54 protein-coding genes (2 of these 54 cut by a window edge) are annotated in these 56,223 nt (G+C 71.1%); 33 read left to right on the top strand and 21 right to left on the bottom strand.

Features of this window, described 5'->3' with window-relative positions; all coding sequences use genetic code 11:
- Positions 1-1,005, top strand: the 3' portion of a protein-coding gene (locus Vlu01_RS16115; protein ID WP_203999878.1) for an aldehyde dehydrogenase family protein. Its footprint begins 429 nt before the window's first position; 1,005 of the gene's 1,434 nt are visible here — the last part of the coding sequence; its start codon lies beyond the left edge, outside the window; the stop codon is at positions 1,003-1,005.
- An 84-nt stretch (positions 1,006-1,089) separates the two neighbouring features.
- Here the strand turns inward: Vlu01_RS16115 and Vlu01_RS16110 are convergent, their stop codons facing one another.
- Entirely contained in the window at positions 1,090-1,491 is a 402-nt protein-coding gene (locus Vlu01_RS16110; RefSeq protein ID WP_203999876.1) for a ChaB family protein, read from the bottom strand.
- Between the two features lie 148 nt (positions 1,492-1,639).
- On the opposite strand from Vlu01_RS16110, the gene Vlu01_RS16105 reads away from it, so the two are divergent.
- From Vlu01_RS16105 to Vlu01_RS27595, 5 genes are all read left to right on the top strand, one after another.
- Positions 1,640-2,617 carry a YihY/virulence factor BrkB family protein gene (locus Vlu01_RS16105; RefSeq protein ID WP_203999874.1) on the top strand — a complete coding sequence of 326 codons (978 nt, stop codon included), beginning with the start codon at positions 1,640-1,642 and terminating at the stop codon, positions 2,615-2,617.
- Positions 2,618-2,663: 46 nt separating this feature from the next.
- Entirely contained in the window at positions 2,664-3,080 is a 417-nt protein-coding gene (locus Vlu01_RS16100; RefSeq protein WP_203999872.1) for a DUF2795 domain-containing protein, read from the top strand.
- A gap of 45 nt (positions 3,081-3,125) precedes the next feature.
- Complete coding sequence (locus Vlu01_RS16095) at positions 3,126-3,587, top strand: SRPBCC family protein (RefSeq protein WP_203999870.1); 462 nt, start codon at positions 3,126-3,128, stop codon at positions 3,585-3,587.
- Between the two features lie 159 nt (positions 3,588-3,746).
- A complete protein-coding gene (locus Vlu01_RS16090; protein ID WP_203999868.1) occupies positions 3,747-4,004 on the top strand; it encodes a hypothetical protein in 258 nt (85 codons plus the stop codon).
- A 27-nt stretch (positions 4,005-4,031) separates the two neighbouring features.
- On the top strand, positions 4,032-4,421 hold the full coding sequence (locus tag Vlu01_RS27595; protein ID WP_239095927.1) for a hypothetical protein: 390 nt from the start codon (positions 4,032-4,034) through the stop codon (positions 4,419-4,421).
- A 32-nt stretch (positions 4,422-4,453) separates the two neighbouring features.
- On the opposite strand, the gene Vlu01_RS16080 is transcribed toward Vlu01_RS27595, so the two are convergent.
- Complete coding sequence (locus tag Vlu01_RS16080; protein ID WP_203999866.1) at positions 4,454-4,900, bottom strand: hypothetical protein; 447 nt, start codon at positions 4,898-4,900, stop codon at positions 4,454-4,456.
- Between the two features lie 159 nt (positions 4,901-5,059).
- Here Vlu01_RS16080 and Vlu01_RS16075 point away from each other — a divergent pair, with 159 nt between their 5' ends.
- On the top strand, positions 5,060-5,434 hold the full coding sequence (locus tag Vlu01_RS16075; protein WP_203999863.1) for a DUF6401 family natural product biosynthesis protein: 375 nt from the start codon (positions 5,060-5,062) through the stop codon (positions 5,432-5,434).
- Between the two features lie 64 nt (positions 5,435-5,498).
- Here Vlu01_RS16075 and Vlu01_RS16070 read toward each other — a convergent pair whose 3' ends face one another.
- Positions 5,499-6,359, bottom strand: a complete 861-nt coding sequence (locus tag Vlu01_RS16070) for a mechanosensitive ion channel family protein (protein ID WP_203999861.1) — start codon at positions 6,357-6,359, stop codon at positions 5,499-5,501.
- A gap of 189 nt (positions 6,360-6,548) precedes the next feature.
- On the opposite strand from Vlu01_RS16070, the gene Vlu01_RS16065 reads away from it, so the two are divergent.
- Entirely contained in the window at positions 6,549-8,678 is a 2,130-nt protein-coding gene (locus tag Vlu01_RS16065; RefSeq protein WP_203999858.1) for an ATP-binding SpoIIE family protein phosphatase, read from the top strand.
- A gap of 73 nt (positions 8,679-8,751) precedes the next feature.
- Here the strand turns inward: Vlu01_RS16065 and Vlu01_RS16060 are convergent, their stop codons facing one another.
- Positions 8,752-9,693: an NAD(P)/FAD-dependent oxidoreductase gene (locus Vlu01_RS16060; RefSeq protein WP_204000086.1), complete on the bottom strand. Its 942-nt coding sequence runs from the start codon at positions 9,691-9,693 to the stop codon at positions 8,752-8,754.
- A gap of 180 nt (positions 9,694-9,873) precedes the next feature.
- Here Vlu01_RS16060 and Vlu01_RS16055 point away from each other — a divergent pair, with 180 nt between their 5' ends.
- Complete coding sequence (locus Vlu01_RS16055) at positions 9,874-11,271, top strand: glycoside hydrolase family 6 protein (protein ID WP_203999855.1); 1,398 nt, start codon at positions 9,874-9,876, stop codon at positions 11,269-11,271.
- A 304-nt stretch (positions 11,272-11,575) separates the two neighbouring features.
- On the top strand, positions 11,576-12,046 hold the full coding sequence (locus Vlu01_RS16050; RefSeq protein WP_373307408.1) for a general stress protein: 471 nt from the start codon (positions 11,576-11,578) through the stop codon (positions 12,044-12,046).
- A 94-nt stretch (positions 12,047-12,140) separates the two neighbouring features.
- On the opposite strand, the gene Vlu01_RS16045 is transcribed toward Vlu01_RS16050, so the two are convergent.
- On the bottom strand, positions 12,141-12,662 hold the full coding sequence (locus Vlu01_RS16045) for a GNAT family N-acetyltransferase (protein ID WP_203999849.1): 522 nt from the start codon (positions 12,660-12,662) through the stop codon (positions 12,141-12,143).
- 184 nt (positions 12,663-12,846) lie between these two features.
- Here Vlu01_RS16045 and Vlu01_RS16040 point away from each other — a divergent pair, with 184 nt between their 5' ends.
- Positions 12,847-13,329, top strand: coding sequence for a MarR family winged helix-turn-helix transcriptional regulator (locus Vlu01_RS16040; RefSeq protein WP_373307407.1), 483 nt, complete (start codon positions 12,847-12,849; stop codon positions 13,327-13,329).
- A 10-nt stretch (positions 13,330-13,339) separates the two neighbouring features.
- Positions 13,340-14,326: a pirin family protein gene (locus Vlu01_RS16035; protein WP_203999843.1), complete on the top strand. Its 987-nt coding sequence runs from the start codon at positions 13,340-13,342 to the stop codon at positions 14,324-14,326.
- Positions 14,327-14,375: 49 nt separating this feature from the next.
- Here the strand turns inward: Vlu01_RS16035 and Vlu01_RS27795 are convergent, their stop codons facing one another.
- A complete protein-coding gene (locus Vlu01_RS27795; protein WP_275409349.1) occupies positions 14,376-14,504 on the bottom strand; it encodes a hypothetical protein in 129 nt (42 codons plus the stop codon).
- A 112-nt stretch (positions 14,505-14,616) separates the two neighbouring features.
- Positions 14,617-15,351 carry an acetoacetate decarboxylase family protein gene (locus tag Vlu01_RS16030; protein ID WP_203999840.1) on the bottom strand — a complete coding sequence of 245 codons (735 nt, stop codon included), beginning with the start codon at positions 15,349-15,351 and terminating at the stop codon, positions 14,617-14,619.
- Positions 15,352-15,742: 391 nt separating this feature from the next.
- Between Vlu01_RS16030 and Vlu01_RS16025 the strand changes: the two genes are divergently transcribed.
- Positions 15,743-16,567, top strand: coding sequence for a SigB/SigF/SigG family RNA polymerase sigma factor (locus tag Vlu01_RS16025; protein WP_203999838.1), 825 nt, complete (start codon positions 15,743-15,745; stop codon positions 16,565-16,567).
- A 60-nt stretch (positions 16,568-16,627) separates the two neighbouring features.
- Here the strand turns inward: Vlu01_RS16025 and Vlu01_RS16020 are convergent, their stop codons facing one another.
- From Vlu01_RS16020 to Vlu01_RS16010, 3 genes are read right to left on the bottom strand one after another with little or no spacing between them, the layout of a single operon-like run.
- Positions 16,628-17,221, bottom strand: coding sequence for a GNAT family N-acetyltransferase (locus Vlu01_RS16020; RefSeq protein WP_203999836.1), 594 nt, complete (start codon positions 17,219-17,221; stop codon positions 16,628-16,630).
- Positions 17,218-18,741 (bottom strand): APC family permease, encoded by a 1,524-nt coding sequence (locus Vlu01_RS16015; protein WP_203999834.1) that lies wholly within the window; start codon positions 18,739-18,741, stop codon positions 17,218-17,220. Before Vlu01_RS16015 ends, Vlu01_RS16020 begins: the two co-directional genes overlap by 4 nt.
- Before the next feature lie 36 nt (positions 18,742-18,777).
- The gene (locus tag Vlu01_RS16010) at positions 18,778-19,404 is read right to left on the bottom strand and encodes a GOLPH3/VPS74 family protein (RefSeq protein WP_203999832.1); all 627 of its coding nucleotides are present in this window, start codon (positions 19,402-19,404) and stop codon (positions 18,778-18,780) included.
- 141 nt (positions 19,405-19,545) lie between these two features.
- Between Vlu01_RS16010 and Vlu01_RS16005 the strand changes: the two genes are divergently transcribed.
- From Vlu01_RS16005 to hrpB, 3 genes are all read left to right on the top strand, one after another.
- Positions 19,546-20,388, top strand: a complete 843-nt coding sequence (locus Vlu01_RS16005; protein WP_203999830.1) for a helix-turn-helix domain-containing protein — start codon at positions 19,546-19,548, stop codon at positions 20,386-20,388.
- A gap of 44 nt (positions 20,389-20,432) precedes the next feature.
- Positions 20,433-20,624 carry a DUF397 domain-containing protein gene (locus Vlu01_RS16000; protein ID WP_203999828.1) on the top strand — a complete coding sequence of 64 codons (192 nt, stop codon included), beginning with the start codon at positions 20,433-20,435 and terminating at the stop codon, positions 20,622-20,624.
- Positions 20,625-21,011: 387 nt separating this feature from the next.
- Positions 21,012-23,594, top strand: coding sequence for an ATP-dependent helicase HrpB (gene hrpB / locus Vlu01_RS15995; RefSeq protein ID WP_204000080.1), 2,583 nt, complete (start codon positions 21,012-21,014; stop codon positions 23,592-23,594).
- Positions 23,595-23,613: 19 nt separating this feature from the next.
- On the opposite strand, the gene Vlu01_RS15990 is transcribed toward hrpB, so the two are convergent.
- Positions 23,614-24,342: a PP2C family protein-serine/threonine phosphatase gene (locus Vlu01_RS15990; RefSeq protein ID WP_203999825.1), complete on the bottom strand. Its 729-nt coding sequence runs from the start codon at positions 24,340-24,342 to the stop codon at positions 23,614-23,616.
- Positions 24,343-24,560: 218 nt separating this feature from the next.
- On the opposite strand from Vlu01_RS15990, the gene Vlu01_RS15985 reads away from it, so the two are divergent.
- On the top strand, positions 24,561-27,170 hold the full coding sequence (locus Vlu01_RS15985; protein WP_203999822.1) for a glycoside hydrolase family 9 protein: 2,610 nt from the start codon (positions 24,561-24,563) through the stop codon (positions 27,168-27,170).
- Positions 27,171-27,280: 110 nt separating this feature from the next.
- On the opposite strand, the gene Vlu01_RS15980 is transcribed toward Vlu01_RS15985, so the two are convergent.
- From Vlu01_RS15980 to Vlu01_RS15970, 3 genes are read right to left on the bottom strand one after another with little or no spacing between them, the layout of a single operon-like run.
- Entirely contained in the window at positions 27,281-28,240 is a 960-nt protein-coding gene (locus Vlu01_RS15980) for a TIGR03885 family FMN-dependent LLM class oxidoreductase (RefSeq protein ID WP_203999819.1), read from the bottom strand.
- A gap of 42 nt (positions 28,241-28,282) precedes the next feature.
- Positions 28,283-29,695 carry an NADP-dependent succinic semialdehyde dehydrogenase gene (locus Vlu01_RS15975; RefSeq protein WP_203999816.1) on the bottom strand — a complete coding sequence of 471 codons (1,413 nt, stop codon included), beginning with the start codon at positions 29,693-29,695 and terminating at the stop codon, positions 28,283-28,285.
- A 14-nt stretch (positions 29,696-29,709) separates the two neighbouring features.
- The gene (locus Vlu01_RS15970; RefSeq protein WP_203999812.1) at positions 29,710-29,973 is read right to left on the bottom strand and encodes a DUF6343 family protein; all 264 of its coding nucleotides are present in this window, start codon (positions 29,971-29,973) and stop codon (positions 29,710-29,712) included.
- Positions 29,974-30,162: 189 nt separating this feature from the next.
- Between Vlu01_RS15970 and Vlu01_RS15965 the strand changes: the two genes are divergently transcribed.
- Complete coding sequence (locus Vlu01_RS15965; protein ID WP_203999809.1) at positions 30,163-31,014, top strand: GDSL-type esterase/lipase family protein; 852 nt, start codon at positions 30,163-30,165, stop codon at positions 31,012-31,014.
- Here the strand turns inward: Vlu01_RS15965 and Vlu01_RS15960 are convergent.
- Positions 31,002-31,766, bottom strand: coding sequence for an EcsC family protein (locus Vlu01_RS15960; protein WP_203999806.1), 765 nt, complete (start codon positions 31,764-31,766; stop codon positions 31,002-31,004). The genes Vlu01_RS15965 and Vlu01_RS15960 overlap by 13 nt on opposite strands.
- A gap of 192 nt (positions 31,767-31,958) precedes the next feature.
- On the opposite strand from Vlu01_RS15960, the gene Vlu01_RS15955 reads away from it, so the two are divergent.
- The 3 genes from Vlu01_RS15955 (at position 31,959) to Vlu01_RS15945 (ending at position 34,238) form a co-directional block, all read left to right on the top strand.
- On the top strand, positions 31,959-32,882 hold the full coding sequence (locus tag Vlu01_RS15955) for a proteasome assembly chaperone family protein (RefSeq protein WP_203999803.1): 924 nt from the start codon (positions 31,959-31,961) through the stop codon (positions 32,880-32,882).
- Positions 32,883-32,928: 46 nt separating this feature from the next.
- A complete protein-coding gene (locus Vlu01_RS15950; RefSeq protein WP_203999801.1) occupies positions 32,929-33,726 on the top strand; it encodes an exodeoxyribonuclease III in 798 nt (265 codons plus the stop codon).
- 200 nt (positions 33,727-33,926) lie between these two features.
- Complete coding sequence (locus tag Vlu01_RS15945) at positions 33,927-34,238, top strand: antibiotic biosynthesis monooxygenase family protein (RefSeq protein ID WP_203999800.1); 312 nt, start codon at positions 33,927-33,929, stop codon at positions 34,236-34,238.
- Between the two features lie 10 nt (positions 34,239-34,248).
- Here Vlu01_RS15945 and Vlu01_RS15940 read toward each other — a convergent pair whose 3' ends face one another.
- Positions 34,249-34,482: a hypothetical protein gene (locus tag Vlu01_RS15940; RefSeq protein WP_203999799.1), complete on the bottom strand. Its 234-nt coding sequence runs from the start codon at positions 34,480-34,482 to the stop codon at positions 34,249-34,251.
- A 200-nt stretch (positions 34,483-34,682) separates the two neighbouring features.
- On the opposite strand from Vlu01_RS15940, the gene Vlu01_RS15935 reads away from it, so the two are divergent.
- On the top strand, positions 34,683-34,925 hold the full coding sequence (locus tag Vlu01_RS15935; RefSeq protein WP_203999798.1) for a GntR family transcriptional regulator: 243 nt from the start codon (positions 34,683-34,685) through the stop codon (positions 34,923-34,925).
- 19 nt (positions 34,926-34,944) lie between these two features.
- Here Vlu01_RS15935 and Vlu01_RS15930 read toward each other — a convergent pair whose 3' ends face one another.
- Positions 34,945-35,631 carry a class F sortase gene (locus Vlu01_RS15930; protein WP_204000077.1) on the bottom strand — a complete coding sequence of 229 codons (687 nt, stop codon included), beginning with the start codon at positions 35,629-35,631 and terminating at the stop codon, positions 34,945-34,947.
- A gap of 426 nt (positions 35,632-36,057) precedes the next feature.
- Positions 36,058-36,714, bottom strand: a complete 657-nt coding sequence (locus Vlu01_RS15925) for a hypothetical protein (RefSeq protein WP_239095938.1) — start codon at positions 36,712-36,714, stop codon at positions 36,058-36,060.
- Positions 36,715-36,861: 147 nt separating this feature from the next.
- Between Vlu01_RS15925 and trmB the strand changes: the two genes are divergently transcribed.
- The 4 genes from trmB to Vlu01_RS15905 all read left to right on the top strand — a co-directional run bounded on the left by trmB (position 36,862) and on the right by Vlu01_RS15905 (position 42,062).
- Positions 36,862-37,569: a tRNA (guanosine(46)-N7)-methyltransferase TrmB gene (trmB, locus tag Vlu01_RS15920; RefSeq protein WP_204000066.1), complete on the top strand. Its 708-nt coding sequence runs from the start codon at positions 36,862-36,864 to the stop codon at positions 37,567-37,569.
- Between the two features lie 118 nt (positions 37,570-37,687).
- On the top strand, positions 37,688-40,192 hold the full coding sequence (locus Vlu01_RS15915; protein WP_203999797.1) for a DEAD/DEAH box helicase: 2,505 nt from the start codon (positions 37,688-37,690) through the stop codon (positions 40,190-40,192).
- 120 nt (positions 40,193-40,312) lie between these two features.
- Entirely contained in the window at positions 40,313-40,957 is a 645-nt protein-coding gene (locus Vlu01_RS15910) for a hypothetical protein (RefSeq protein WP_203999796.1), read from the top strand.
- Between the two features lie 205 nt (positions 40,958-41,162).
- Positions 41,163-42,062, top strand: a complete 900-nt coding sequence (locus Vlu01_RS15905; RefSeq protein ID WP_203999795.1) for a hypothetical protein — start codon at positions 41,163-41,165, stop codon at positions 42,060-42,062.
- A gap of 365 nt (positions 42,063-42,427) precedes the next feature.
- Here Vlu01_RS15905 and Vlu01_RS15900 read toward each other — a convergent pair whose 3' ends face one another.
- A complete protein-coding gene (locus Vlu01_RS15900) occupies positions 42,428-42,784 on the bottom strand; it encodes a cytidine/deoxycytidylate deaminase family protein (protein ID WP_203999794.1) in 357 nt (118 codons plus the stop codon).
- Positions 42,785-43,165: 381 nt separating this feature from the next.
- Here Vlu01_RS15900 and hrpA point away from each other — a divergent pair, with 381 nt between their 5' ends.
- The gene (gene hrpA, locus Vlu01_RS15895) at positions 43,166-47,227 is read left to right on the top strand and encodes an ATP-dependent RNA helicase HrpA (protein WP_203999791.1); all 4,062 of its coding nucleotides are present in this window, start codon (positions 43,166-43,168) and stop codon (positions 47,225-47,227) included.
- Here the strand turns inward: hrpA and Vlu01_RS15890 are convergent.
- Positions 47,224-48,156 carry a LysR family transcriptional regulator gene (locus Vlu01_RS15890; protein WP_203999788.1) on the bottom strand — a complete coding sequence of 311 codons (933 nt, stop codon included), beginning with the start codon at positions 48,154-48,156 and terminating at the stop codon, positions 47,224-47,226. The genes hrpA and Vlu01_RS15890 overlap by 4 nt on opposite strands.
- Before the next feature lie 77 nt (positions 48,157-48,233).
- Here Vlu01_RS15890 and Vlu01_RS15885 point away from each other — a divergent pair, with 77 nt between their 5' ends.
- The 6 genes from Vlu01_RS15885 to Vlu01_RS15860 all read left to right on the top strand — a co-directional run bounded on the left by Vlu01_RS15885 (position 48,234) and on the right by Vlu01_RS15860 (position 55,278).
- Positions 48,234-48,926, top strand: coding sequence for a succinate dehydrogenase cytochrome b subunit (locus Vlu01_RS15885; RefSeq protein ID WP_275409347.1), 693 nt, complete (start codon positions 48,234-48,236; stop codon positions 48,924-48,926).
- 2 nt (positions 48,927-48,928) lie between these two features.
- Entirely contained in the window at positions 48,929-50,866 is a 1,938-nt protein-coding gene (locus tag Vlu01_RS15880; RefSeq protein ID WP_203999782.1) for a fumarate reductase/succinate dehydrogenase flavoprotein subunit, read from the top strand.
- A complete protein-coding gene (locus Vlu01_RS15875) occupies positions 50,863-51,624 on the top strand; it encodes a succinate dehydrogenase/fumarate reductase iron-sulfur subunit (protein WP_203999779.1) in 762 nt (253 codons plus the stop codon). Before Vlu01_RS15880 ends, Vlu01_RS15875 begins: the two co-directional genes overlap by 4 nt.
- A gap of 177 nt (positions 51,625-51,801) precedes the next feature.
- Positions 51,802-52,983: a zinc-dependent alcohol dehydrogenase gene (locus Vlu01_RS15870; RefSeq protein ID WP_203999776.1), complete on the top strand. Its 1,182-nt coding sequence runs from the start codon at positions 51,802-51,804 to the stop codon at positions 52,981-52,983.
- An 81-nt stretch (positions 52,984-53,064) separates the two neighbouring features.
- Entirely contained in the window at positions 53,065-54,075 is a 1,011-nt protein-coding gene (locus tag Vlu01_RS15865; protein WP_239095925.1) for a serine hydrolase, read from the top strand.
- 51 nt (positions 54,076-54,126) lie between these two features.
- Positions 54,127-55,278, top strand: coding sequence for an MBL fold metallo-hydrolase (locus Vlu01_RS15860; protein WP_203999773.1), 1,152 nt, complete (start codon positions 54,127-54,129; stop codon positions 55,276-55,278).
- 70 nt (positions 55,279-55,348) lie between these two features.
- On the opposite strand, the gene Vlu01_RS15855 is transcribed toward Vlu01_RS15860, so the two are convergent.
- On the bottom strand, positions 55,349-56,223 hold the 3' portion of the coding sequence (locus Vlu01_RS15855) for a deoxyguanosinetriphosphate triphosphohydrolase family protein (RefSeq protein WP_203999770.1). It continues 637 nt past the right edge of the window; the window shows 875 of its 1,512 coding nt (coding positions 638-1,512); its start codon lies beyond the right edge, outside the window; it ends in the stop codon at positions 55,349-55,351.

The raw sequence follows: 56,223 nt of genomic DNA, 5'->3' as shown, positions 1-56,223 counted from the left end.
GCCATCACGCCGTGGAACGACCCGGTCGCCGTCGCCTGCGGGCTGCTCGGCGCCGCCCTGGTCACCGGGAACGTGGTGCTGCACAAACCCAGCGAGCGCACCCCGGCGACCGGATGGCTGCTGGCTCGCGCATTCGACAGCGCCCTGCCGGCGGGGGTGCTGTCGCTGCTCAGCGGCGACTCGACGACCGGTGCGGCGCTCGCCGCCGCCGAGGTGGACATGGTGGCGCACGTCGGTTCCAGCGCCACCGGGCGGGCGATCGCCACGGCCGCGGCCGGTAGCGGCGCCAAGGTGCTGCTGGAGAACGGTGGCAGCGACCCGTTGATCGTCGACGCCGACGTCGACCCGGTCTGGGCCGCCGGCCAGGCCGCACTGGGTGCCTTCGCCAACGCGGGTCAGATCTGCGTCGCGGTGGAGCGGATCTACGCCCACCGCGACGTCGCCGAGGACTTCGTGGACGCGCTGGTCGAACACGCCGCCGCGCTGCGCGTCGGCCCGGGGCGGGATCCGGACACCCAGCTCGGCCCGCTGGTCGACCGGCGTCATCGCGATCAGGTCCACGGGCAGGTGGTCGCGGCGGTGGCCGACGGTGCCCGGCTGCGCATCGGCGGGACCGTGCCGGAGGGGCCGGGCGCCTTCTATCCGGCGACGGTGGTCGACGGTTGCCGGCACGACCTGGTGTTGATCCGGGAGGAGACGTTCGGCCCGGTCGCCGCCGTGGTGGTGGTCGACTCGTTCTCCGAGGCGCTGCGGTGTGCGGCCGACTCACCGTACGGCTTGGCGGCGACGGTGCTGACCGGGTCGATGAGTCACGCCCAGCGGGCCTGGCGGGAACTGCCGGTGGGTACCGTCAAGGTGAACGCGGTCTTCGGTGGCGCGCCGGCCGGTGCCGCGCACCCGCGTCGGAGCAGTGGCCAGGGTTTCGGCTACGGGCCGGAACTGCTCGACGAGTTCACCGCCACCAAGGCGGTGCACATCCAGGCACCCGGCGGCGGCCACTGGTGAACCCGGAGCCGACAGGGGCCGGGCGAGCCGCCGGGCAGGGGCCCGGACCGATGGCGTCGGGCCCCTGCCGCAGGGCGGCCGTGCTCAGCGAGAGCGGGCCTTGCGGGTTGCCCGGTCATTGGCCTTCTGGATGGCGTTGACCAGTTCCGACTTGGTCATGGTCGACCGTCCTGGCACGTCCAGCTCGCGGGCCACCCGGATGAGGTGCTCCTTGGGTGCGTTCGCGTCCACCCCACCGGCGGTGGGTGCCCGCCGGGCCGGGCCGCCTCCGGCGGCCTGCCGGTCGCTGGGCCCTTTGCGGCCCTTCGGCTCCCAGTGGTCACCGACCTTCTCGAATTGATGTTTGACAGCGGCGAACGCGGCACGGTGCGCCCGTTCGCCCTCGCCGTAGGTCTCGACCGCGGAATCGTGTGTCTTCTCCCAGGTGCGCTGGGCCTTCTCCGGAGAGCGCCGCAGCGTGCTGGGCAGTACCTCGCGCCCGGGCATCTCGAACCTCCTCCGTGTGCGAGCGATTCGAATTCGCGTACCCCCGCCAGGCGGCGGCAAACACGGTCCGCGTTTGCCGCCGGACGGGGCCGGGTACCGGCCGGGCCATCGACGGGCCGTACGCGCCCGCCGTGCCCTGGGAGCGGTGATGACGACCACGAACCCCGACGCCCCGTCGGCCGACCTGCCGGTGCCCCGGCTACCGGGGATCCGCCAGTTGCACTGGCGGACCTGGCGCGGCGTGCTGGTCCGGGCCGGGCGCAACTACCTGCGGGACAACTGCACGGACTGGGCCGCCGCCCTCACCTACTACGGGGTGCTGGCGCTGTTCCCCTCCACCGTCGTGGTGGTGGCCCTGGTGGGTCTGGTCTCCGACGGGGAGCGCACCGTCGACACGGTGCTCGATCTGGCCCGCGACGTGGGTGCCGGCTCGGTGGTGGCGAACGAGAGCTTCGTCGGTGTGGTCCGCGAGGTGGTGAGCCAGAACAGCTCCGCCGGGGTGCTGCTCAGCTTCGGTCTGCTCGGCGCGCTCTGGTCGGCGTCGAACTTCATCGCCTCGTTCACCCGGGCCTCGAACGCGATCTACGGGGTGGTCGAGGGGCGGCCGGTGTGGCAGCTGCGGCCGACGCAGATCGGGCTGGCCGCCCTGTCGCTGGTGCTGCTCGCCACCGTGGCCGCCGGTCTGATCGTCAGCGGCCCGGTCGCCGACGCGGTCGGTGACCTGGTGGGGGCCGGTGGCGCCGCCCGCACCGCGTGGGCCGTGGCCAAGTGGCCGGCACTGGCGTTGATCGCGATGTTGCTGTTGTCCCTGCTGTTCTGGGCCGCGCCGAACGTGCGCCAGCCACGGTTCCGTTGGCTCACCCCCGGCGGGATGGTGGCCCTGGTCGCCTGGGCGCTCGGCTCCTTCGGCTTCGGGCTGTACGTGGCGAACTTCGGCTCGTACAACACGACGTACGGCAGCCTGGGCGCGGTGATCGCGTTCCTGGTCTGGCTCTACCTGTCCAATTCCGCGCTGATGCTCGGTGTCCAGATCAACGCCGAACTGCAGCGGGGACGGGTGCTCCAGTCCGGCCGGGAAGACGCCGAGGAACCGGTCCTGCCGCCCCGGTCACCGGCCGGTTCGTGACCGCTTGCCGGGTTTACCGGCTGTCCCGTCGGGTAGCGCAGAAGGCATGGATCGCGGCAGCAGCAAGCACTCACCGAGGGTCGACGAGCAGATGAGCCAGGAGGTCAGCGGCCTGGTGCAGGGGCCGGGGACGGGCGGCTCGCGGGTCGACGAGTTCCGCGTCCCGGAGCCTGCGGGAGAGGACCAGCCGGAGCCCACCACGGCGCCGGCCGGCGACCTGCGCAGCGGCTCGCCCCAGGGCATGACCTCCGAGGACGTCGAGGCGCGTAGCCGGCTGGGGCGGTTCATCACGATGAGCGCCCTGCCCGGCGACCGGGCGGCACTGCTCGCCAACGCGCGGGAGAACGAAGCCCCCGACGACATTGTGGCCGCCTTGCAGCGCCTACCCGAGGACACCCGGTACCAGACGGTGTCCGAGGTGTGGGCGGCGCTTGGCCACACCAACGAGACGACGCGCTGGTAGGTGGACCGGACCGGTCCGCAGACCGGGTGCAGGAAAGGATCGCTGATGAGTGGCGTAACGGAGCATGTCGACGTGGCCGTCCCGGTGCGGACGGCGTACGACCAGTGGACGCAGTTCGAGGAGTTTCCGCATTTCATGGAGGGTGTGGAGGAGGTTCGCCAGCTCTCCGACACGATGACCCACTGGACCGTGGAGATCGCCGGGGTCAAGCGGGAGTTCGACGCCGAGATCACCGAGCAGCTGCCCGACGAGCGGGTGGCGTGGCAGTCGACCGACGGCACCCGACACGCCGGGGTGGTCACCTTCCACCGGTTGGACGAGCACAACAGCCGGGTCACCCTGCAGCTGGAGTTCGAGCCGCAGGGGGTCGTGGAGAAGGCCGGTGACAAGCTCGGTGTGGTCGACCGCCGGGCAAAGGGCGACCTGGAACGCTTCAAGACGTTCATCGAGCGGCGCGGTCAGGAGACCGGCGCCTGGCGCGGGCAGGTCGACCGCCCGCAGCCCTGATCCGCGACAAGCTCCTCGACGGCCGCCGGGCTCGCCCGGCGGCCGTCGCCGCGCAACACGGAAATCGGGAAGGTGGGCCGACGAAAGGACCGGCCGCCCGGATCTCCGTCGGGTCGGGACGCATCGTTTGCGACGACCGGGCCGGGGTACCGCGAAGGCATGACCGAGGACAGCGCGTGGCGCAACGAGGAACGGCTCCCGCTGGAGGAACTGGACCGGGCCATCGCCCGGTCCACGCTCGACGGGCAGGCGGACGACGTGACCGGTAACGACGCCGGGGAGGAAGCCGCCTTCGGGCACGGCCCCGCGGCGGCCGATCGGGGCGGCGAGGTGCCCGGCACGGGCCGCGAGCCCACCGACCCCGACCGCGCCTACCGCCCCTCCACCACCGGACGCACCGGGCCCGACACGCTCTGACATCATCACCGATCACCCTCCGGGTTCGTGGTGGCGCTCCGCCACCGACCCGGAGCACCGTCAGAGCAGCTCAGCGACGGTTCGGGAAAACCTTGCGCCGAGGCCACCGACAGGCTCAGCCGAACGGCGATAAATTCGGACAGCTCCGGCAGAATCGGCCGTTCGGCTGACGGCAATGGCCGCGTCGCGCGTAAGACTTTCGGAATGCATCAGGGCTCCGGCTTCCTCTCCACGCGTCAGCGCCGCCTGGCATGGCTCGGCTTCCTTCTCGCCGCTGTGCAGGCACCCGTTTCCGCCAGGCTGGTCGATGACAGCTCATGGCTGTTCAGCCTCTGCGTCGCGCTGATGGTGGCGACCGTGATCATCGCCGACGACGCCGCACGTCGTCGCCCGGCGAACGCGCGTTCCTCCGAGTAGGGCCGCTCGACCTCCTCGGCCGAGCCGAGGCGTCACGCTTCGCCAGCAGGGCGCGCCTCGTGGCCTGGACGCCCGGGCGTCCGGCGGCGCTCCTTCATCTCCGCCTCGTAGAGGTGCCGCCGGCCACCGACCAACTGCTCGCGCGCCGACCGGTCCACGTCACGGAACAACGCGTGGTAGCCATCGTCGAAATCCTCGACGATCTGGAACGTCCACCGGCCGGCGATGACGTTGCGGCCGATCAGCTCGTCGGCGACGCGGTCGGCGATCTCGGAGTGTCCGGCGTCGCGGAACATCCGGACCGCGTCGTCGAGCATCAGGTCCGCGTGTCCGATGAGCTGGTGCAGCGAGTAGAGGTGCCCACGCGCGCGTTCCACGCACTCCAGGGCCTCGCTGAGCTTGCCGAGGGCGGCCACCGTGTCGTCGCTCACACCGGCGGGGCGCCGGTGCCGCTCGTCGGGTCCGTCGACGGTGTCCATCCGTACCTCCTGGTGCTGGCCGTGTCGCGGCGTCGGGTTTCCGCGGTCCGCCGCGCCCGACTCGGTCCCCTCGGCCACCGGGCGGGCACCGCCGGGGGAGGCCGTGACCGTCCGAGCGGCCGAGGTCACGGCGCTGCGGGTTGGCTAGATTTCTTCCCCATGCGCGTGTCGTCGAACCAGGGCACCTCCCCCACGGCTGTCGACTGGGCCCGGTCCAGTCTGGTCACCCTCGCCAACGCCGTGGGCCTCGACGGACTCGCCGCCGCCACCGTCCGGCCGGGGTTGCTCGCCGCCGTGGACCAGCACGCCGCCGCGGTGCGCGACAGCCTGCACGGCGACCGGCGGCCGTTGACCGCCGCGGCCCTCGCCGGCTACGCCGACGGAATGTGCGCTGCTGCCGAGGAGTACGGCTGGCGGCCGGCCGACGCCCCGATCGACTGGGTGGAGGCGGACTGGGTCATGCTGCGCCTGCTCGCGATCTGCGCGCTGACCGCCGCGCTGGACACGCCCTCCCCACAGCCGCCACCGCTGTGAGAGCGACGGGTGTCCACCATGCGGCGGACACCCGTCTCCGAGCGATTGACAACGCGACCGACCGTCACGGACGGAACTGCTGGGTCTCGTCACCCGCGTTGCCGGACTGGTAGGTACCCCGTCCCCCGGCCATCGAGGACTCCTGTCCCTGGGAGACCGGGTGGACCGCACCGCCGCGATCGGCCATCTGCCGCTGCATGTCGCCGCGGCCGGCTTCGGCACCCTGCCGCTGCTCGCGGATTGCCCGCGACTCCTCGGCCGCTCGGGTGAGCCAGCCTTCCCAGCGTTGCTGCATCGGCCGCACCAGACCACCACCGACGCCGACGATCAAGATGCCGGCCACCGTGGCGAGCACCGCGATCAGCACGGGCTGGGTGACGGTGGTGGCGATGCCCACCTGGTTGAGCGCCGCGATGACCCCCAGCGCGATGATGAAGATCGCCGTCACATCGGCCAGGAAGCGGCCGTAGGACAGCCCGCCGAGTGCCCCGGTGACGAGATCCCGCACCGCGTTGGCGATCGCGGCGGCCACCACCACGATGACGATCGCCACGAACGCCCGTGGCAGCCATGCCACGACGCCCGCGATCAGATCGCTGATCGCGTTGGGTCCCCAGACGCCGAAGGCGAACTGAAGGGTGAACAGCAGCACCGCGTAGTACGCGAGCCTCGCCAGGATGTCACTGGCGTCGTACCGCGTGCGCTCCAGGGCACGCTTGATACCGCCCCGTTCGACCGCTCGGTCGAACCCCACCCGTTCCAGGACCGTGTCCACGATCTTGAGCACGGCTCTGGCGATGAGCCATCCGACCACGAGGATCGCGATGAACGCGATGGCCCGGGGCACGAACAGCAGCACCGACCTCCACATGTCGGCCGCGGCGTCACCGATGTTGACCTGCCTGGCCGCGAGGGTTTCCGGCATGACGTCCCTCCTGTCGCATGGTTTGCCCGCCGCGCTTACCCCGTCACCCGGCCAGCACGCCGCTGCGATCACCCCCTTTTTCTGGACAGGTCGCATCGGAGCGGTCCTGACCTGCCCTGATGTCCCGGCCCGACATGCCCAGGCGATGATCGGAAACGTCCGGTCGAGCGGGCGGACTAGGCTGCCTTCATGCCAGGAACGGTCGGGCGAGTACCCACGCCAGCAGGCCCTCTGCCGGGCACGGCGGTGCCGGGCGCGGAGACCGTCGCCAGCCACCCCCGGTGGGGTGCCACAGCGCTCGGCCCGTACGAGTCGTGGGATCCCGCCGTGCGGGCGGCCACCGAGGTGGTCCTCGCCTCTCCGGCCCCGATGGCCCTGCACCTCGGCGCGGAGCTGCTGCTGCTCTACAACGAGGCGTACGCCGCACTGATCGGCGATCGACATCCGGACGCCGTGGGGCGGCCCGCCGCAGAGGTTTTCGCCGAGGTCTGGCAGCGCCCGGGGGTCGGCGACGTCATCGAGCGCGCCTATCGGACCGGTGCCCCCCTGCTGGACAAGGAGATTCCGCTCCCGCTGCACCGGGCCGCCACCGCACTCGAACAGCCCGTCTACACCCGGGCCTGCTCCCCCGTACGCGACAGCCGTGGCCGGGTCGTCGGCGTCCTGGCCGTGGTGAACGAGACCAGCCCGGCCACCCGCCAGCTGCAGGGCCTCAGCGATTTCGCCGCGGTGCTCTCCGGCACCCTCACCCTGGACGACGTGGCACGGGTCGCCCTGCGCTACGCGATCACCTCGTTCGACGCCGACCGGGTCTCCTTCGTGATGGACGACGGCGGTGGTGGCAGCGGGTGGCGGATGGTCCGGCGGGTCCGGGGCGAGTTGGTGGACGAGGCGGACGAGCGGCTGCCCCCGCTGTGGCGGCGCGGTTCGACCGACTGGTCCGCGCCATCGGTGGTGAGCGCCCGCAGCGGGCAGGCCAACTTCATCGACGACGGCGAGCCGTTGCACGAGATCGCGGTCGACCGCCACGACCAGAAGATCCGGGCCCTGGCAGCGGTACCACTGCGGGCCACGGTGGTCCGGGGCGGACTGACCGTCGGCTACCGCTCCCCGCATCCGTGGTCCGCCGCCGATCGGGCGCTGTTGGCGGCCTCGGCGGAGCTGATCGGGCAGGCTGCCGAGCGGGCCCGCCGCTTCGAGACCCAGCACGGCACCGCCCAACTGCTGCAACGCAGCATGCTGCCGGAGAACCTGCCGGTCCTGCCCCGCCTGCGGATCGCCGCGCGGTACGACCCGGGGGTGGACGGCAACGCCGCGGGCGGCGACTTCTACGACGCGTTCTTACTACCCACCGGCAGGTTGGGTGTGGTCCTCGGTGACGTGGCCGGTCACGACGTGCAGGCCGCCGCCCGGATGGGCCAGGTGCGCGCCGCGCTGCGGGCGCTGGCGCTCAACGATCCCCGCCCCGACCGAGTGCTCACCGGGCTCGACCGCCTGGTGGGCAGCCTCGGCGCCGAGGCCGGCACGTACGAGTTGTTCGTCACCGTGGCGTTCGGCGTCATCGACGTCGAGCGCGAGGAACTGACCCTGGCCAGCGCCGGGCATCCGGCGCCGCTGGTGCGTCGTTGTTCACCGGCGGGTGAGCCGAGGGCCGAGTTCGTCGACGTGCCCTCCGGTGCCCCGTTGGGGGTCGGCTACCGCGCCGCGACGCGTACCGTCGCGTTCTCCCCGGGCGACACGCTGCTGCTGTTCAGCGACGGTGTGGTGGAACGACGCCGGCGTGGGCTGTCCGACGGCCTGGCCCGCCTGGCGGAGTCGGTGGCCGGGGCGCCCAGTGGCGATCCGAGGTCGTTGTGCGCGGTGGCCTCCGCGGCCGTACCCGGCGCGACCGAGGACGACGTGGCGGTGCTCGCCGTCGAGTACGCGGTCCGTCCGAGCCGGTCAGCACGGATGGAGGTGCCAGCCGAGCCAACCGCGCCGGGCCGGGTGCGGCACTGGATGACCGCTCAGCTCACCGAGTGGGGCGTCGCCGAATCGGTGATCGGCGCGGCGGTGCTGTGCACCAGCGAGCTGACCACCAACGCGTTGCTGCACGCGGGCACGGACGCCCGGGTGGAGGTCGACCTGAGCCCCGAGCGCCTGCTCGTGTCGGTGGCCGACTCGGGCTCCCGGGGCACGGTCACCCGGGCCCGTACGGAGACCCTGAGCAGCCGGGGACGCGGGTTGGGTCTGATCGAGGAGCTGAGCGACGCCTGGGGCACCGACCCCACCGTCCGGGGCTCGACGGTCTGGTTCGAGATCCTGCTCCCCCCGACGTAACTCGACGCTGCCCTCGGGCGACGACGGTGGCGCGGCGGACAGCGCCGGCCGACGCGACGGTAGGGCCGCCGGGTCAGGTCAGCCGGCGGGCCAGGGCCCGGCCGAGGTCACGGCCGGAGCGCCAGGCGGTCTGCACCCGAGGTTCGCCGAACGCGTCCCCGGCCAGCCCGATGCCGTCGTCGTCGAGGTGGAAGCCGGTGTCCGGACCACCGTGGTCGGCCGGTTTGGCGTACGTCCACCGGTGGACATGCACGTGCTCCGCCCGGTCGGCCAGGGCGAGCAGGTCGCGTACCGCCGCCTCGATCTCCGGCCCGGCCGCGGTGGGTTGAGCCAGGTGCCCGGTCGCGAACGTGTCGGTGGTGTGGGCGACCAGGACCGCAGCGCCGTCGCCACGCCGGTCGCCGTCGTCGCAGACCAGACTGAGCAGGGAATGGTCGTTGACGAACGCGCCCCGGAAGTCGGTCCACCGCCGGCTCGGAAACCGCAGCACCGCCGCCAGTGTCGGCGACCACCGCTGCCGGCTTACCGCCTCGGTGGCCGCGACGAGTTCCGGGTCGAGCAGCAGCGCGGCCTGCGGCCCGGGCATCGCCAACACCACCGCCGCGCAGTCCTCGCCGTCCACCGTCGGCCCCGGTCCGACACCGAGCACCAGCCGGTTCACCACTACCGGCAGGTCCCGGGCGAGATGTTCCACCAACGAACGCAATCCACGCGGTGCCGCCCACCGCATCGGCCCGCGGACCTCGCGGCGGCCCCCACCGTCGTACGCGACGAAGGTGTCGGTCCACTCGTGCGCCAGGCCGGCGGCCTGCCAGCCGCGGACCACCTCGGCGAATTCGGGGTCGCTCACCGTCAGGTAGGCCGCGCCGAGGTCGGCGGGGCGGCCGTCGAAGCGTCGGCTGGCCATCCGTCCGCCGGCCACCCGTCCCCGTTCCCGGATCTGCACCGGAACACCGGCTTCCCGCAGCTCCCGGGCGCACGCCACGCCGGCGATGCCGGCACCGATCACCACCACGCCGGAGCGGTAACCACGCATCCCATGATCGTAGGGGCCGACCGCCGTGGGCTGGCGTCGCGGCCCCGCAGTCGTCGGATAGTTCCGGAAGGTCTTCACAAGCCGGCAATCGGCCCGTACCTTGTCGGACATGTGGGAGCGCTTCCACGCACTTTCTTCGATGGGTACGAGGAGCAGACCATGAGAACCCGAAGCACGTTCGCTCTGGTCGGCGCCGTGGCGACGGCACTGACCGTGGCCGGTAGCGTCGGCGTGGGCGCGCTGCGCCCCGCGCCCGCCGCGGCAGCCGACTCCGCCTTCTACGTCGACCCGCAGACCAGCGCCGCCCGCTGGGTGGCGGCCAACCCGAACGACTCCAAGACCGCCGTGATCCGGGACCGGATCGCCAGCGTCCCCCAGCCACGGTGGTACACCACCACCAACACCTCGACCGTACGCGCCGAGGTGGACTCCTTCGTCGGCGCGGCAGCCGCCGCCGGCAAGATCCCGATTCTGGTGGTCTACAACATCCCCAACCGGGACTGCAGCAACCACAGCGCGGGTGGCGCGCCCAACCACTCGGCCTACCGGCAGTGGGTGGACCAGGTCGCCGCGGGCCTCGGTGGCCGCCCGGCCAGCATCATCCTGGAGCCCGACGTGCTCCCGATCATGACCAGCTGCATGAACGAGAGCCAGCAGGCCGAGGTGCGGGCCTCGATGGCGTACGCCGGCAAGGCGCTCAAGCGGGGCTCGTCGGCGGCGAAGGTCTACTACGACATCGGCCACGGCGGCTGGCTCTCCGCCGGAGAGGCCGCGGCCCGGCTGAACGCGGCCGACATCGCCAACAGCGCCGACGGCATCTCGGTGAACGTGTCGAACTACCGGCGCACCGCCGACGAGGTCTCCTACGCCAAGCAGATCATCGCGGCCACCGGCAACTCCCGACTCAAGGCGGTCATCGACACCAGCCGCAACGGCAACGGTCCGGCCGGCTCCGAGTGGTGCGACCCGCCGGGGCGGGCGATCGGCACCCCGAGCACCACGAACACGGGTGACTCCGCCATCGACGCGTTCCTCTGGGTGAAGCTGCCGGGCGAGGCGGACGGTTGCATCGCGGCCGCGGGTCAGTTCGTCCCGCAGCGCGCGTACGACCTGGCCATCGCGGCCGGTCCGGTGCCGACCACGGCGCCGCCGACCACCGCCCCGCCGACCACCGCCCCGCCGACCACCGCTCCGCCGACCACCGCTCCGCCGACGACCGCTCCGCCGACCTCCAACCCGCCCGGCGGCGGCTGCTCGGTGACGTTCACTCCGAACACGTGGACCGGTGGTTTCACCGCCGAGATCCGGGTGACCAACCGAGGCGCGGCGCTGAACAGCTGGAACCTCACGTTCACGGTCGCCTCCGGGGTACAGCTGAGCAACGGCTGGAACGGTGACTGGAGCCAGTCCGGCAACCAGATCACGGTGCGCAACGCGGCCTGGAACGGCAATCTGCCCAGCGGCGGCACGCTCAGCGTCGGTTTCCAGGGCACCTACAGCGGCAGCAGCCTGTCCGCGCCGAGCGGTTACAGCCTGAACGGCACCGCCTGCTCCTGATCGACAGATCCGACTGGGCCCCCGACACCGCCCGTAGCGGCAGCGTCGGGGGCCCGTCCCTGTCCGCTCGGCGCTGGTTCGTCGGGGGCGCTGGACGCGGTCGACGCCAGGGCCGCCAGCCCGACCCACCGGGGGTGTTACCGCCGCGCCGACGCGGGAAGGCGACCGGTGACGAAGGAGGAGACCAATGACCACACAGTCGAACCCCTCGGCCTGGCAGCCGGGTATGACCGGCGGCGGCACCCTCCCGTCGGGCCCCGGCGGCCGTCCCACCGCGCCCAGCGGCGACGGTAACGGACCACCGATCGGGCCACCGACCGTGACGATCGGCGCGTTTCCGGACTATCCGGCCGCCCAGCGGGTGGTGGACCACCTCGCCGACAACCGGTTCCCGGTCGAACGCACCGCCATCATCGGCACCGACCTGACCCTGGTGGAGACCGTGCTGGGCCGGATGACCACCGTCCGCGCCGCACTGATCGGGGCCGGTACGGGGGCCTGGTTCGGACTGCTCATCGGCCTGCTGTTCGGCATCTTCACCGTCGGGAACTGGGTGGCGGTGATCCTCGCGGGTCTGGTCATCGGCGCGATCTGGGGTGCCGTCTTCGGAGCCATCGCGCACACGATGACGGGCGGGCAGCGGGACTTCACCTCCGCCAGTTCACTGCGGGCCAACCAGTACGCGGTCACCGTGGAGGCCGACGTGGCCGACCAGGCCCGTCAACTGCTGGCCCGGCTGAACCTGGGTGGGCGCGCGCCGCAGGCGACGGCCTGACGCCGTCGACACCGCGACCGGGCGGCCCGGATGGGGCCGCCCGGTGTAGGTGGGTGCGCGCGCCCTCGAAGGCCAAGGGCCACCCGCCCTCGATTCAGTCGGTGGCGAGGCGGGCGTGCAGGTGCTCGTCGTAGCGGCGGCCGTCGCCGTAGCGGTGCGACTGCCGCAGGGTGCCCTCGGCTCGGAAGCCGGCACGCTCGGCGACCCGACAGGACGCGGCGTTGGCCACCGCGTGACAGAGTTCGATCCGCTCCAGTCCGCGGTCGGCGAAGGCCCACTCGGTGAGCCGCACGACCGCCGCCGTGGCGACTCCTCGGCCACGCGCGGCAGCCACGGTCCAGTAACCGATCGAGGCGTCGCCGGCGTGAATACGGTGCAGCGAGACCGAGCCGAGCAGGACTTCCGGGTCGGTCGGATCGGCCGCCGCCAACGACACGTGGCCACCACTCGACCAGTCGGCGCGCCACCGTAGCCAGCGCAGCGCGGCATCGAGGTCGAGCGGGTCGCCCTGCGGATTCCACTGGGCGATGGCCGGATCACGCCAGGCCTCCAGCACGGCGGGTGCGTCCGCCTCCCGCCAGGGACGCAGCAGCAGGCCAGGAGCGCTCAGTTCCACGGCGGCAGAGTCTCACACCACCCGCACCGGGCGCCCACCGGGCCCGCCCGGGTGACCCCTCCCCGCCACTCTTTCAAAGCTTCAACACTCCACCTCAGATTCCTCCGGAACATCGGGTTGACCAGCGCACGACATTGTTGTTCAAATTTTAAGTAGGTGCTACTGTGGCGGCGTGACCGAGAGCATGGACCGCGACCGCCCAGCCGCCTGGCGGACCTACATCGAGGCCAGCCAGCGGTTGTTCACCCGGCTGGAGGACGACCTGCGCGCTGCCAGCGGGCTCAGCTTCGCCGACTACCACGTGCTGGTGCTGCTCTCCGAAGTTCCCGGGCACCGGCTGCGGATGGGCGAGCTGGCCGACCGCCTGGTCTTCTCACCCAGCCGGCTGACCTATCAGATCTCCACCATGCAGCGGCGTGGCCTGGTCGCCCGGCAGCCCTGTCCCCAGGACAGGCGGGGCAGCGAGGCGGTCCTGACCGCCGCCGGGCTGCTGGCGCTGCGGGAGGCCGCACCGCACCACCTGCATTCCGTGCGTACCCATCTCATGGACGATCTCGACGACGCCGAGGTCGCCTGCCTGACCAGGATCTTCACCCGGCTCGGCCGACGGCTGCGAGAGGCCGACGGCGGCGACGCCACCCTCGCCACCATGCCCGGCGACGACTGAAGGAGCCCCGATGCCCGCCATCACCGTCGACAACGTCCTCGTCCTGCCCCGGCTACCCCGGCTCGACGAGTCCACCACGTTCCGGCCGGTTCGCCGGCTCACCACCGCGCCCAGCGGCTTCGAGGGCGAGGGCTTCCCGGTGCGCAAGGCCTTCGCCGGGGTGCCGATGAGCGAGTTGGACCCGTTCATCATGCTCGACCAGATGGGCGAGGTGGACTATGCCCCCGGCGAGCCGAAGGGCACCTCCTGGCACCCCCACCGCGGCTTCGAGACCGTCACCTACATCATCGACGGGATCTTCGACCACCAGGACAGTCACGGCGGTGGTGGCACGATCACCAACGGCGACACCCAGTGGATGACCGCCGGCAGTGGTCTCCTGCACATCGAGGCCCCGCCGGAGCACCTGGTGGTCAGCGGTGGGTTGTTCCACGGCACCCAGCTGTGGGTCAACCTGCCCCGGGCCGCCAAGATGAGCTCACCGAAGTACCAGGACATCCGGGGCAACCAGGCGGCCCTGCTGACCACCCCGGACGGCGGCGCGCTGATCCGGGTGATCGCCGGTGAGATAGCCGGCCACCAGGGGCCCGGCTCCACGTACACCCCGATCACCGTCAGCCACGTGACGGTGGAGCCCGGGGCACAGGTCGACCTGCCCTGGCGGCCCGACTTCAACGCGCTGGTGTACGTGCTCGGCGGTCGAGGCACCGTCGGCGCGAACGGGCGGGGCGTACGGACCGGGCAGTTGGCCGTGCACGGGCCAGGTGACGCGTTGCGGTTCAGGGCCAACGCCCGCCAGGACAGCCGCACCCCGACGCTGGATCTGTACATCATGGGCGGTCTGCCGATCCGGGAGCCGGTGGCGCACTACGGGCCGTTCGTGATGAACACCCGCGACGAGCTGATCCAGGCGTTCGACGACTTCCAGGCCGGACGACTCGGCGTGATCCCGGCAGCGCGGCTGCCGCACACCGACGGCCAGGGCGAGCGTCCCTGACCACCGAGGAAAGCGGGGCGGCTCCGGTTTCCGGGGCCGCCCGCCCGGCTCAGGAGACGGCGAAGATGCCGGCCAGGCCGAGCAGGACCATCACCAGTACGGTCAACAGCGCCCCCCGCTCGCCCTCCACCGCCTGCTCGCGGTGTTCGGTCGCGGAGTTCGTCGGCTCGCCGGACATGCTGCGGCTCCTCCCTGCTCGGGGTGAGGGTCAGTCACCGGAACGCGCCAACCCGGTGTCTGACTTACCCGAACGGGCCGGTGGAAACCTCGCCGCGCGGATCTGATCGGTGCTACGGCCTCGACGGCAGACCGCTGCGCGACCAGCGGTCCGGCGCCGGCCAGCCCGGTTCCAGTTCGCCGAGTACCGTCAGCCCACCGGGGTACGCGAACGAGGAACGCGGCGAGTAGTAGCCCCAGGCGATGGTGAGCGGATTTTCCGGGCGCAGCGCGTACACCGGGTGATCCGGATCGAGGAACTCCACCGATTCGATCTCGAACGCGGTGGATGGTTCGGCGATCACCGGATAGATGCTGCTGACCAGTTGACCGTGCAGCTCGGTCAGGTAACGGTGGTGGCCGTTGTGCATGGCGTGCCCGGTGTCACCGACCCGCACCTGGGCCCGGATCACCGGCAGACCCTCGATGGCGGTCTCGGTGACGATCGTGTCGCCCTGCTCGGTGATGCTGGTGCAGCCCGGCAGGGCCGGGGCGCCTCGGGCCACGGCGTAGCCGCGTACCCGCTCGCTGGAGCTGACGTAGTGGGTCCACCAACCCCCCGGGGTCACCCCGTCCGGGGCATCCATGCCGACCAGCGTGACCCCGATGTAGGTCAGGGAGTAGGAGCCGAAGCCGGAGGTCTGGCTCTCGTCGTCCACCACGTACTGGTTCATGAAGACCTCCCGGTCCGGGTGGGGCCGCAGCCCCGCAGGGACCAGCGCCGCCACCGCGTCCGGGTCTGCCGGCAGCCAGCTGAAGTACAGCGTGCGGCAGTTCACGACGAGGTGTGGAACGGCAGGATCGAGCACGGCACCTCCGGATCAGGATGTACCCCGCGACGCTAAGCCCGGTCCCGTCCACGGGACAACGACGGATTGGTGACACTCGTGCTGCCACAAGCCGTCGGCATCGTCCGTTCGACGCCTGCGTGCCATCGTGCGACCCGGCGGCGAGCGACGTTCGGGCATCCCCGAGTGGCCCGATCGGCCGTCAGGACGCCGGTTCCATGAGGATTCACCGAGCCCGGCCGCGCTGCCGTGTACCGATTTATGGCTTTTCGGAAGATAAATAACTTAAGTACATCGTCCGTTCGGCTAGATTTCCTGGAGACGATCGGGCTAAGGTGTCTCCCGAACGTACTAACAGAACCAACCAAAGCGTCACGTCTATATCCGCGGACGAGGTGCAGGGAGGACCACCATGACCGCGCCAACGATCACCGAGCCGGCAACCACCCAGGCGACCCCGGCCGCCAAGCTCGACCCACGGGCGCTCACCGACAGCGCCGCCGAGCTACTGAACGCCATGGCCGCGCTGCCGGCCGGGCACCCCTCCCGGGACGCGCTGCGCGAGCGGGCGATCGAGGCCTGGCTGCCACTGGCCAACCACCTCGCCCACCGCTACAGCGGTCGCGGCGAGCCCACCGACGATCTCGCACAGACCGCTGCTGTCGGGCTCATCAAGGCCATCGACAAGTTCGACCCCTCCCGCGGGGTCGACTTCGCCGGCTACGCGATCCCCACCATCATCGGTGAGCTGAAGCGGCACTTCCGCGACCGGACGTGGGACATCCGCGTACCCCGCCGGTTGCAGGAGCTGCGGCTGGCGATCTCCGACGCCAACAGCACCCTGCTGCAGACCCTGGGCCGTTCCCCGACGGTCGCCGACATCGCCGCCCACCTGAAGCTCACCGAGGAAGAGGTGCTGGAAGGCCTGGAGGGCGCCCGCGCGTACAACGCGGTGTCGCTGTCCACCCCGACCGGCGACGGTGACCGCGCGACCGAGCTGGGCGACATGCTCGGCGGCGAGGACAGCGAGTTCGAGCTGGCCGAGCTGCGGGTCGCGCTGGGCCCGGCGCTGGCCACGCTTGACGAGCGTGAGCAGAAGATCCTGACGCTGCGGTTCTACGGCAACCTGACGCAGTCGCAGATCGCGGAGCAGATCGGCGTCTCGCAGATGCATGTGTCCCGGCTGCTGGCCCGGGCCCTGACGAAGCTGCGGGGGCAGCTCGACGGTACGTACTAGCAGGGGGTGGCGCTGGGGGCCGGGTCCGTCGGACCCGGCCCCCAGTGTCTGGTTACCGCCTCAGCCGCCAACGGGCTCCCGCCACATCGGCCAGAACGGCGTACCGTCGGGCAGCCGGAACGGCTCGGCGACCCGGTAGCCGTGCCGCGCGTACAGGTCCCGGCTGACATCGCTGCTCGCCTCCAGGTACGCCGGCATGCCGTTGGCGTCCAGCCAGGCATGATGGTGGCGCAGCAGCGCCGTGCCGACACCCTGGCCCTGGCGGTCCGGACGCACGGCCAGCAGCGCCAGGTGGTGATGATCGGCGTGCGGATGGTTGGCCTCGAACAACTCGTCCAGCCGCACGAAGTTCGGGGTCCACTCCCCGCAGGCCGCGGCCAACCGAGCGTCGTAGTTCTCCGGCGGCGGCAGCGGTTCGCCGACCGACGGCAGCCAGACCGCCACCCCGGCCCGATCGTCGGTGCCGAAGACCAGACCATGCCGCAGCGCGTGGCGCACGATGATCTCGAAGTTCCCGGCCAGCACCGGCTCCCGCTTGGACTCGTCGGGCACCAGCCACCGGGTCGCGTCCAGCACCAGGAACGATTCGGCGATCCGCTCGGCGACCCAGCGGGCGTCGTCCGTGCCGAGCCGGCCGATCTCCGACCGGGTCATCGCCGCACCCCCACCGTCGGCGTCGGATCGGTGACCGGCGAGGGAGCCACGACGGCCGCCGCGCTCTCCGCGCCCAGCCCGATCCGGGCGTACGTGTCAGGGCGCCGGCGCCGCAGCGACAGGCCCCACAATCCACCCAGCACCGCCGCCACCGGGTACGCCGCGGGTATCGCCCAGCGCAGCGGCGAGTCCGGCTCGACGCCGAGCAGGTTGGCGAAGTTCTGCACCGCCAGGACGATGATCGCGACCAGCGCGATCACCGCGATGCTGGGGGCGATCAACCGTCGCCACAGCGTCTCCCGCTCACCACTGCGGGCGAAGTACGCGATGATCGCGACCGCAGTGGTGGCGATCATCAGCAGCACACCGAACCCACCGCTGGTGCCCAGCCAGAAGAACAACTGGAGGACCGGGTCCCAGCCGTTCACCGCGTACAGGATGATCACCAGCAGGCCGAGCGCGCTCTGCGCCAGCGAGGCGGCCCGGGGCGCGCCGGTGGTCGGCGAGGTCCGCCCGAACACCGCGGGCAGCACCCGCTCCCGGCCCAACGCGAAGGTGTAGCGCGCGGTGGTGTTGTGGAACGAGATCATGGCGGCCAGCACCGAGGTCAGGAAGAGCGCCTGCCCGACGGCCAGGACCGTGTCACCCAGGTGTGCTCCGGCCAGGTTGAAGATGAGTTCAACGCTCTGCGCGCCCGCCTCTTCGACGATGCGGTCCGGCCCGACCGCCACCGTCATGCTCCACGAGGAGAGCGCATAGACCACCGCGATGATCACCACGGACAGGTAGGTGGCCATCGGCACCGTACGCTTCGGGTCCTTGCTCTCCTCGCTGAAGACCACCGCCGCCTCGAACCCGACGAAGCCGAGGATCGCCAGCACCAGCACCGCGCCGAGCCCGGACACGAAGAAGTTGTCCGGTGAGAAGGCGGCGAAGCTCACGCTGCCGCCGGCCGGGTTGCCCAGCTGGCCGAGGTCGAACACGACGATGATGGCGATCTCGGCGCAGAGCAGCGCCGCCAGCACCATGCCGTTGATGTCCACCCGGAGCAGGCCGAGCATCGCCACCAGCGCCCACGCCACCAGGGCCACGATCCACCACTGGGGCGCGATGCCGAACAGCCGGTCCAGCACGGGTGCGGCCGCCGCGCCGATGGTCCCGTAGAGCCCGACCTGAAGGGCGTTGTAGGCGATCAGGGCCACCCAGGCCGTGCCCACCCCGGCCGGGCGCCCCAACCCACGGGCCACGTATGCGTAGAAGGCACCGGCGTTGGCCATCCGGCGGGCCATCGCCACGTAGCCGACGGAGAACACCGCGAGGACCGCGGCCACCGCCAGGAAGGCCAGTGGAATGCCGAGCACTCCGATGACCCCGTAGCCGGTGGTGACCACGCCGGCGACCACGGTCAGCGGTGCCGCCGCGGAAAGGACGAAGAAGATCACTGAGGGGACACCGAGCCGGCCACGGGCCAGCGCCTCGGAGACGTTGCTCGGTCGTTCGGTTGTCGCTGTCGAGGACATGTACCGCTCCGGTCTGAGGGGAAGGGGTGTACCGGGTCAGGGGGCGCCGCGCAGCACCGCCGCGCCCACGGCAGCCTCGGTGTGCGCCACGAGTTCCTTCAGCGGGTCGGGCAGCGCCGGGATGATCAGGTTGAGCCGGTGATGTGCGCGCGGACCGGCGCTCCACAGCACCTCTCGGGTCAGTCCGGCGGCGGTGACCAACCCGAGCAGCAACGCGTCAGGCACGCTGGGCGGCTCGGCGCGCTCCAGCAGCGCCCGCAACCGGGTGGCCGGCCAGGCCACGACGTTGACGTCGATCGGCTGGTAGGTGACGGTGGTCCGCAGCAGCCGTCGGGTCTCCTGCCGTCGCAGCACGCCGGCCCGCGACAGCCGCTCCCCCACCGATGTCACCGAGGTCTGGGCGAGGAAGCTGAGCCAGGTCCGTACCGACTGGTGTTGTGCCTCGCCGACCAGTTGGTCCAACACGGTGTGCGCCAACGCGTCAGCCGGAGGCCGGCGGTCGATCACGGCGACCTGGCCGGCGGCGACCGTGATATGTCCATAGAGGACGAGCTCGCTGAGGAGCCCGCCGGCCAGCCCGAGGCCGGTCGCCGCCGGGTGCAGCTTCGCCTTGCCCCGATTGTCGTTGTGCGCGATCAGAAAGAACTCGTCGGCGGTGAGCACACGTCCTCCCGAGCCGGCCGTCCAAAGTGATCGCTAACCGGGCAAGGATGCACCGAGAGCAACTGCAACGCAACTCCCGTTTTGGCCAGTTGCACTCCGTGGCGGTGCGACCTGCGCCTTTTCCCGTGACAGACTCGGAGGGTGACCGCGAGCCCCACCGTCCGACGCCGCCGTATCGCCCGCGAACTGCGCCAGTTGCGGGAACGTTCCGGAATGACCCTGGATGTCGCCGCCCGGCAGCTGGACATGTCCAAAAGCAACCTGTCGCGCATCGAGAACGCCCAGATCGGCATCAAGCCACGTGACGTGCGAGCCGCCCTCGCGCTGTACCAGGTCACCGGCAACGATGCCGAGGCCCTCATCGAGATCGCCCGAGGTGCCCAGCAACGTGGCTGGTGGCAGCACTACAGCGATGTGCTCCCGGACTGGTTCGAGTTCTACGTCGGGCTGGAGGCCGAGGCGGCCACCCTGCGCACGTACGAGGCCGAGGCGGTGCCCGGCCTCCTGCAGACCGAGGCGTACGCCCGCGAGGTGTACCGGCTCACCGCCGGCGAGTCGGATCTGGACCGTAAGGTGGCTGCCCGGTTACGCCGGCAGGACGTGCTGCGCGGCAATGCTCCGGTGGAGCTGTCGGTGGTGCTCAACGAGGCGGTACTGCTACGCCCTGTCAGCGATCGTCGCGTCATGGCAGGCCAGATGGCCCACCTGGAAGCCGTCGCTGGACTACCGAACGTAACGATCCAGGTACTTCCCTTCGAGGCCGGTGGACATCCGGCGATGAACTCGCCGTACGTGATCCTCACCTTCGCCGACACGGCCGATGCGGCCGTCGTCTACCTGGAAAATCTCTCCATGGGCCTGGCACTGGAAGAGGCCACGCAGGTGCGCTCGTATAGCCTTGTGCACGAGAGGCTGTGCACTCTGGCACTCGATCCAGCGGCGTCCCTGATCCGCCTGAAGGAAGCTTCTCGCTACTTTACGTGACCGCTGCATGGCGGTCACTTTCGGTAACGATGAAGGGGATCGCGATGACCGCGCTCGACCTGTCCCGGGCGGAGTGGCGCACCAGCACGCGCAGCGTGGGCAACGGCAACTGCGTCGAGGTGGCCACCATGGACGGTGGGGTTGCGGTGCGGGACAGCAAGGACCGCCACGGCCCGGTGCTGACCTTTTCGCTGTCGGCTTGGCGCACCTTCGTCACCAGTGTCCACAGTCACTGACAGAGCAACCAGAGTCTTCGTCACCAATACCGACACCGTCACTGTTCGCTACCAGCACTCAGCACCCCCCGAGTGTCGCTGTCCGTAGCGCAGCCCCACCCCACCCATGTCCCCACTTCCCTCCTTTGCTCTGCTTCAACCCACGCACTCCCCCGCTGAGCTGCGCCGTCGTCAACGCATGATCGAAGCTCGCAGTCGACCAGCCAACGCGGACAGTAGTCGTTGCGTGGGTTGAAGCAGAGCAAAGGACGAGAGAGGTAGGACGCAGGTCCGAGGTGCGGCTACAGGACGTGACGACCGCATCCTTTCGTCCGGACGCCGACCTGGCCGGCAGCCGGGCCGACCCGCGTCACCAGCACGCCTCCGGGGCGGGTGCGAGACTGGGCCGTGCTCTCCGACGTGCCTATTGAGCTGCCGGTCCGGCCGGCGCTGCCGGCGCTGGTGGCGGCGCTGGAGTCCGCTGGCAGCGCGGTCCTGGTCGCCCCGCCGGGCACCGGTAAGACCACGCTCGCTCCACTCGCCGTGGCCGACGCGGTGGCCGGGCGGGTGGTTGTCGCCCAGCCTCGCCGGGTGGCCGCCCGGGCCGCTGCTCGACGGATGGCAGCCCTGCTCGGCGAGCCGGTCGGTGATCGGGTCGGCTACGCCGTTCGGGGTGAGCGGCGGGTAGGACCTCGTACCCGGGTGGAGGTGGTCACCACCGGCCTGCTGGTCCGCCGGTTGCAACACGATCCGGAGTTGGCCGGGGTCGACGCGGTGCTGCTCGACGAGATCCACGAGCGTCAGCTCGACGCCGATCTGGCGCTCGCGTTCAGCGTGGAGTCCCGGGCGGCGCTACGGCCCGAACTGTGGCTGCTGGCCATGTCGGCGACCCCGGAGGCGGACCGCTTCGCCGCCCTGGTCGGCGGCACGGTGCCAGCGCCGGTCGTTCGGGCAGCATCGGCGCTGCATTCGGTGACCCGCATCTGGGCGCCACCGCCTCGACCGGTGCCACCGCCCGGCGCGGGGCCGGTGGACCGGGCCCTGCTCGACCATGTCGCCGCCACCGTCCGGCGGGCCCTGGGCGAGCAGGAGGGCGATCTGCTCGTCTTCCTGCCCGGCGTGGGCGAGATCGCTGCCGTCGCCGGCCGGCTGTCCGACCTGCGCGACGGCGTCGACGTCCTGCGCCTGCACGGTCGGCAGAGCGGCGTCGAGCAGGACGCCGCACTGCGGCCGGGAGAGCGACGGCGGGTGGTACTGGCCACGGCGGTGGCGGAGAGCAGCCTGACCGTGCCGGGCGTGCGGACGGTGGTGGACGCGGGCCTGTCCCGGGTGGCACGGCTGGACCTAGCCCGAGGGCTGGGCTCGCTGGTCACCGTGCCGGTGTCCCGGGCGGCGGCCACCCAGCGGGCCGGTCGGGCCGGTCGGGAGGCACCCGGACAGGTATATCGCTGCTGGTCATCGGGGGTGCACGAGCGGCTGCCCGCGCAGCCGGAACCGGAGATCGCCACTGCCGACCTGACCGGGTTCGCCCTTGAGCTTGCCGCCTGGGGTGCCCCCGGTGGGGCCGGGCTCGCCCTGCCCGACCCACCTCCGGTGGCGGCGATGACGGTGGCGTCCGAGACGCTGACCGCTCTCGGCGCGCTGGACGCGGAGGGGCGGATCACCGACCGGGGCCGCGCGGTCGTCGCCGCCGGAGCGCATCCCCGGCTCGCCCGGGCCCTGCTCGACGGGGCCGACCGGGTGGGTGCCGATCGTGCCGCGCAGGTGGTGGCCCTGCTCGCCGAGTCGACCGTGGTCGGTTCCGGTGATGATCTCGGTGCCGCCTGGCGTCGGTTGCGCGCCGGTACCGACCCGGCCGCCACCGCACGCTGGCGTGCGGAGGTACGCCGGCTGCGCGCCGCCCTGCCACCGGCCAAGCGGACGACACCAGACGAGCGGACAACACCAGACGAGCGAGCAACACCGGACGAGCGGGGTGGACGGCGGGCGGCTGACGAGCAACCGGTGTGGTTGCCCGACGACCTCGCCGCCGGGCTGCTGGTCGGACTGGCGTACCCGGAACGGCTGGCCCGGGTGCGGCGGCCGGGCGGTTCGGCGTACCTGATGAGTGGTGGGACCGCCGCGGAGCTGACGCCCGGGTCGGGGCTGGTGGGCGTCGAGTGGCTGGCCGTCGCGGTGGCCGACCGTGCTCCCGGCGCACCGGCCGCCCGGATCCGGCTCGCCGCCGCCCTGGACGAGGTCACCGCCCGCGAGGTGGCCAGCTCCCTGCTGCGCAGGGAGCGTGAGATCGGCTGGTCGGGTGGGGACGTGGTGGCCAGGGAGGTGCTCCGGTTGGGGGCGATCGAATTGGTCGACCGCCCCCTGGCTCGTCCCGACCGGGACGAGGTGGCCGCTGCCCTGCTGACCGGGCTGCGCGACACCGGCCTCGACCTGCTGACCTGGACGCCATCGGCCAGGACGCTGCGCGAGCGGCTGGCGTTCTGCCGGTACGCGCTCGGCGACGACTGGCCCGACGTCTCCGACGAGGCGCTGCTGGCCGACGCGCCGAACTGGTTGGGGCCGGAGCTGGCCCACGCTCGACGCCGGGCCGACCTGGGCCGGGTCGACGTGGTCGATGCGCTACGCCGGCTGCTGCCCTGGTCGCTGGCCGGGCGGCTGGACGAGTTGGCGCCGGAGCGGATCGCGGTGCCCAGCGGTTCAAGGATCCGGGTCGACTACACCGACCCGGCAGCGCCAGTCCTCGCGGTCCGACTCCAGGAGGCCTTCGGCTGGCCGGAGGCGCCCCGCGTCGGCGGCGGTCGGATACCGGTGCTGCTGCACCTGCTCTCCCCTGCCGGGCGACCGGTGGCGGTCACGGCCGACCTCGCCTCGTTCTGGCGTTCCGGCTACCGCCAGGTCCGCGCCGAGCTGCGCGGACGCTATCCACGCCATGCCTGGCCGGAGGACCCCACCACGGCCACGCCGACCCGGCACAGCGGCCGTCGGCGATAGTCGGAACGCGTACCGCAGGTCAGGCTTCGTCGACCACGTCGGCGATGACGACGGTGATGTTGTCGGGCCCGCCGGCTTGGAGCGCCAGATCGATGAGTGTGCGCCCGCAGGCGTCCCGATCCGGCTGGCCGGCCAGCACCTCGGCCAGGGTGTCGGCGCGTACCACGTTGGACAAGCCGTCGCTGCACAGCAGCCAGCGGTCGCCGGCCCGGGGCACCATGGTGGCGTACGTCGGGGAAACCTCGTCGCCCTGCAACGCCTGCGTCACCACCGCCCGACGGGGATGGTTGCCGGCCTGGTCCGCAGTGATCAGCCCCTGGTCGACGAGCATCTGTACGAAGGTGTCGTCCCGGGTGATCTGCTTGAGCACGCCATCGCGGAACAGGTAGGCCCGGGAGTCACCCACGTGGGCCAGCGCCAGGCAGCTACCGGTACGCGCGAACAGCAGCGCGGTCAGTGTGGTGCCCATGCCCTGCCGCTGGGGATCCTCGGCGACCGCTTGGCGGATCCGCTCGGTGGCGACCTGGATGCCGTTCTGCAGCGCGGCGACCAGCGCGTCCTCCGGCGTCTCCACGTCCAGCGGGGCCACCGACCCGATCGCGATGGCGCTGGCGAGGTCTCCGGCGGCCATGCCGCCCATGCCGTCGGCGACGGCGACCAGCCAGGTGCCGGAGTGCAACGCGTCCTGGTTTCCGCTGCGGATCAGCCCACGGTCGCTCGTCCCGGCGGAACGCAGCTTCAGGGTCATGGCACGCAGCCTGCCAGGAGTAGGGCTCGGTTGTCTCTAGGAGATCGGGACCACGCGGCGTGGCGCGGCGAATCTCACTGTAGGTGAAGGTGAACCCCATCGGATGCGATCGATTGACATGTCCTGCGTGTCCTGGAAACATGCCCGATACCTGGGAGCGCTCCCAGGTTCATACCCCACTTCGCCAGTTCCGTCCCGCTCGTCGGAAGGACTCCCCCGTGACGCCATCCCGACGTCGTCTCGCGGTGCTCGCCGCGGCGACCGCCGTGGCGCTGGTCGGCGTTAGTGCCGGCACCGCTTTCGCCGATCCACCCGCCGACGCACCTGAGCAGATCCGCAACGGTGATTTCAGCGACGGCTCGTCGCCCTGGTTCTCCTATGGCACCAACACCCTCGGCGTGGTCGACGGTCAACTCTGCGCCACCGTGGCCGGCGGCCTGGTCAACCCCTGGGACGCCGGCATCGGCCACGACGCGCTGCCGCTGATCGCCGGCGCCGAGTACACCCTCGGCTTCGACGTCACCTCCACCCCCGGTGGCCCGGTGGCCGCCGTGCTGCAACTCGGCAGCGAGCCCTACACCGGCTACTACTCGGTCACGGCCGCCGCGACGCCGACCCAGCAGCGCGTCGAGCGGACCTTCGTCGCCTCGACCGACGACGATCGCGCCCAGCTGATCTTCCAGGTCGGCGGTAGCGCCGAGCCGCGGACCATCTGCCTGGACAACATCTCGCTGCGCGGCGGCAACCCACCCGAGCCGTACGTGCCGGACACCGGCCCCCGGGTTCGGGTGAACCAGGTCGGCTACCTGCCCGGCGGGCCGAAGAACGCCACCGTGGTCACCGAGGCCACCGAGGCGCTGCCCTGGAAGCTGCACGCCGCCTCCGGTGCCGTGCTGGCCAGCGGCACCACCACGCCGCGCGGCGTCGACCAGGCATCGGCGCAGAACGTGCACACGCTGGACTTCTCGTCGTACCGCACCCCGGGTCGGGGCTTGACGCTGGCCGTGGACGGCGAGGTCAGCCACCCGTTCGACATCTCCGGCACGCTCTACGACCAACTGCGGTCGGACGCGTTGCAGTTCTTCTACATCCAGCGCAGCGGCATCGCCATCGACGGTGACCTGGTTGGCGAGGAGTACGCCCGCCCCGCCGGTCACCTGGACGTGGCCCCGAACCAGGGTGACACCAACGTGCCCTGTGCCGCCGGAGCCTGCGACTACCGCCTCGACGTGCGCGGCGGCTGGTACGACGCGGGTGACCACGGCAAGTACGTGGTCAACGGCGGTATCGCCACCTACCAGCTGCTGAGCGCCTTCGAGCGGACCAAGAACGCCGCCACGGCCGGATTCGGCGCCGACCTCGGCGACGGCACGCTGCGGCTGCCCGAGCGGGACAACGGGGTGCCGGACATCCTCGACGAGGCCCGCTGGGAGCTGGAGTTCCTGATGCGGATGCAGGTGCCGGCCGGCAAGCCGCTGGCCGGGATGGCCCACCACAAGATCCACGACCGGAACTGGACCGGCCTGCCGATGCAGCCGGAGGACGACCCGGAGCCGCGCGAGCTGCACCCGCCGTCCACCGCCGCCACCCTGAACCTGGCCGCCGTGGCCGCCCAGTGTGCCCGGCTGTTCGCCCCGTACGACAAGGAGTTCGCGCAGCGCTGCGGCAGTGCGGCGAAGACCGCGTACGCGGCGGCCAAGGCCAACCCGGCCCGGTACGCGCCGTCGACCGGCAACGGCGGTGGCCCGTACGACGACACCAACCTCACCGACGAGTTCTACTGGGCGGCCGCCGAGCTGTACCTGACCACCGGTCAGCGCAGCTACCTGACCGACCTGACCGCCTCGCCGCACCACACCGGTGACGTCTTCGACGTCCGTGGCTTCGGCTGGCAGAGCGTGGCCGCGCTGGGCCGCCTCGACCTGGCGACCGTGCCGAACGGGTTGCCGGCCGCCGAGCTGGCCCGGATCCGCGCGTCGGTCACCACCGCCGCCGACGGCTACCTCGCCGAGATCGGCCGGCAGGCGTACGGGCTGCCCATGCCCGGTGACCCGGGTAGCTACTTCTGGGGCGGCAACGGCGCCATCATCAACAACGCCGTCGTGCTGGCCACCGCGTTCGATCTGACCGGAGCCGCGAAGTACCGTGACGGCGCGGTGCAGACGATGGACTACATCCTCGGCCGCAACGCGCTGAACATCTCGTACGTCACCGGGTGGGGCGAGCACGCGGCGGAGAACCAGCACAGCCGGATCTTCGGTTTCCAGCTCGACCCGAGCATGCCGAAGCCGCCCGCCGGCTCGATCGCCGGTGGCCCGAACGCCGCCCTCCAGGACCCGTTCGTGGAGCAGTTGCTCGAGGGCTGCGCGCCGATGTTCTGCTTCGTCGACGACATCGCCTCGTACTCCACCAACGAGGTGGCGATCAACTGGAACTCGGCGCTGGCCTGGCTTGCCTCGTTCGTGGCCGACCAGGGTGACTCCGCTGCGGTACCGGCACCCACCTGCACGGTGTCGTACACCAACTACGGTCCGTGGCAGGGTGACACCGGCTTCACCGCCCAGGTGAACATCCGCAACACCGGCACCGCCACGGTGAACGGCTGGACCGCCCGGTTCGCCTTCACCGGTGACGCCAAGGTGCGCGAGGCGTGGATGGCCAACGTGACGCAGTCCGGGGCGACGGTGACCGCGAAGAGCGAGTCGTACAACTCGCGGATCAACCCGGGCGGCTCGGTGATGTTCGGCTTCAACGCCACCACCGGTGGCCTCGCAAACCCCGCCCCCAACCTGGTCACGGTCAACGGCGCAGCCTGCACCGTGTCCTGATCCCCGGGTGGGGTGCCGTCGGCGACCGGCACCCCACCCGGCCCCGACCTCGATCGAGTTGATCGGTGATTCTGGTCCGGACCCTGCGGGGTCCGGACCAGAGTCGTGGGTCAGGCGCGCAGCTTCGGCAGGACCTGCTCGCCGAAGGCGTCCAGGAAGGGGCGCTGGTCCTGGCCTACGTGGTGCAGCGCGATCTGGTCGAAGCCCAGGTCGACGTACTCTTCCAGCCAGCCCACGTGCCGGCTCAGGTCGGCGGAGATGTTGACCACCTCGGCGAGCCGGGCCATCGGCACCTCGGCGGAGACCACGTCGAAGTGCTCCGGGGTGGTCAGGTCCCAGCAGACCGGCGGGGCGAAGACATTGCTGCGCCACTGGTCGTAGGCGATCGCCTCGGCCTCGTCCTGGGTGGGCGCCCAGCTCAGGTGCACCTGTAGGTGCACCGGCCCGCGGCCCCCCGCCTCCCGGTACGCGTCGATCATGCGACGCAGGTGGTCCGTCGGCGCGTTGACCGTGATCAGGCCGTCCGCCCACTCGGCGCACCAGCGGGCGGTGGCCACGCTGACCGCGGCACCGACCAGTGCCGGCGGCTGCTCCGGCCGGCTCCACAGCTTCGCCCGGTCGACCCGGACCAGACCGTCGTGGCTGACCTCCTCGCCGGCCAGCAGGGCGCGGATGACGTCCACGCACTCGCGCAGCCTGGCGTTACGGACGTCCTTGCGCGGCCACACGTCGCCGGTGATGTGCTCGTTGGCGGCCTCACCGGAGCCCAGAGCGGCCCAGAACCGACCCGGGTACATGGCGGCGAGGGTGCCGATCGCCTGCGCGATGATCGCCGGGTGGTAGCGCTGTCCGGGCGCGTTGACCACCCCGAACGACAGGCCGGTGGCCTGCAACGCCGATCCGAGCCAGGACCAGGCGAATCCGGAGTGGCCCTGACGCTCGCTCCAGGGTGCGAAGTGATCCGAACACATGGCGGCGTCGAAGCCGACGTGCTCGGCGTGGACCACTGCCTCCAGCAGCTCACGCGGGTGGATCTGCTCGTGGGAAGCGTGAAACGCGATCGCCGTCATGCCGCCTTTCACTACCCACCCGGGCCTCGTGGTAAGCAGCGCCTACTCGGAGTGGGCACCGGCACCGGCGGTGGCGACGCCCTCCCCCACCCAGACCGTCTTGATGTTGCAGAACTCGTGCATGCCCTGGGCGGAGAGTTCCCGGCCGTAACCGGAGTTCTTCACCCCGCCGAAGGGCAGCTCCGGATAGGACGTCGTCATCCCGTTGATGAAGACGGCGCCGGCCTCCAGGTCGGTCGCGAACCGCTGCTGCTCCTGCGGGTCGCGGGTCCAGGCGTTCGAGCCGAGCCCGAAGCTGGTTCCGTTGGCCAGCTCGATCGCCTCCTCGTACGACGAGGCCCGGTACAAACCAGCGACCGGCCCGAACACCTCCTCGGACCACATCCGCATGCCCGGGTTCAGATCCGTCACCACGGTCGGCGGGTAGAACCAGCCTGCCCCGCTCGACTTCTCACCGCCGCAGAGCACCGTGGCTCCCTTGTCGACGGCGTCACGAACCTGCGCGTCGACCTCGTCGCGGCCCCGCTCGGAGGCCAACGGACCGACGTCGGTGCCGTCGTCCATGGGGTCGCCCACCCGCAGCGCCGACATGTGCCGCGCGAACGCCTCGGCGAAGGCGTCGTAGACGTCGGTGTGCACGATGAAGCGCTTGGCGGCGATGCAGGACTGACCGTTGTTCTGGCAGCGGGCGGTGGTGGCCACCTGCGCGGCCAGTTCCACGTCGGCGGAGGGCATCACCACGAACGGGTCGCTGCCGCCCAGCTCCAGCACGGTCTTCTTGAGCTCCCGGCCGGCGATCTGCGCGATCGACCGACCGGCGACCTCACTGCCGGTCAGTGTGGCGGCGCGTACCCGGGGATCGCTCAGGATTCGATCGACCGCGTCGGAGCCGACCAGCAGCGTGGTGAACGCGCCCTCGGGGAAGCCGGCCCGGCGGAACAGGTCCTCCAGCAGCAGCGCGGTCTGCGGCACGTTGGAGGCGTGCTTGAGCAGGCCGGTGTTACCGGCCATCAGGGCCGGCGCGGCGAAGCGCATGACCTGCCAGAGGGGGAAGTTCCACGGCATCACCGCCAGCACCGGCCCGATCGGCTGGTAGCGGACGAACGCCCGGGTCGCCGAGACGGCCTCGGCGTCGGCCGGCTCGTCGGCGAGGAACTCGGCTGCCCGGCCGGCGTAGAAGCGGCAGGCGGTGGCGCACTTGGTGACCTCGGCCTTGGCGGCGGCGAGCGTCTTGCCCATCTCGGTGGTCATCAGCCGGGCGATCTCGTCCCGCTCCGCCTCCAGCAGGTCGGCCGCCGTCGTCAACCATCGTCCCCGCTGCTCGATCGTGGTGCCGCGCAGCTGCCGGTACGCCAGGTCGGTCCGTTCGATCGCGCTGTCGATGAGCTCGTCGGACATCGCCTCGTACGTCTTGAGCACCTGGCCGTTGACCGGGTTGGTGGTGGCGATGGTCATCAGGGCTACTCCCGTCACTCGAAGAGCGAGTGCCGCACGCCGGGCTCCTCCCGACGTCGGGCGGCGCGACGACGTTGAATGATGATCAGGTCGACGACGGCGACCGCCGCGAAGACGGCGCAGACGACACCCAACCAGGCCACGTCGGCACGGAACGCCAACACCGCGAAAACGGTCATGGTGACGAGCCCGAAGCTGGCCAGCGCCAGCCGCAGGTTCAGGGCGCTGTACGCGTGACCGACCGTGCCGCGGGCACGCCGGGGCTGTGATCTCGTCATCACCCCCACCTACCCGGCAGCCGGCAGAGCTAACCGTCACGACCGCCGACGGCGGCTGGGCGCCGCATAGCACGGCGGCGAGTGGTACGACATGGCACTGCCGCATCCCCGACAGCAACGCCTGCCCAGCCCGACCGACGCGCGTAGAGTCACCGTGCCATCGCTCTGCGCTGTGAGGCTGGGGAAGTCATGCCTGGACGCTGGACCACCGCCGCCGTCTGCCTGCTCGCACTCGTCGCGTTGGCCTGCGAAGCGGGCGGGGAGGCGGCGCCCCGACCATCGGGCGGAACGGCTCAGCCCGGCTCCCCCCGGGTCGTCGCCGCCCTCGGCGACTCGATCACCACCGGCTTCGGGTCCTGTCTGCTGCTCACCTCGTGTGAGCGCAACTCCTGGTCGACCGGGGACGGGCTGCGGGTCGACAGCCACTACCGCCGGCTGCTCGACCGCAACCCGGGGCTGCGCGGCAAAGCGCACAACCATGCCAGGCCGGGGGCGCGTGCCGGGGCGCTGGCCGGGCAGGCGGAAGCGGCGGTACGCGACCGCGCCGACTACGTGACGGTGCTGGTCGGCGCCAACGACGCCTGCCGCGCCACGATCGACGCGATGACGCCGGTGACCGAGTTCCGGGCCGAGATCGACCGGGGGTTGCGGGTGCTGCGCGACGGACGCCCGAAGGCTCGGGTCCTGGTCGTCAGCATCCCGAACCTGTACCGGCTCTGGGAGGTCGGCCACGACGAGCCCCGAGCGGTACGCGCCTGGCGGCGCGGTGTCTGTCCGGCGCTGCTGGCCGACGCGACGTCGACCGCACCGGCGGACCGGAGCCGCCGCACGGCCTTCCGGGAACGCGTCGCGGCGTACAACAGCCAACTGAAGGCGGCGTGCCGGGTGTACGGCTCCCGATGCCGCTACGACGGCGGCGCGGCGCACCGGGTCCGGTTCGATCTGGACCTGGTCAACCCACTGGACTACTTCCATCCCAACACGGCCGGTCAGTCCCGCCTCGCCGAGGTGACCTGGCGTTCCTCCGGCTACGCCGACTGATCGCCCGACTCATCGGAGCGACGGGGTGACGGGATCCGGGAGCCGCTGTGCTGGCGGTACAACGCTCGGGAGCGTTCCGCCAGCTTCTTGGTGGCCGAGGAGTTCGCCCAGGTGCCGAGGATGATCGCCGCTCCGGGGACCACCTTGGCGAAGAGCCGTTTCGCCGCGCGTACCCCGGCCATCTGGGCGAGCCGGACCCCGAGGTGCAGCATCACCCGGCCGAGCGGTGCCTGCCCGCCACCACCGAAGAGCGCACCCGCCCGTTCCCGCCCGGCCGCCACCCCCAGCGCCACCCGGGCGCTCGCGGCAGCCTTGTGCACCCGCTGCAGCACCAGCAGGTCGGTGGCGCGGTCGGCATGCGTCGGATCAGCGCCGTACGCGGCGGCGACGTGCAGGACCATGCGGGACTGGGTCCAGGCCAGCACACCGACATCGATCACCGCGCCGGGCAGTCCGGCCGCACCGGAGACGGCCCCGGAGAGCCGGGCCTGGTTGACGAACCGGCGTACCGCCTGCTCCGCCAGGGCCTCGGCGCTGATGCCGGGCTGGGCGGCCCGGATCCGCTGCGCCCACTGCGCGGCCTCCGGGCCGAGCCGGCGCACCGCCTCCAGGGCGAGGTGTTCGGGAGCGTACTGCGGATCCTGCCGCATCCGGTCCCACAGTTTGGCCGGGGGCGACTCGTCATCGCGACCGCCCGACACGGGCGGGACCGGGATGACGGGCTGGCCCTCGGCGGGGGCGGAGTCGCTCATCACCTCTCCTTTCGGTGGTGCGCATCCATATGTACCCCGCGGCGGCAACGGCGTACCGTCGGCCGATCAGCCACCGACGCCGGGCCGGGCGAACCGGCGCCATCGGAATGCACGAGGATGGCAGGTACGTTTTGGCGATCGGGGCCGCGTCCGTTCGGTGACCCGTTACGCACATGCAGGGAGGCCGCACCGGTGCTCGATCCACACGAGCTCTACGAACTCACCGACGATCTGCCCGACCTCGGTCAGCCGGTGCTGATCCAGGCGCTCACCGGCTTCGTCGACGCCGGTAGCGCGAGCCGGCTCGCCCGCGAACAACTGCTCACATCGCTGGAGTCCCGCCCGATCGCCCGGTTCGATCTGGACCAGCTCTACGACTACCGCTCCCGCCGCCCGGTGATGACCTTTGTCGAGGATCACTGGGAGAGCTACGACGACCCGGAGTTGGAGCTGTACCTGCTCCACGACGACGACGAGACGCCTTTCCTGCTGCTCACCGGCCCGGAGCCCGACCTTCAGTGGGAGCGGTTCACGGCCGCCGTCGCCGGGCTCGCCGCCCGGCTGGACGTCCGGCTCACCGTCGGGCTCAACGCGATCCCGATGGCGGTGCCGCACACCCGGCCGACCGGCGTGACCGCGCACGCCACCCGGCGTGATCTGATCGCCGGCTACGAACCGTGGCTGCAACGGGTGCAGGTCCCCGGCAGCGTGGGGCACCTGCTGGAGTTCCGGCTCGGTGAGGCCGGCCGGGACGCGCTGGGCTTCGCCGCGCACGTGCCGCACTACGTGGCACAGGCCGAGTATCCGGCCGCCGCCGAGGTGCTGCTGGCGTCGGTGTCCCGCAGCACCGGGCTGTTGCTGCCCCGGGACGGGCTGCGCTCGGCCGCCGAGGTGGTGCGGGTCGAGATCGACCGGCAGGTCGCCGAGAGCGACGAGGCCACGACCCTGGTCCAGGCCCTTGAGGAGCAGTACGACACGTACGCCCGGGGCCGGGGTGAGAAGAACCTGCTCGCCGCGGAGAGCGGGCCGCTGCCCACGGCGGAGGAACTCGGCGCCGAGTTGGAGCGTTTCCTGGCCGAACAGACCCGGCCGAACAACGACACCCCGGGCAGTTGAGCGGGCGGGTCGCGCGGAGCGGGGCGGGATGGGGCAGGCTGGCATCATGCGCCTGGCGACGTGGAACGTGAACTCGGTGAAGGCCCGGCTGCCCCGGCTGCTCGACTGGCTGTCGGGTACCGCGCCGGACGTGGTCTGCCTCCAGGAGACCAAATGCCCGGACGGCGCCTTTCCGGTGGCGGAGGTGGGCGCGCTGGGTTACACGGTGGCCAGTCACAGCGACGGCCGGTGGAACGGAGTCGCCATCCTGTCCCGGGTCGGCCTGGCCGATGTCACCGTCGGGTTTCCCGGCGAGCCCGGGTTCCCCGAACCGGAGGCCCGGGCGATCTCGGCCACCTGCGGCGGGCTGCGGGTCTGGTCGGTGTACGTGCCGAACGGCCGCGCACCCGACGATCCGCACTACGCGTACAAGTTGGCCTGGTTGGCGGCACTGCGGGACGCGCTGGACACCGAACTGACCAACCCGACGCCGCTGGCCGTCTGCGGTGACTTCAATGTGGCCCCCACCGACGACGACGTGTGGGATCCCGCGCTCTTCGTGAACTCCACCCACGTCACGCCGCCCGAACGGGCCGCCCTGGCGGCGCTGCGCGACCTCGGTCTCGTTGACGTGGTGCCCACCCCGATGAAGGGGCCACACCCGTTCACCTACTGGGACTACCGGGCCGGGATGTTCCACCAGAACAAGGGCATGCGCATCGACCTGGTGTACGCCTCGGCCCCGCTGGCCCGCGCCGTCCGGTCGGCGTACGTGGACCGGGAGGCCCGCAAGGGCAAGGGCCCCTCCGACCACGCCCCCGTCGTCGTCGACGCCGACCTGATCCCCACCATCGAATCCTTCTGAGCGGCCCGTCCCACCCGCGAAGACACGGCCCGCCCCGCCCGCGAAGATCCGCGCCGCCCGCGAAGATCCGCACAACTTCAGGGATGTTGCTGCCTCAACACCGCCGGAGGCAGCACTATCAGGGAAGTTGCGGGGATCACCAACACGGGGCGGGCAATCTCGGCGAATGGGTCGGGCGTACGGGTGGTTAGGGTGACGTCATGGCTGTTGTGAAGATCAACGCGATCGACGTCCCGCCCGGTGCCGGCGAGGAATTGGAGAAGCGGTTCGCCGCCCGGGCCCGCGCGGTGGAGAACTCCCCCGGCTTCCTCGGCTTCGAGCTGCTGCGCCCGGTGGCCGGCGAGAACCGCTACTTCGTCTACACCAGGTGGGAGACCGAGCAGGCGTACCAGGACTGGGCCGCCGGCCCGGCGCGCGCCGCCCATGCCGCCCCGCCCGGCGCGGAGCAGCGGCCACCCGTCGCCTCCGGTGCCACCCTCCTCGAATTCGAGGTCGTGCAGCAGGTCCCCTGATCGAGGCCCCTCAGCGTTTCTGGAACATCACCGCCGCGATCTCGACCGTGACGCCGATCGCCCAGTCGAGCTGCGGGCATTCGGTACGCCCACGGCACTCCAGGCAACCGCCAGCGGCGAACGGGTTGGCGACCGCGCGGGTCCAGTGCAGCTCCAGCACCCGATTGGCCTCGAACAGCCGACGCATCGGCGAATCCTCGTCTGGATCATCGAGCGGCACGGCGAAGACCTCCGGTGCGATCACGATTGGCCCCGCCCCAAGGGGGCAGAGTCCCTGCGTCATGCTCCCCTTGGGTGGCTTTCCTGGTGGGGTCCAGCGCTTGCCGAACGAAGAACCCAACCACGACAACCACCTTAGAGACCTTTAGTACCTAAGGCAATGTTGGTCTTGAAGGTGGGTGTCACTCATGATCCGATGGAAGGTGCCGAACGAAGGACCTTCCCATGCCGATACCGACCGGGGGCTACCGCGAGGTGGCCGAAGACCTGGCAACCCGAATCAGGAGCGGTGAGTATCCGCGAGGTGAACGGTTGCCGACCTACAAGGAACTGGCCGACCTTTACAGCGTCAGCGTCACGACGGTTCAGCGAGCGATCATCATCCTGCAGGATCGAGGCTTGGTTGTCGGCCTACAGGGTCGCGGCCTGTGGGTTGCCGAGCAGCTACCGAGCCGGCCCTCAGAGTGACGGTTAGCCGATTGACCCATCAGGCGGGGCGGGTGGTGGTGAGGGTGGCGAAGGCGATGACGTTGTCGGCGTAGCCGGTGCCACCGCCGAGCCACTCGCCACCGCAGGTGATCAGCCGCAGGCCCGGTGGACCTTCATGGCCGTAGACCCGGTCGGCCGGCAGCCGATCCTTCGGGAAGCGTTCCACCGAGTTGACCGTGAAGACAGCCACCGAGTCGTCCTCCCGGGTCACCTCGACGGTGTCCCCCACGGTCAGCTTGCCCAGGTGGTAGAAGACCGACGGGCCGCTCTTGGTGTCCACGTGCCCGACGATGACCGCCGGACCCGGGTCTCCCGGGGCGGGGCCACGGTCGTACCACCCGGTTTCCTCGTGCCGACTCAGCGGCGGCACGCCGATCGTACCGTCCGGTGCGTCACCGACCGGCTTCACCGGCGCCGAGACCTCGATCGATGGGATGGACAGGCTCACCGGCCGCGCGGCGGTGCGTTCGGCGGGTACCACAGCGGTGCTGGAGCCGCGTTCACCGCCGGTGGCGGTCCAGTCCAGCGGTCCTCCGACGGTGTGCCCGAGACCGGCGCCGGTGGCGAAGACGCCGGCCAGCACGAGCACCACCGCCAGCGGCAACGACCACGGGCTGCGCCCGGGCCGCCGCGCGCGCTCGGACCCGCCGGTGGGCCGGGGAGCACGACGCCGGTCGGTGGCCAGCGGTGACAGGCCGGCGCGTCGGGCGGCGACATCCGGGACGGTCGCACGGCCGTGCGGGCGCGGCGCGGAGCCCGTGACCCGGTCGGGAGCGCCGCGACGGTCCACCTGCGGCTCCCACGTCCGACGGTCGGCCGCCGGTCGCCGACCGTCGACCCGCGGAAACGGGCTGGGCTTCGACGCCCGGCCGCCGGTGAGCGACGACGGACCGTCGGTGGGCGGTACGCGCCCGTCGGGTCGGTGCGGGAAAGCCTCGCGGCCGGGGATGGACCCGGGGCGGCGCGGAGGACTGGCCTGCGGCACGAACAGGTCGTGGCGGTAGGTCGGGCGGGGCGGGCCACCGGAACGGACCGGCCGACCGGAGTCGGCACGTCCGGACCTACCTGTCGAGTCGGTGGGGCGGGGTGCGTGGCCGGCGGGCATGGCGGCTCACCGCCGGATGCCGCGACGCCGTGTCGCGGTGACCCAGAGGACCATGCCGGTGACGGTCAATGCCAGCCCACCGGGGAGCAGCAGACTGGAGGTGACGGCACCGGCAGACCCGCCGAAGCCGGTCGCCGGCCCCCGGCTCGGCTTCATCTGGCGTACCACCTGGATCATGGTGGAGGCGGTCTCGCCGCCCCGGCATTCGAGCTTGACCCGGTAGTTGCCGGGGAGCACCCGGTCCTTCACCATCGCCGTGCCGGTGAGCAGCCCGCGCTGGGGTTGGACGGCGACCCGGCCGAACGCGTCGGAGACGACGATGGCCCCCACCGAGTTGTCGTGACAGCTCGCCCGCAGGCCGACCAGGTGTCCCGGTTCCACCATGCTCGGCGAAACCTCGACGAAGACGTTCGGGCCGGGCTGCGGCGCGCCCGCGGGTGCACCGGGCTGCCCGTCGGCGGGCTGCCCGGCGGCGACCGGTGCGCCGGCGGCCCGGGCGGGTGTCGCCGCGGACACCGACTCCACGCTGGCCGGCACGAGCGGTACCGCCAGGGCCGGCACCGCCGTCAGCAACGGAGCGGCCAGGGCGATCGAGAGCAGCGGAGCGCGGGTGACGAGGGTACGCAGACCAGCAGCGGACAGCGCCGGACGAGTGTGCGTCACTGCTGGCACGAGGCCCCCTCCCGGTGCGCCGGGGCGGTCACCGGGGCCCTGCCGGACACCCGGTCCTGCCTTCTACCGATGATGGTCTCACCACCGGGCGTACATCACATCCGGTCCGGCGCGACGCTCGCGTAGGCTCGGTTGGTGGTGACCTCCACCGACCCGACCCCTGCCGCCGTGCCCTCCGTGGCGCGGGCGATCCGTACCTACCACCCGCGTCGCGGCCGGATGAGCGGCCGGCAGGTGGCGGCGTTGGAACAGCTCTGGCCGCGGTACGGCCTGCGCGTCACCGACGCCGACCCGTTCGACCCCGTCGCCCTGTTCGGCCGCCGCGCCCCACTGGTGGTCGAGATCGGATCCGGCATGGGCGACGCGACCGCCGAGATGGCTGCCGCCGACCCGGATCGAGATTATCTGGCGGTCGAGGTGCACACCCCGGGAATTGCGAACCTGCTGGACCTGATCCACCTTCGTGACCTCGACAATGTCCGGATCGTCGAGGGCGACGCGATGGAGTTGCTCGATCTGCTGCCGTCCGCGTCCCTGGACGCGGTGCACGTCTTCTTCCCGGATCCGTGGCCGAAGTCCCGGCACCACAAGCGGCGGCTGATCCAGCCGACGCACGTCGCGCGGTTGCGTTCCCGGTTGGCCGTCGGCGGCACGCTGCACTGTGCCACCGACTGGGCGGAGTACGCCGAGTCGATGCGCGCGACCCTGGACGCCGACCCGGGCCTGGTCAACGCCTACGACGGTTACGCCCCCCGACCGGCGCACCGACCGGTGACCCGGTTCGAGCGGCGGGCGCAGCGTGCCGGACGCCCGGTCGCCGACCTGATCTACCACCGCCGCCGGTAAGGAAGGGCACCTTATTAACGCCTGGTGTATAGGAAGGGCCCCCTGCTAACACCAACACCACCGCCCGCCGGAGGCCGGTTGGCGTCCCGGGGCGTGATCCAGGCACCATGGAGCAGCCATGACACTCACCGCCGCGCTGCCCAAGACCGCCGATCCCGACACTCTCTACGACGCGTTCGCCAGTTGGGCGTCCGAGCGCGGCCTGGACCTCTATCCCCACCAGGAGGAGGCGGTCATCGAGATCGTCTCCGGGGCCAACGTGATCATGAATACGCCGACCGGCTCGGGCAAGAGCCTGGTCGCCATCGCCGCCCACTTCGCCGCCCTGGCCGACGACCGGACGACCTTCTACACCGCGCCGATCAAGGCCCTGGTGTCGGAGAAGTTCTTCGCGCTCTGTGAGGTCTTCGGCGCCGAGAACGTCGGCATGCTCACCGGTGACGCCAGTGTCAACGCCGACGCCCCGATCATCTGCTGCACCGCGGAGATCCTCGCCAACCTGGCGCTCCGCGAGGGCGTGAAGGCCGACGTCGGCCAGGTGATCATGGACGAGTTCCACTTCTACGCCGAACCGGACCGGGGCTGGGCCTGGCAGGTACCGCTTATCGAGTTGCCGCAGGCGCAGTTCGTGCTGATGTCGGCCACGCTGGGCGACACCACCCGATTCGTCGACGACCTGTCCCGGCGCACCGGCCGGGCGACCGCCGTCGTCCGCTCGGCCGAGCGGCCGGTCCCGCTGCTCTTCTCGTACGCGATGACACCGCTGCACGAGACCCTCGAGGAGCTGCTGGAAACCAAGCAGGCCCCGGTGTACGTCGTGCACTTCACCCAGGCCGCCGCCCTGGAACGCGCGCAGGCGCTGATGAGCGTCAACGTCTGCACCCGGGCCGAGAAGGACATGATCGCGCAGGCGATCGGTGGGTTCCGGTTCACCTCCGGCTTCGGCAAGACCCTGTCCCGGCTGGTCCGGCACGGCATCGGCGTGCACCACGCCGGGATGCTGCCGAAGTACCGCCGGCTGGTGGAGACCCTCGCCCAGGCCGGGCTGCTCAAGGTCATCTGCGGTACGGACACCCTCGGCGTCGGCATCAACGTGCCGATCCGCACCGTGCTGTTCACCGGCCTGTCCAAGTACGACGGGGTACGCACCCGGCTGCTCAAGGCCCGCGAGTTCCACCAGATCGCCGGCCGGGCCGGACGCGCCGGATTCGACACCCTCGGCCGGGTCGTGGTGCAGGCACCCGAGCACGTCATCGACAACGAGAAGGCCCTCGCCAAGGCCGGTGACGATCCCAAGAAGCGGCGCAAGGTGGTGCGTAAAAAGCCGCCGGAGGGTTCGATCGGCTGGGGCAAGCCCACCTTCGACCGCCTGGTGGAGGCCGAACCGGAGCCACTGACCTCAAGCTTCCAGGTCAGCCACTCGATGCTGCTCAACGTGATCGGCCGCCCCGGCGACGCGTTCGCGGCCATGCGGCACCTGCTCACCGACAACCACGAGGACGCGGCGGCCCAGCGCCGACACATCCGCCGGGCCATCGCCATCTACCGGGCGTTGCGGGCCGGCGGCGTGGTCGAGGAACTACCCGAGCCGGACGAGACCGGGCGGCGGGTCCGGCTCACCGTCGACCTGCAACTCGACTTCGCGCTCAACCAGCCGCTGTCACCCCTCGCGCTGGCCACCATCGAGCTGCTGGACAGCGAATCACCGTCGTACGCCCTGGATGTGCTGTCGGTGATCGAGTCGATCCTCGACGACCCGCGCCAGGTGCTCTCCGCGCAGCAGTTCAAGGCCCGGGGCGAGGCGGTCGCCGCGATGAAGGCCGAGGGCATCGAGTACGAGGCCCGGCTCGAACTGCTCGACGAGGTGACCTGGCCCAAGCCGCTGGCCGAACTGCTGGAGGACGCCTACGAGATGTACCGACGGGGGCATCCCTGGGTGGCCGACCACCAGCTCTCCCCCAAGTCCGTGGTACGCGACATGTACGAGCGGGCGATGACCTTCACCGAGTACGTGCAGTTCTACGGGCTGTCCCGCTCCGAGGGCCTGGTGCTGCGCTACCTCACCGACGCGTACAAGACGCTGCGGCAGACGGTGCCGGAAGAAGCCAAGACCGAGGAACTGGTCGACCTCATCGAGTGGCTCGGCGAGTTGGTCCGGCAGGTCGACTCCAGCCTCATCGACGAGTGGGAGCGGCTGCGCAACCCGACGGATCTGCCCGAGGTCGCCGCCGCCCTGGACGACCGGCCGGCGGCGGTGACCCGCAACCCGCGCGCGTTCCGGGTGCTGGTGCGCAACGCCCTGTTCCGGCGGGTCGAGTTGGCCGCGCTACGACAGTGGGCGACGTTGGGCGAGTTGGACGCCGACTCGGGCTGGCACGCCGACGCCTGGGCCGACGCGTTGGAGCCCTACTTCGAGTCGTACGACGAGATCGGGACCGGTCCGGACGCCCGTGGCCCGGCGCTGCTGATGATCGATCAGGGCCGGGAACGCTGGACGGTGCGGCAGATCCTGGACGACCCGGAGGGCGACCACGACTGGGGCATCAGCGCGGAGGTCGACCTGGCCGCCTCCGACGAGGCGGGCGCCGCGGTGGTCCGGATCACCGACGTCGGCCAGCTCTGAAATTTTTCGTACGAGGGGTCGTCCGGGATGCCCGGGCGGCCCCTTTCGTTCCCTGGGCGATGTCAGGGTCGTCGATTAGAATGTATGTACTAATCGAGTTCCTGACCTGGGAGGATGCTCGTGACCGCGCCCATCTCCGCCCCCCTCACGCCGTACGCAACCCTCCTCGGTTTCACCCGCTACGTCGATCGCACCGGCCCGACCAAGGCGAGCTTCGTCGGTGGCCTGCGTCGGCAGCGGGCGAGCCGTTCCGGATTCAACCCGCACGGCCAGTTCGTCAAGGCGCTCAAGGCCGACATCGCCTTCCACACCGGCGGGACCCACCTCGCTCAGGTGGTCGACGTGGTCAAGCCCCGGTGGCGTCCGCTCTATCAGGCGCTGGTGCCCGGTGCGACGGCCTGGCTGCACTCGCTCGGCGAGCCGGCCGGCGTCGACCTGGCCCAGACCCGCGACGCCCTCGCCATGCTCGGCGACCTACCCATCAAGATCAATCCACACTTCGGCATCCGGTACGCCGACGGCCACGCCGAGGCGGTGCGCCTGCACTTCGACGAGGCCCCGCCCAGCGAGGAGGCGATGCTGGCCGCGCTGCACCTGACCGCCCGGCACATGGACGCCGTCCTGCCGCGCGCCGAGCCGGTCCTGGTCGACATCCGCCGGGGCACCACCCACCGGATGCCCGACGGGGTGAAACCCGACGAGATCGAACGCTGGCTGGCCGGCGAAGCCGCCGCCTTCCGCGCCATCTGGTCCGCCGCCGCCTGACCCCACCCCTCCCTCCCCCTGCGCTGCCCCGCTTCGCCCCGCCTCGCCAGGTCGGGATCCGAGCAACATCGGGGAAGATGCTGCCTCCGCGCGATCCGAGGCGACATTTTCCCCGATGTTGCTGGAGCAGCGCCTCGAGCTTGCGGCGGGCGGGTTATCCACAGGGGGTGTCGGGAAGGGCTCGTCGTCGTCCATGGTGGACGGCATGGCTACTTCCGCCCGGCGTCCGCCGCAACTGCGCGGGCGCGTCTTCCGTGGTTCCCGTGCGGTAGCCCGAGGGCTGCTGACCCGGGGCGAGTTGCGCAGCCGGGCATGGCGGCCGGTCTTCCGGGACGTGTACGCCGACGCCCAGCTCACGATCTCCCACCGCACCCGGTGCCAGGCAGCGGCACGATGGGTCATTCCACCCGGTGCGGTGATCGCCGGACGGAGCGCCGCCGCGCTGTTCGGTGCCGGGTTCAGCGGGGACGCCGATCCGCTCGACGTCCTCGTGCCCGCCGGGCTGCGCTTCGGGCCGGTCGCCGGTCTCGTGGTGCACACCGGCGAGATCACCGAGGACGATGTCCTGTCGCACGCCGGCATGCCGGTCACCACCCCGCTGCGCACCTGCTGGGATCTGGCCCAGTGGCTCGACGTGGAAGAGGCCACGGTCGTGGTCGACCGGTTGCTCCGCCAGCGGCTGGTCCGCGCCGACCAGCTACGGGAGCTGACGGACCGTCGTCGTGGTGCCCGTGGTTGGAAACGGCTGCTTCGGGTGGCACAGCTCGCCGACCCGGGCGCGGAGTCGGCTCAGGAGTCGCGGCTACGGGTGCGGATCGTGCTGGCCGGCCTGCCCCGTCCGGTCACCCAGTTCGTGGTGGAGCGCGACGGCAGGTTCATCGCCCGGGTCGACCTCGCCTGGCCGGAGTTGAAAATCGCGGTCGAGTACGACGGTCTCTGGCACGACGATCCGCAGCAGCTCCACCGCGACCGACGCCGCCTCAACCGCCTGCTCGGCGAGGACTGGATCGTGCTGCACGTGACCGCGAAACGCCTCCGCGACGACTTCGACGGCTTCCTCGCCGAGCTCCGTCAAGCCCTCCGCACCCGCACCCGCACCCGCTGACCCCCGAGCCCCGGCCCCGCGCCCGAGCCCCAGGCCCCCCGTGCCCGTGCCCGTGCCCGTGCCCCGCGCCCCGCGCCTCCCCGTGCCCCGCGCCCCGTCCCTCCCCGTGCCCCGCGCCCCGTGCCCCGCGCCCCGTGCCCCGCGCCCCGTCCCTCCCCGTGCCCCGCGCCCCGCGCCCCGTGCCGTGCCCCGTGCCTCCCCGGGCACGGACCCCGGCCCCAGTCGATCGACGCCCTGGGCAAGGAACTGACCCGGATGCTGCCCCTCGGGCACGGACCCCCGGCCGAGGACGAGCAACTTCGGGGAAAGTGCTGCCTCCAGACGCGCCGAGGCAGCACTTTCCCCGAAGTTGCACTCATCCTGGCTCACACGATGGTGGTGACCTGGGGGTTGTCGACCGGGCCGACGATCAGTCGCAGCGACGGGAAGTGCTCGGCCAGGAGTTGGCGGCAGGGATCACATGGGGTGACGATAGCCCGGCCACGGTCGCCTACCGTGACGATCGTCTCCAGCTCACCCACGCCCTGAGTGGCGGCGGTGCCCAGCGCCACCGTCTCGGGGCACGCTCCGCCGGTCGCGTGCACCACGTTGACGGCGGAGATGACCCGACCATCGGCGGTACGAGCCGCCGAGGCGAGGGTGTGGGCGGCGCTGCGGCACCGTAGCTTCGCCACCGCACTGGCGGCCTGCACCAGTGCCCGGTCGGTGTCCCTCATCGTCATCGACGTCCCCGTGTTCCGCTCCCAACTCGGCGCTCAACGATAGACCGCCGCCACGCTGGTGCCACACCACCGCCCCCTCCGCTCTGCTTCAATCCACGCATCGGTTCGAGGCGACATCCATTGCGTAGGTTGAAGCAGAGCAAAGGGGGCACAAGGGGAACCGTCAGGTCCGACGCCGCCTCGGGAACGCGGGGGTCGTTACGCGCCGCAGCAAGCCAGGACACCACCGCCCGGACACCACCGCCCGGGCACCACCATCAGGGCGCTCCGCCCGGATATCGCCGACCGATTCGGCCGGCGTCGCCGCGTAGGAGCAGGTCGGGCACCGGGCGGGTAACCAGGAGGCGGAGCGGGCAGCGGCTGCCTATCCTTGGCCACGACATGCAGAATCCAGCCTCACCCGCCGCCACCGATCCCGTCCGCGACCTGCAGCGCCGCCTGTCTCCGCTGATGTTCCGCGATCAGCGTCAGCTGCGCCGTCGACTCGACGGGCTGCGGAAGCTACGCGACCCGCGCCGACGCGAGGCGGTGCTCGCCGAGATCGTCGCCGAGACGGCTGCGGCGGAGGTCCGGCTGGAGCGGCGGAAGGCCGCCGTGCCAAAGGTCGTCTACCCGGCCAGTCTGCCGGTCAGCGAGCGCAAGGACGACATCGCCGCCGCGATCCGCGACCACCAGGTGGTGATCGTGGCGGGCGAGACCGGCTCGGGAAAGACCACCCAGTTGCCGAAGATCTGTCTGGAGCTGGGGCGCGGGGTCCACGGGTTGATCGGGCACACCCAGCCCCGGCGGCTGGCGGCGCGGACGGTGGCCGACCGGATCGCTGAGGAGTTGGGGACCGAGCTCGGCGACGTGGTCGGCTACAAGGTGCGCTTCACCGATCAGGTGGGCGAGAACAGCCTGGTCAAGCTGATGACCGACGGCATCCTGCTGGCCGAGTTGCAGACCGACCGGATGCTGCGCCAGTACGACACATTGATCATCGACGAGGCGCACGAACGCAGCCTCAACATCGACTTCATTCTCGGGTACCTCAGGCAGCTCCTGCCGCGCCGTCCCGACCTCAAGGTGATCATCACGTCGGCGACCATCGAGACCGACCGGTTCGCGCGGCACTTCGCGGGGTCACCGACGGCCGAGTATCCGGACGGCGAGCCGGCGCCGGTGGTCGAGGTCTCCGGCCGGACCTACCCGGTGGAAGTGCGCTACCGGCCGTTGGTGGAGGTCGCCGAGACCGACGAGGAGGACGCGGACGAGGAGAACGTCCGCGACCAGATCCAGGCCATCGGCGACGCCGTCGAGGAGTTGGCCGCCGAGGGACCGGGCGACATCCTGGTCTTCCTCAGCGGTGAGCGGGAGATCCGGGACACCGCCGAGGCGCTGGGCAAGCTGGTCACCAACCGGCCCGCGCTGCGCAACACCGAGATCCTTCCGTTGTACGCGCGGCTCAGCGTCGCCGAGCAGCATCGGGTCTTCGCCCCGCACACCGGGCGGCGGGTGGTGCTGGCCACCAACGTCGCGGAGACCTCGCTGACCGTGCCCGGTATCAAGTACGTGGTGGATCCCGGTACCGCCCGAATCTCCCGTTACTCGCAGCGGCTGAAGGTGCAGCGGCTGCCGATCGAGCCGGTGTCCCAGGCCAGCGCCAATCAGCGCAAGGGCCGCTGCGGACGTACCTCGGACGGCATCTGCATTCGGCTCTACGCCGAGCAGGACTTCGACTCCCGCCCCGAGTTCACCGACCCGGAGATCCTGCGAACGAACCTGGCCTCGGTCATCCTCCAGATGACCGCCATCGGGCTGGGTGACATCGCCGCCTTCCCGTTCATCGACCCGCCGGACCGCCGCAACATCACCGACGGCGTGCACCTGCTGCACGAGTTGGGCGCGATCGACCCGACCGAGACCGAGCCGACGAAGCGGCTCACCGCGCTCGGTCGGCGGCTGGCCCAGCTGCCGGTCGACCCGAGGTTGGCCCGGATGGTGCTGGAGGGCGAACGCAACGGCTGTGCCATCGAGGTGATGGTGATCGCCGCGGCTCTGTCGATCCAGGACCCGCGGGAGCGGCCGGCGGAGAAGCAGGCCCAGGCGGATCAGGCGCACGCCCGGTTCGCCGACAAGGAGTCCGACTTCGTCGCGTACCTCAATCTGTGGCGTTATCTGCGCGAGCAGCAGCGGGCGCTCTCGTCCAGCGCGTTCCGACGGATGTGCCGGGCGGAGTACCTGAACTACCTGCGGGTCCGGGAGTGGCAGGACATCGTCAGCCAGCTACGCCAGGTGCTGCGTACCGTCGAAGCCACCGGCCGGGGACGGGGCCGGCGGGGCGGCGCGGACGGCGAGCCCGACGGCGGCGGTGGGCGGCGGCAGGGCGGCGCGGACCTGCCGGAGGAGATCGACACTCCGACGGTGCACCAGTCGCTGCTGCCCGGTCTGCTGTCGCACATCGGCCTCAAGGACGCGCAGAAGCACGAGTACCTGGGGGCGCGCGGCGCGAAGTTCGCCCTGTTCCCGGGCTCGGCGCTGTTCAAGAAGCCACCGCGCTGGGTGATGGCTGCCGAGCTGGTGGAGACCTCCCGGCTCTGGGGGCGGGTCAACGGGCGAATCGAACCGGAGTGGGTCGAGCCGCTCGCCCAGCACCTGGTCAAGCGCAGCTACAGCGAGCCGCACTGGGAGAAGAAGCAGGCGGCGGTGATGGCGTACGAGAAGGTCACCCTCTTCGGTGTCCCGCTGGTCACTTCCCGCAAGGTGAACTTCGGCCGGATCGACCCGACGTTGAGCCGGGAACTGTTCATCCGGCACGCGCTGGTCGAGGGCGACTGGTCCACCCACCACCAGTTCTGGCGGGACAACCAGCGGTTGCTGGCCGAGGTGGAGGAGCTGGAGAACCGCGCCCGGCGACGCGACATCCTGGTCGACGACGAGACGATCTTCCAGTTCTACGACGAGCGGATCCCGGCCGACGTGGTCTCCGGGCGACACTTCGACAGCTGGTGGAAGACGACTCGCCGCACCCGGCCGGAGCTGCTCACCTTCACCCGGGAGCTGCTGGTCAACGCGGGTCGGGGCGGGCTGGACGAGGCCGACTACCCCGACGAGTGGCGGGCCGACGGGGTGGCGCTGCCGCTGACGTACACCTTCGACCCGGGGACCACGACCGACGGGGTGACGGTGGACATCCCGTTGCCGTTGCTCAACCAGGTGCCGGCCGAGAGCTTCGACTGGCAGGTGCCGGGGCTGCGTGAGGAATTGGTCGTCGCGCTGATCCGGTCGCTGCCGAAGCCGGTGCGGCGCAATTTCGTGCCGGTACCCGACTACGCCCGCGCCGCGCTGGCCGCGATCACCCCGGGTGCGGAGCCGCTGCTGGAGGCGCTGACCCGACAGCTGCGGCGGATGACCGGGGTGACCGTGCCTCGGGACGCCTGGGACCTGGCCAAGCTTCCGCCGCACCTGCGGGTCACCTTCCGGGTGCTCGGCGACGACGACAAACCGGTCGCCGAGGGCAAGGACCTGCCGGCCCTGCAACGCCAGCTCAAGGCGGAGGTACGCCAGGTGGTGGCCGCCGCCGCGCCGGAGGTGGCCCGTTCGGGGCTGACCGGCTGGGAGATCGGTACGCTGCCGCGCACCATCGAGCAGGTACGGGCGGGATACGCGGTGACCGCCTACCCGGCGCTCGTGGACGAGGGCGCGACTGTCGGCGTGAAGGTGTTCGACTCACCGGCTGAGCAGGAGGCCGCCCACTGGGCGGGCACCCGACGGCTGCTGCGGCTGACCGTGCCGTCGCCGGCGAAGTTCCTGCAGGGGCGGCTGACCAACGAGGCGAAGCTGGCGCTGTCCCGCAACCCGCACGGCGGTGTGCAGGCGTTGATCGAGGACGCGGCCGGCGCGGCCATCGACAAGCTGGTCATCGACGCGGGCGGGCCGGCGTGGGACGAGGCGGGCTTCGCCGCCCTGCGGGAGAAGGTCCGGGCCGAGCTGGTGGAGACCGTGGTGGAGGTGATGGAGCGGGTCCGGGCGGTGCTCGCCACCGCGTACGCGGTGCAGCAGCGCCTCGGCGCGACGAGGAACCTGGCCGTGGTGGCCGCCCTGGCCGACATCCGCAACCAGCTCACCGGCCTGGTGCACGCCGGTTTCATCACCGAGGCCGGGTACGCCCGCCTGCCCGACCTGCTGCGCTACCTGACCGCGATCGAGCGGCGGCTCGACCGGCTGCCGGGCAATCCGGCGCGGGACAAGTCTCAGCAGGATCGGGTCGCGGTGGTGCAGCGCGAGTACGACGAGTTGCTGGCCGCGCTGCCGCCGGCTCGCCGGGGTTCCCAAGCGGTACGCCAGATCCGCTGGATGATCGAGGAGTTGCGGGTGAGCATCTTCGCCCAGGCTCTGGGCACCCCGTATCCGGTGAGTGAACAGCGCATCTACCGCGCCATGGACGACGCCGAAAACGGTTAGCTCAACGGCTCGACGCCGGGCGGGAGTTGCGCGGTGGCGGTGGCGGTGTGCACGTAGTCGAGCAGGATGCGCCGTAGTTCGCGGCCGGCGTGGGTGGGCACCACGTCGCGGCGGCGGGCCACGGCGATGGTGCGGCGTACGCCCGGTGGGGCGAGCCGGGTGACCCGGATGCCGGGGCGACGGGCCACCGCGATGCCCGGGACCAGGGCGATGCCCAGCCCGGCCTCGACGAAGCTGAGCACGGCGTCCATCTCCCCGCCGTCGACGGACAGGGTCGGTTCGAAGCCGGCGTCCCGACACGCCTGGAGGGTGGCGTCGCGCAGGTCGTAGCCCTCACGGAACATCACCAGGGGCTGGTCACGCAGGTCGGTGATGCGCAGGTCGGCACCGGGCATGGCGGCCGGCACCGGGTCGACCGAGGCGACCACCAGACTCTCGGTGAGGATCGGGTCGGCGCGCAGCCCGGGGTCGGCGCCCTGCGCGGGCATGATGATCAGTGCGAGGTCGAGGTCGCCGCGGAGCAGGTCACGGACGAGATCCTGGGAGCCACCCTCCTCCACCCGCAGGTCGACGGTGGGGTGGGCGTCACGGAACCGACGGAGCACCGGCGGGGCGAGCGAGGTGGCGAGGCTGGGGGTGGCACCGAGGCGTACCCGGCCACGTCGCAGGCCGACCAGTTCCTGCACCTCGCGGGTGGCGGTCTCGACGTCGGCCAGGATCCGTTTGGCCAGCGGCAGCAGCACTTCCCCCGCCGCGGTGAGGGTTATGTTGCCCCTTACCCGCTCGAAGAGCGGCGCCCCGAGGGTGTCCTCCAGGGCGTGAATTTGCTTACTCAACGAGGGCTGCGTGATGCCCACCAGGTCGGCCGCCTGGGTGAAATGTCGTACTTCGGCGACCGCGACGAAGTACTTCAACTGATGGAGCTGCATCTACATAGCTTATGGCTATCAAGACTGCGGCGTCGATGCATTGGACGACTGATCAAACTGCTCCTAGCGTCGGTCGAGTGGTAGTAACGACGAGAACGCGGTCGCCCATCCGATCCAATGTCGGCCTCAAGGCCGTCATGGCGGTGACGGGCGTCCTGCTGGTGCTGTTCCTCATCGCCCACATGCTGGGCAACCTGAAGATCTTCTCGGGCGCGACGTCGTTCGACCACTACGCGCACTGGTTACGCGAACTCGGCGTCCCGCTGCTGCCCAGCGCCGGATTCCTCTGGTTGCAGCGGGTCGGCCTGCTGACGGCGGTGATCCTGCACATCTGGGCCGCCACGGTCCTGGCGCTGCGCGCCCGTGCCGCCCGTCCCGTGCGCTACGCCCACCGCAAGAAGGTCCGGGGCAGCTACGCGGCACGGACCATGCGCTGGGGCGGAGTGATCATCCTGCTCTTCGTGGTCTACCACATCCTCGACCTGACCACCGGCACGCTGAACCCGGTCGGTGACCCGTCCCGGCCGTTCGCGAACGTGGTCGCCGACTTCGCCCCGGAGCGCTGGTACGTCACGCTCTTCTACACCGTGGCGGTCGTCGCGCTCGGCTTCCACCTGCGCCACGGTGTGTTCAGCGCGCTGCGCAGCCTCGGCCAGCAGACCCCGCGTGGCGAGCAACGGGTCCGGGTGGTGGCGCTGGTCTTCGCCGTCGTGCTCTGCGCCGGTTACCTCGTGGTCCCGTTCGCCGTACTCACCGGATTGGTGTCCTGACCATGGATCTGTTCACCGAGGGCGACCCGATCGCCGACACCAGAGCCCCCGACGGGCCGATCGAAACCCGCTGGGAGCGTCGTCGCTTCGAGGCCAAGCTGGTCAACCCGGCCAACCGGCGCAAGATGAGCGTCATCGTGGTCGGCACCGGCCTGGCCGGCGGCTCCGCCGCCGCCACGCTCGCCGAGCAGGGCTACCGGGTCAAGTCGTACTGCTACCAGGACAGCCCCCGCCGGGCGCACTCGATCGCCGCGCAGGGCGGCATCAACGCCGCGAAGAACTACCGCAACGACGGCGACTCGGTGCACCGGCTCTTCTACGACACCGTCAAGGGCGGCGACTTCCGCTCCCGCGAGTCGAACGTGCACCGGCTGGCCGAGGTCTCGGTCAACATCATCGACCAGTGCGTCGCCCAGGGTGTGCCCTTCGCCCGCGAGTACGGCGGCCTGCTGGACACCCGTTCGTTCGGCGGCGCGCAGGTGCAACGCACCTTCTACGCCCGGGGCCAGACGGGCCAGCAGTTGCTGCTCGGCGCGTACCAGGCGTTGGAACGCCAGATCGGCCTGGGCAACGTGGAGATGAACGCCCGGCACGAGATGCTGGAGCTGATCGTCGTCGACGGCAAGGCCCGGGGCATCGTCGTGCGGGACATGGTCACCGGCGAGATCACCACGGAGTTCGCCGACGCGGTGGTCCTCGCCTCCGGCGGCTACGGCAACGTCTTCTACCTCTCCACCAACGCCAAGGGCTGCAATGTCACCGCCACCTGGCGGGCCCACCGCAAGGGCGCGTACTTCGCCAACCCCTGCTACACCCAGATCCACCCGACCTGCATCCCGGTCTCCGGCGACCACCAGTCGAAGCTGACCCTGATGAGCGAGTCGCTGCGCAACGACGGCCGGGTGTGGGTGCCGAAGGCCAAGGACGACGACCGCCTCCCCCGCGACATTCCGGAGGACGAGCGGGACTACTACCTGGAGCGCATCTACCCGTCCTTCGGCAACCTGGTGCCCCGCGACATCGCCTCCCGGGCCGCGAAGAACGTCTGCGACGAAGGCCGGGGGGTGGGCCCGACGAAACTCGGGGTCTACCTCGACTTCGCCGACGCCATCGACCGGCTCGGCCGCAAGGCCATCGAGGCCAAGTACGGCAACCTCTTCGAGATGTACGAGCGGATCACCGGCGAGGACCCGTACGAGGTCCCGATGCGGATCTACCCCGCCGTGCACTACACGATGGGTGGCCTCTGGGTCGACTACGACCTCCAGTCGACCATCCCCGGCCTGTTCGTCATCGGCGAGGCGAACTTCTCCGACCACGGCGCCAACCGGCTCGGCGCCTCCGCGCTGATGCAGGGCCTCGCCGACGGGTACTTCGTGCTGCCCAACACGCTCGCCAACTACCTCGCCGCCGGCCCGTTCGAGAAGGTCGACGCGACCCACCCGGCGGCCGTCGAGGCGCGTCGCGACGTGGAGGACCGGGTCCAGCGGCTGTTGGCGATCAACGGTGACCGGACGGTGGACTCGTTCCACCGCGAGTTGGGCCAGATCATGTGGGAGCACTGCGGGATGGAGCGCTCCGAGGCCGGGCTACGCAAGGCCATCGACGAGATTCGTGCCCTGCGTGACGAGTTCTGGCAGCGGGTCCGGGTGCCGGGCAACGGCGAGGGGCTGAACCAGTCGCTGGAGAAGGCCGGCCGCGTCGCCGACTTCTTCGAGTTGGCCGAGCTGATGTGCATCGACGCCCTGCACCGGGAGGAGTCCTGCGGCGGCCACTTCCGCGCCGAGCACCAGAGCGCCGAGGGCGAGGCCCAGCGCGACGACGAGCGGTTCGCGTACGTCGCGGCCTGGGAGTTCACCGCCACGGGTGAGCCCTCGGTGCTGCACAAGGAAGACCTGAACTTCGAATACGTCCACCCCACGCAGCGGAGCTACAAGTGAACCTGACCCTGCGCATCTGGCGCCAGTCCGGCCCCCAGGACAAGGGTCGGATGGTGAAGTACCAGGTCGACGACGTCTCCCCGGACATGTCGTTCCTGGAGATGCTCGACGTGCTCAACGAGCGGCTCATCCTCGCCGGAGAGGAGCCGGTCGCCTTCGACCACGACTGCCGTGAGGGCATCTGCGGCATGTGCGGCCTCATGATCAACGGCGAGGCGCACGGCCCGCAGCGCGGCACCACCGCCTGCCAGTTGCACATGCGGCAGTTCAAAGACGGCGACACGATCGACATCGAGCCGTGGCGGGCCCGGGCCTTCCCGGTCATCAAGGACCTGGTGGTCAACCGCAACGCCTTCGACAAGATCATCGCTGCTGGCGGGTACGTCACCGCGCCCACCGGCAGCGCGCCGGAGGCACACTCCGTACCGGTGGCCAAGGCCGACGCCGACTCCGCCTTCGAGTCCGCCGCCTGCATCGGCTGCGGTGCCTGCGTGGCGGCCTGCCCGAACGGCTCCGGCATGCTGTTCACCGCGGCCAAGGTCACCCAGCTGTCGCTGCTGCCGCAGGGCCAGCCGGAGCGCTACACCCGGGTGATCGGCATGGTCGACGCGCACGACGAGGCCGGATTCGGTGGCTGCACCAACGCCGGTGAGTGCACCGCGGTCTGCCCGAAGGGCATCCCACTGACCACCATCGGCCGCCTCAACCGCGACTACCTGGCCGCCACCACCCGTCACGCCGACACCCCCGGCGCCTAACCCCCTCCCTCCCCCCTGCTCCGTTGATCATGAGATTGGCGGCAGTCGTTGATCTTCAGACTGCCGCCAACTTCATGATCAACTGTGCGTCTGGGTGTCGACCGGCGGCGAGGGGGTCGGTTGAAGGGCGTTGGTGCGGGTAGCAGTCCAGCTACGCGGACAACACGAGGAGCGGACATGCGGGCACTGACCTGGCAGGGCAAGCGGGACGTACGGGTCGAGGAGGTGCCGGACCCGAGGATCGAGGAGCCGAGCGACGCGATCGTCCGGATCACCTCCACCGCCATCTGCGGCTCCGACCTGCACCTGTACGAGGTTCTGGGGCCCTACCTCAAGCCGGGCGACATTCTCGGCCATGAGGCGATGGGGATCGTCGAGGAGGTCGGAGCCGGGGTCACCCGGCTCAAGCCCGGCGACCGGGTGGTGGTGCCGTTCAACATCTCCTGCGGGTCCTGCTGGATGTGCCAGCGGCAGCTCTACGCCCAGTGTGAGACCACCCAGGTCACCGCCGAGGGCAAGGGCGCCGCGCTGTTCGGCTACACCTCCCTCTACGGCGCGGTGCCCGGCGGGCAGGCCCAGTTCCTCCGCGTCCCGCACGCCGAATTCGGCCCGATCACGGTGCCGACCGACGGGCCGGACGAGCAGTGGCTCTACCTCTCCGACATCCTCCCGACCGCGTGGCAGGCGGTGAAGTACGCCGACACTCCGCGCGGCGGCACCCTCGCGGTCTTCGGGCTGGGGCCGGTGGGCCAGTTCTGCGCCCGCATCGGTCGGCACCTCGGCGCGGACCGGGTGATCGGCCTCGACCTGGTGCCGGAGCGGCTGGAGATGGCCCGCCGGCACGGCGTGGAGGTGCTCGACATCTCCCAGCTCGACGACGTGCCCGGCACGTTGATCGACCTGGTCGACGGGCGCGGACCGGACGCGGTGATCGACGCGGTCGGCATGGAGGCGCACGGCGCACCGCTGGGCAAGATGGCTCAGGCCGCCGCCGGGCTGCTCCCCGACAAGCTCGCCCAACCCATGATCGACAAGGCGGCGGTGGACCGGCTGGTGGTACTCAAGGCCGCCATCAAGGCCGTCCGGCGTGGTGGCACCGTCTCCATCTCCGGGGTGTACGGCGGCGAGGTCGACCCGTTGCCGCTGATGGAGATGTTCGACCGGGGAATCCAGCTGCGGATGGGCCAGTGCCACGTCCGACGCTGGACCGACGAGATCATCCCACTGCTCACCGATGACGACCCGCTCGGTGTGGCCGACCTGCGTACCCACCGGCTGCCGCTGGAGCAGGCGCCGCAGGCGTACGAGATGTTCCAGAAGAAGCAGGACGGCTGCGTGAAGGTCGTCCTCGCCCCGTGAGCCCATCGACGGGGTCACCTCCATCGATCTTTCGGCCTAGGGTGTGTCCTGGACGCACCGAGGGACCGACAGGAGAGACGAGTGACCTTCCGGATGGACCGCAGGACCGCGCTCGGTCTGGGCACCGTGGCGACGGCCGGCGCCGTGTTCGGCACCGCGATGCCCGCCGCCGCTGACCCCACCGAGGAGGCGACGACCGGCCTCGACCGCGACCGGGTGGCCGCCCGCATCGCCGCCGCCTACCAGCGGGAAAGCACCCGGGCCGGCGGCAACTGGCAGGCGTACGTCAGCCTGACCGGCCCGGACGGGCCACTGGTCACGGTCAGCGAGTCGGCGGACCGGCGCATCGAGGCGTACAGCGTCAACAAGATCGCCGTGGCGGTCGCGGTGCTGGACAAGGTCGACCGAGGCCTGCTCACCCTCGACCACCAGGTCGAGGTGACCCAGGCGATCGTGGTGCCCGGCGGCGACGGCATCTTCAGCCTGGACGGCGCCTACCCCAGCCTGGTCACCGTCGGCCACGTCCTGGCGAACCTGCTGACCGTCTCCGACGACACCGCGGTACGGCTCTGCGGGCTGGTCTGCCCGGCCGCCGAGGTCAACCAGATCCTGGTCGCGAAGGGCTTCCCGAACACGCAGGTGCAGCCGGTGGCCAACCCGAACCGCTTCTTCCTGGGCACCAGCACGCCCCGGGAAACCCACGACCTGTTGCGCGCGCTGGTCGGCGGCACCCTGCTCTCGGCCACCTCGACCGATCTCGTGCTCCGGCTGCTGCGTTCACCGGTGGCGTTCACCGACGGGGTACGCCGCGAAATGTCCTCCGCCGAGCGGGCCCGCGTCGCCACCAAGGCCGGCTGGTTCGCCGACGCCCGACACGAGGCGGGAGTAATCTTCGACACTGCCGGCGCGCCACTGGTGACGTACGCCCTCTTCGCCGACGGACAGGCCGGCGCGGACGACTTCGGCGCCACCCACCCTGCGGTGCAGGCCCGGGCCCGGTGGGGCCGTCGGGTCATGGACCTCACCGCCGGTCTCGGGGGCAGCGGCGCCACCCATCGTCGGCACACGTACCGCCCCAGCAACGGCGGCTGAACCTCGTCGGCGGCGGTTACGGTAGTCCCGGGGATCTATCAAGGGGGGACCATGCGGAGGCCGAACGGGCCGACCGGGCGTACCACCGGTCGGCGGATCATCGGGTCGGTGGCGGGGCTGGCCGCGGTGGCCGGGCTCGCCGGGGTGGCCTGGGCCGCGCGGCACGTGCCGGCCGCCATCGGCGGTCGGCTGGCCGGCGCCCGCGCCGAACGGGCGGCCCGGTCACCACAGTTCCGGGACGGCACCTTCCACAACCGGGCGGACACCCGCACGATGGTGCCGGTCTCCGACCGCAACCTCTTCCGTGAGCTGCTCTTCGGCAAGCAGAAACGTCGCCCCGACGCACCCGTGCCGCTACTGCGTCCGGCCGCCGAGACCGGGATCGATCCGGCCCGCGAGCTGAACATCGTCTGGTACGGCCACGCCTCCGCCCTCATCGAGATCGAGGGCCGGCGGGTGCTGTTGGATCCGATGTGGAGTGACAGGTGCTCCCCGTCGACGGTGGTCGGCCCGCGCCGGCTGCACGAACCGCCGGTACGCCTCGACGAACTGCCCCACCTCGACGCGATCCTGATCTCACACGACCACTACGACCATCTGGACATGGGCACGGTGCGGGAGTTGACCGCCCTGCAGTCAGCGCCGTTCCTGGTGCCGCTCGGGGTGGGTGCCCACCTCGACCGCTGGGGTGTGCCACCGGAGCGGATCATCGAGTTGGACTGGTCCCAGACGCACCGGGTGGCCGAGCTGGAGATCACCTGCACCGCCGCCCAGCACTTCTCCGGCCGGGGCCTGCGCCGCAACGGCACGCTGTGGAGTTCCTGGGTGGTGGCCGGTCGACAGCGTCGCGTCTTCTACACCGGAGACTCCGGCTACTTCGGCGGGTACGCCGAGATCGGCGCCGCGCACGGGCCATTCGACGTGACGCTGATGCAGATCGGCGCGTACGACCGGGCCTGGCCGGGGATCCACATGTTCCCGGAGGAGGCGGTCGCCGCCCACCTGGACCTGCGCGGTGGGCTGTTCGTGCCGGTGCACTGGGCCACCTTCAACCTCGCCATCCACGACTGGTCCGAGCCGGTGGACCGGCTCTGGGCCGAGGCGAAGGCCCGCGACGTGCGGCTGGCCGTGCCGCGCCCCGGCGAGCGGGTGGTGGTCGACGATCCGCCGCCGGTCGACGGCTGGTGGCAGGCCATCGCCTGACCTTGCCTTGATGTTAGGAAGGGCCCCTTCCTATACACCAGGCGTTAACAAGGTGCCCTTCCTTGCACTCTCAGAGGACGAAGGCGTCGGTCCAGAGGGCGCCGGAGCGGCCGGAGAGGGAGTCGAGCATCGCCACCGCTTGACTGTCCGTGAGTTGGGCGACGAAGTCCACGATGGCCCGGCCGCGCGCCTTGCCGATCCGGTCCGGGGTTCGCGGATGCAGCTCCGCCTCGGCCAACTCCACCAGGTCGTGCAGCCGCCGGGGCAGCCGGGAGTCCTCCTCCGGGTCTAGCAGCCACTCGCGTAGCGCCTCGACCAGGCTGTCGAGCAGCCGAGCCTGACCACGCTGGTGCAACGCCAGGTCGGGGCGGGCCAGCACGAACCGGTGGTGCACGAACTTGAGCACCTGCACCTCGTGCCACTGGGCCGGGGCGAGCAGCACGTGCCCGGAGCGTACGGTGGGCTGCTCGATGACGGTGATCGCGTCCACGAAACGGGTGGTCCACCGGGCGGAGAAATGGGCGATGTACTGTTCCGCCTCGATCGAGCCGTCGAACGGCATCGCGAGCAGCCCTTCGACCAGTTCCTCCCGGATGTGCTCGACGGCGGCGGCGAACGCCTCGTCATCGGCGACCCAGGCGTCCTTGTGGTGCAGCTGGCGGCGCAGCCGCTCGATCGACGATCCGGGGCGGCGCGCCGAGACGGCCAGCGCGGAATCGGTGATCGCCCGCAGCTGGCCGCCCTCGCGCTGCCAGGCCATCAGCTCGGCGGCCACCGCACCCTGCTGGAGCACGCCGACCCGGTAGAAGTCCTCCACGTCGTGGATCGCGTACGCGATGTCGTCGGCGGTGTCCATCACCGACGCCTCGACCGTCTGCTGCCAGTCGGCGATCCGGCCGGCGAACGGTGCCCGGGCCTGCCGCAGGTCCTCCAGCTCCGTGCGGT

Source organism: Micromonospora lutea, assembly GCF_016863535.1.
GTDB classification, from domain to species: domain Bacteria; phylum Actinomycetota; class Actinomycetes; order Mycobacteriales; family Micromonosporaceae; genus Micromonospora; species Micromonospora lutea.
The sequence above is the reverse complement of the archived record's forward strand: the minus strand, read 5'-3'. Positions and strand labels throughout refer to the sequence as shown.

Bases quoted from the DNA above. Each gene is read 5' to 3' on its own strand.
- Vlu01_RS16070 (WP_203999861.1), bottom strand. From the start codon at position 6,359: ATGCCGGAAACCCTCGCGGCCAGGCAGGTCAACATCGGTGACGCCGCG.
- Vlu01_RS16110 (WP_203999876.1), bottom strand. From the start codon at position 1,491: ATGCCCGGGCGCGAGGTACTGCCCAGCACGCTGCGGCGCTCTCCGGAG.
- Vlu01_RS15880 (WP_203999782.1), top strand. From the start codon at position 48,929: ATGGATCTGTTCACCGAGGGCGACCCGATCGCCGACACCAGAGCCCCC.
- Vlu01_RS16055 (WP_203999855.1), top strand. From the start codon at position 9,874: ATGAGAACCCGAAGCACGTTCGCTCTGGTCGGCGCCGTGGCGACGGCA.
- Vlu01_RS16020 (WP_203999836.1), bottom strand. From the start codon at position 17,221: ATGACCCGGTCGGAGATCGGCCGGCTCGGCACGGACGACGCCCGCTGG.
- Vlu01_RS15935 (WP_203999798.1), top strand. From the start codon at position 34,683: ATGCCGATACCGACCGGGGGCTACCGCGAGGTGGCCGAAGACCTGGCA.
- Vlu01_RS16095 (WP_203999870.1), top strand. From the start codon at position 3,126: ATGAGTGGCGTAACGGAGCATGTCGACGTGGCCGTCCCGGTGCGGACG.
- Vlu01_RS15915 (WP_203999797.1), top strand. From the start codon at position 37,688: ATGACACTCACCGCCGCGCTGCCCAAGACCGCCGATCCCGACACTCTC.
- Vlu01_RS15965 (WP_203999809.1), top strand. From the start codon at position 30,163: ATGCCTGGACGCTGGACCACCGCCGCCGTCTGCCTGCTCGCACTCGTC.
- Vlu01_RS16100 (WP_203999872.1), top strand. From the start codon at position 2,664: ATGGATCGCGGCAGCAGCAAGCACTCACCGAGGGTCGACGAGCAGATG.
- Vlu01_RS15980 (WP_203999819.1), bottom strand. From the start codon at position 28,240: ATGACGGCGATCGCGTTTCACGCTTCCCACGAGCAGATCCACCCGCGT.
- Vlu01_RS15990 (WP_203999825.1), bottom strand. From the start codon at position 24,342: ATGACCCTGAAGCTGCGTTCCGCCGGGACGAGCGACCGTGGGCTGATC.
- Vlu01_RS16105 (WP_203999874.1), top strand. From the start codon at position 1,640: ATGACGACCACGAACCCCGACGCCCCGTCGGCCGACCTGCCGGTGCCC.
- Vlu01_RS15890 (WP_203999788.1), bottom strand. From the start codon at position 48,156: ATGCAGCTCCATCAGTTGAAGTACTTCGTCGCGGTCGCCGAAGTACGA.
- Vlu01_RS15960 (WP_203999806.1), bottom strand. From the start codon at position 31,766: ATGAGCGACTCCGCCCCCGCCGAGGGCCAGCCCGTCATCCCGGTCCCG.
- Vlu01_RS15900 (WP_203999794.1), bottom strand. From the start codon at position 42,784: ATGACGATGAGGGACACCGACCGGGCACTGGTGCAGGCCGCCAGTGCG.
- Vlu01_RS15870 (WP_203999776.1), top strand. From the start codon at position 51,802: ATGCGGGCACTGACCTGGCAGGGCAAGCGGGACGTACGGGTCGAGGAG.
- Vlu01_RS16080 (WP_203999866.1), bottom strand. From the start codon at position 4,900: ATGGACACCGTCGACGGACCCGACGAGCGGCACCGGCGCCCCGCCGGT.
- Vlu01_RS16000 (WP_203999828.1), top strand. From the start codon at position 20,433: ATGACCGCGCTCGACCTGTCCCGGGCGGAGTGGCGCACCAGCACGCGC.
- Vlu01_RS15945 (WP_203999800.1), top strand. From the start codon at position 33,927: ATGGCTGTTGTGAAGATCAACGCGATCGACGTCCCGCCCGGTGCCGGC.
- Vlu01_RS15970 (WP_203999812.1), bottom strand. From the start codon at position 29,973: ATGACGAGATCACAGCCCCGGCGTGCCCGCGGCACGGTCGGTCACGCG.
- hrpA (WP_203999791.1), top strand. From the start codon at position 43,166: ATGCAGAATCCAGCCTCACCCGCCGCCACCGATCCCGTCCGCGACCTG.
- Vlu01_RS27795 (WP_275409349.1), bottom strand. From the start codon at position 14,504: ATGTCCGGCGAGCCGACGAACTCCGCGACCGAACACCGCGAGCAGGCG.
- Vlu01_RS16015 (WP_203999834.1), bottom strand. From the start codon at position 18,741: ATGTCCTCGACAGCGACAACCGAACGACCGAGCAACGTCTCCGAGGCG.
- Vlu01_RS16040 (WP_373307407.1), top strand. From the start codon at position 12,847: ATGGACCGCGACCGCCCAGCCGCCTGGCGGACCTACATCGAGGCCAGC.
- Vlu01_RS15860 (WP_203999773.1), top strand. From the start codon at position 54,127: ATGCGGAGGCCGAACGGGCCGACCGGGCGTACCACCGGTCGGCGGATC.
- Vlu01_RS16065 (WP_203999858.1), top strand. From the start codon at position 6,549: ATGCCAGGAACGGTCGGGCGAGTACCCACGCCAGCAGGCCCTCTGCCG.
- Vlu01_RS15950 (WP_203999801.1), top strand. From the start codon at position 32,929: ATGCGCCTGGCGACGTGGAACGTGAACTCGGTGAAGGCCCGGCTGCCC.
- Vlu01_RS16035 (WP_203999843.1), top strand. From the start codon at position 13,340: ATGCCCGCCATCACCGTCGACAACGTCCTCGTCCTGCCCCGGCTACCC.
- Vlu01_RS15905 (WP_203999795.1), top strand. From the start codon at position 41,163: ATGGCTACTTCCGCCCGGCGTCCGCCGCAACTGCGCGGGCGCGTCTTC.
- Vlu01_RS16075 (WP_203999863.1), top strand. From the start codon at position 5,060: ATGCGCGTGTCGTCGAACCAGGGCACCTCCCCCACGGCTGTCGACTGG.
- Vlu01_RS16090 (WP_203999868.1), top strand. From the start codon at position 3,747: ATGACCGAGGACAGCGCGTGGCGCAACGAGGAACGGCTCCCGCTGGAG.
- Vlu01_RS16025 (WP_203999838.1), top strand. From the start codon at position 15,743: ATGACCGCGCCAACGATCACCGAGCCGGCAACCACCCAGGCGACCCCG.
- Vlu01_RS15975 (WP_203999816.1), bottom strand. From the start codon at position 29,695: ATGACCATCGCCACCACCAACCCGGTCAACGGCCAGGTGCTCAAGACG.